Here is a 57,671-nt window from a genome sequence, read left to right on the forward strand (position 1 = left end):
CGCCTTGAAGTATACCTTTGCTGGTGGCACCGTCTGGCTGCGCCTCGAACCATCTGCCGATTGGGCGGTGATTCAGGTGATCGATACAGGAATTGGCATTCCCCAGGCTGATCTGCCCTATATCTTTGACCGCTTCTACCGAGTGGAGACCGAACGAACCCGCGAAAATGGTGGGTTTGGGTTGGGGTTAGCGATTGTGCAGCAAATTGTTCAGGCGCATGGGGGGCAGGTACGGGTGATGAGTGTTGAAGGGATTGGTTCAACCTTTCAGATTGAATTACCGCTGTGGTTTTACTCGTAGTGCTAATTTTCTTCCCGCTTTCAGTCAACCCAAGGCAAACATCTTGCCTGCTGGTGGACCAGATGTCTGCCCTGTGGGTTCGCCGTCTTGGGTTGACCGACTAAATTCAAGCCTGACCTCAAGCCTGACCTCAAGCCTGACTTCAAGCCAAGATATATGCAGCAAAAATATCTCGGTTGACTTTGAGGTTAGATTCAACAAAGTAGGAACCGTGGGCACAACCCAGGTTATAGCCGAGCCAACTCCTAGAACATCCGGTCGGCTCCAGGTTTAAAAATTCCTGGTTCACGTCAAACATGTCTGCCAACATGCCTCCGACCAAATCTCCTTGAGCGTCAATGTTAATCCAGCGGCTTACCGAAGCGGGTCGATCGCCATCCTGGTTTTCTGACCGTAGCGAACGGCGGACCGGCCCAATCGACAGGGCACTGCCAACGGTGAACAAATTGGCAACCCGTCCCGGTCGTGCTCGTCCTTTGGCCAACTCGCGCAATCCTTCGTAGGCGACAACGGTTCCCCAACTGTGAGAGATCACATCGATTTGAGCACCCGCGTCGAGCAGGGGCGCAACTACTTTGGTAAAGCGATCGATAATTCTTTGCCGCATTGCGGGATCCAGCATGTAAACCAGAAAATCATCAATTGCGAAATCACCTCCCCGCTCAGCAGTGGCTCGATTGGCATCACGTTGCACGGTTCCGCTGGCAGCCATTGTTTGCCGTTGCCGCTCTTCCAACACTGCTTCAATCTCGCGTCGCAGTTGTGCCTGCTCTGGACTCTCGATCAAAGCTCGTGATTGATTCACCAGATCGCTCCACAGCACTTCCCAGCGGGTTTGCTTTAAGCGGCCCTCACCAAAAACCTGCCCCACATGCGGAGCCAGAGAGCGCCACCACGGATCGGAATACCCTTCAGGGTGGTTGCTAATTCCATGTACACAAACGAGATGACGGTTCGCAGCCCGTGACTCGGATGCCGCAATTCTGGGCTGCTGACTTGCTCCAGCCAGGGTGTCGAGCAGTTTCAGATAAGCTTCGATCAACAGGCGCTGATTTTCGGGAGTTAAGTTCGAAGTGGTGGTCATCAATCTTTCATCCATGTTGAGGTTAAGTTGGACAGGGTTGGGTTGGGCAGAGATAGGTTGGGCAGAGATAGGTTGGGCAGAGATAGGTTGGGCAGAGATAGGTTGGACGGGGTTGGGTTGGGTAATCTGCGTCTGGCGTCCTTCAGCAAAAATTGGACCTGGCCGCTCGTCTCCTTCATGCTGGGGGTCTTGGAAAAACGGTCTTTCGCTGAGTTGGGTGCGCACCGTATCAATCAGTTGAGTGGAACTGATCTGGGGCGAGTGTCTCAGGCTTTTGCATAAGTGATAGGTGAATGCGCCGTGAAAAGCACCGTCGATATAAGCATCGGCTGCGGTTTGATTGTCTTGACAGGCTGCCAGCAACAAATGTGCACCAGGATTCAGCTTGGTCGTTTGGAGCGGAGCCGAGCGAGCTGCTGCAATCAACTGATGTTGAAACTCAAGTGGGGGTTCGAGGTAGCGGGGCAGAATCGTATTCGGATCAAAGAGCAATTGCTGGTAGTCTTCTCGCTCTAAAGGTTCTGATGGAGCGGACGTCTGCCGATCCACCGCCATCAGCTTTAGATCTCCCTGCAAGTCCACTGCAATGGCTCGTGTGCCGGTGCCGGAATGGCAATTGTCCATTATGACTGTGAATACCACGCCTTCAGGCACTTGCTGCAGCATTTCATTCCATTCGTCATCCCGGATGAATGTCTCTGGATCGTAAAAATCCATGTTGTGCAAACAGGTGATTTCATCTAGCTGATCGATTTCATCCCCTTGCTGATCTGGAATATAGGAGCCATGCCCAGAAAAATGAAACACGAGCGCATCTCCTGGTGTGGCACCCGCCACTAACCATTGCCATTCTTGCTGAATATTCGACTTGATCACCTGTTCGTTGGTGAGACGATGAATCTGCTCCTCTTGAAAACCAGCTTCGGTCAACAAGCGAAACATATTTTCAACATCATTGAGACATCCGCGCAGATCGGGCTGGCTTTTGTAGTTATTGATGCCACATAAAACGGCTTTTTTTACCATGATTGCTACCTGGTTTAGATTTTTCTGATAGCCCTGATTTTTATCTTCCTATGGATGTTTTCTTGATTATTCCATCTTGATTATTCCATCTTGATTTTTGATTGATCTACTCAAACACTTCGTCCCCGGTCGGTTCGTAATGCGGCACAGCGTTCATCTTTTGCCGTAGTTTGGAAAGTTCGCTATACATTCGCCGGCGTGCTCGGTTTTGATTCCCCAAGGGACGATGCTCGGGAATGCAATGCCAGGGATTATAGGAAAGGCGCTTGGCAAATTCCATTTGGGCAGGCGAATCAAAGGTCTGACGTGGAATTCGTAGCGTCGCTACCGAGACGCGGGGTGACAGTCGCTCAGGCCAAAGCACGGCATTGTTTTCAATTGGCATCAGGTACGGATCGGTTTGCAGTTGGATGCGAATATCAAATTCAACATCCTCTTCAGCTAGTCTGTCGATCATCGCATCCCGCAAGTAGTCATCGGGTGGGCGCAACGGCAACCGAGGAATGGGCGTCCGGTGGTTGGATTTCGGCCAGATAGAATACTGCATCGCTTGGCCTTCGCCTAACAGATAGGGGACGCAGCTAAAGTAGGGTGCTTCAAACGGACTGCTCTGGGTCTTGAGCCACAGCGACTGCATGATCAGATCCAGAATATGGGGGCGATGAAAATTAATGAAATAGTAAAGTTGCGCATTCTTCAGGCTTGCTAGCTGCAACTGGGCGTTGGCCTTGGTGTCTGGCGTTACAAAGGTGGGTGTAGAAACGCCAAACAGATCTTGGGTAAATTTTTCGTCCGCCATTAACTTGGGACCCGGTACTCCCATCAGCTTGATGCTGATACTCATAAAGCCTACATCGTCAATATCTGGCGTAATGTAAGGACCGGGACCGGAAAATCGCACCCAGGCTCGGTAGGACTGCGGCTTGGCATAGATACCATGGCGAAATTCCGCCGGCAGATCGTCGTGCACAATCAACTCGCCGCGCACGATCCCATGAGTCTTGGTGTTGCCGCCGCGTTCAAATGCTCCTGGTTTCCAGAGCAGCTGCATTTGCTTTTCAAAGGTGGAGATGATTGAGTCGAGGAAGGCGTCTTCATCTGGCAGCAATTTTTCCTCGGCGATTTTCAAGCCTTCGTTGGGCCGCTGCAGATTGATCAAGGCGGTGGTCAACCTGGCAAGTGGATCCCGCAGCACCGCATCAAGCGCAGGCCGAAAAAACGGATCAAATCGGCGTTCTAGCTGCACTAGGAACAAGGCTGTATCACTGATCCAATTCAAAACAGCTGAGCCAGTATTGGCGGATGGTACTGGACGGCTAACATTAGAGTTCATGGCGGCAGGAATTTTATCGATAAGGGATTGATATAGATATTGGGGATGAGTGATTGGGGATGAGTGATTGGTGTGGGTGCAAGCAGCATTGATCACGAAAGAGATGCTAAATAGCGGATGGCTTTGATTCCTGGTAGGAAGAAATAAGCCCCTCCTCGCACCGTCACAAATTGGGGCAGTTCTTTAACACAGTGGCGAATTGGCGTGGCAGGTTCGGTGAATCGATCGGTTTTTCCTAGCTCTCCAGGCTGCCGGTCGCCCATCAGCGGATCTGTCTCCTGATAAAGACCGTTGAATTTGGGATTGTTAATCCAGGTATGCTGCACAAACTCGAACTGCCGGCTGATATTGGCATTAATACAAATAAAATGGATGCCCCGTTCTCCTTCTGGGTTAGGACTATTGAGGATGGCATCTGGGTCAAACGAGGCGCTGATTGGTTCGCCATAGGTCCGTCCCCGGCGCAGCAGGCGATGGGTTTTGTTGACGGCAATGGACCGCTCGGTACCCGGAGCTGGACCCAGCGAATCGCGGGGATTGGTGCGGCGGATATGGGCACCTACTGGACAGCGAAGCCCCTGAGCATCTGAGTGGTGATAAACGAAATCGTTTTGATCGGGGACGGTTGGATCATCCTGCTCAGGCGACTGCACTAGGGAAGTGCCGCTGGGCCAGCGCCCCACCATTTTCGCGGCCAGTTTGAGACGCGCCTGAGGCTGACTGGAGCCATCCGTATTCCGAGTGGTTGTGTCTAAAAATCGCCAGAATGCCTCAACGTTTTGGCTGAGCTGTCGAAACACCAGATAGCTACCATTGCGGCCCAAATCATGGGAGCCAAACTCACCAGGCGGCAGCAGATTCTGCGGGTCGAAGTCAGGCTTGACTCTGGGACTTTCGGTGAGCAGATTATATTCATTCGGGTATCCCAAGATAAATTCACCTGCTTTGATCAGGTGATTTGGCGACTTAGCTCGGTGCAGTCCTTCGATGCTGGGTTGACTAATCGCATCCCGAAAGCCAAAGTGTTCTCGCAGGCATTCGTCCTCATCCTTGAGGATTTTGGTCTCCAGTTTGCGGATTAGCTCAACTCCATTGGTGGCAAATTGACTTTCCAGAGCACTGTAAAATTCGTCTAATTGAGCATCATTCTTGGCAAACAGCAGCAGCAGGATATGCACTGTCTGGGAATTGGGACCACCCCAAAGCCAGGTTTGCGGATCATTCTCACTGCCCTGATGATCGCCCAGCACCCGGCTCCGATTTGGCTCGGTCATACCTTCCTGAAACTCGGTAGAAAAGGTGGTGAGGGCGCTTTCAGGCAATCCTAAAGCCGCGAGTCCTTCATAGGTAAAGGCAATATTCAGACCACGTTCAGAGGGGCGTTCCTGGCTGGTTTGCACCTGATCCACTAGATTGCTTAACCAGCGTTTGGTGAGGGGGGCATTTTGAATGTGTAACAACGCATAGGCAGCGGCATCGAGATTACCGTAACCAAAGGAGATAATGCCTTGAATATCCTGACGTTCGAGTTGATACATAGGTTTTGGGATGGATGGGCATAGGGGTGAGGGGTGAGGGGTGAGGGGGTGAATTATACGATTTTCCTTTGATTGAGCTACAGAGCAGTAAGCTCAACAGGCTACATTGTGCGGGTTCCGTAACTTAAAACTCAAAACTCAAAACTAAGAACTGGTATTAGAGGCGAGATAGCCAGGCTTGGGTAGCGGCGGTGTCTAAAGGTTGGAACAGACCGGCTCGAATCTGGGCGTTGTTGCTGATGTTGATGGCGGAAAGGTCGGGATAAGCGGGGTACCACACCTGGGTGCGGATCTGATATTTGCGCAGAACGGCTTTATAAATTTGTTCGTCCCTCGCCCCTCCCTTCACCAGCCAGCGGGTTTTGGGATAATCGACGCCGTGGCTAAAGGCTAGGTTTAAACCCCAGGCAACTTTGTTGATGAAGTCGTTCATGTAGTCTTCTAAGCTGCCGTCGTAGTTGCTGATAAACAGCTCGCGGCGGCCTCGGTCAATCACGATCCAATTGGCAAAGTGAATCGTGTCTACCCCGCTCAGCTTCAGCAGCGGCACGGTGCCCAGATCGCCGTTATTGAAGACATGACGGGCCGCAAAATTAATTAGCCAGAGAATGACCCTGAGAGTACCATAGCGAAACCAACCCGGCTTGATAAACCCGACGACGCTAAATTGATTTTGGCTAAAAAAGTCTTCATCTTGAGCCAGATGCAGGCGATGAAACTGACTCAGTCTAAAATTGGGGTTTTGTTGTGGATGTGGATCGGTCTCCTCTTTCCACCGCAAAATTGCCACGAATATTGGAGCGAATGGCAAGAAGATTAAGCCCAGCAGCAGGATGACTACCAAACTACCAAGGAAATGCAGTTTTTCTCGAATTCTCCAGAGCAAACTAGGGGAAGGTGCTGGTCTCAAAGCCCAGGAAAGGGCTGGTTCTCGTCTGACAAAGTCCTGAATCGCTCGCCGCACGGCTGTGGCATCAGCGCTGTTGTGAGTTTGGTTATGGTCTTGCTGGTACTGGTCCAAAAAGTGCTCGATCTTGTCGCGTAGGTCGGCCTCCTGGCGAATTTGCTGCACTGTGCGCCCAATGGTGTTCACGTAAAAAGCCTGGGACTTAACCGAGTGTTTTCGCAAATAGGCGAGTCGGCTACTGACCGTGCGCTGCGGCGGCGGTGGATAGCTCTGACAGTGGCTAAACACCTGATCTAGCCCTGAACCGGCCATCTTCACCAGCGATTGCAGATAGTCCTTTAGCGGCGCATCAATGCAGCTTGAAAAGGCCAAACTGGCAGGAATTGTCGTGTTACGCAGTGGATCAATCACCGCTTCCAGGATGACAAACCGGGCAAAATGTACCTGGGGAAATCGGGCAAAGGGAATCAGATCGTTGTGCCTGACGTTGCGCTGGATCGTCTCAAGCACGGCTCTCAGGTCATCTACCTGATCGGGCTTGATGGGGACAATCACGGTGAAGGTTTCTTGGTGAGTCATACACCTGTACCGATGGGGAAGTAGGACTAGAACTTGAGAATGAAATTGAGCACTCGTGTTTTTCCCCAGTAAGCTTGACCCAGATAGAGGTTGGGGGCTACTTCTCGGATTTCGTCACGAATTTTTTGCGCCACAAACGAGGTTTTTGAGTAATCCAAAACGGTAGTTTCTCCGTCATCAATCCAGCTTTTACCTGGATAGACTTCTGCTTTCACTAGGCGCAGCCGCAACGGGGAAACTTTATTCAGCAAAAACCGCTGCTCGCGATGAAACACTTTCCCCTGCCATGCTAGTAATTTGATCAGGGGAACCAAAATTCGGCTCAGCCAAGAACCAGGCCAAATCAAGGCCGTTCCCTGACTGTTGCCATCGGGTATCGTGCCGACTGGACTCTGGCAGTAGAGATCATCCAGCTCAGCCTGGGACATTTTGGTCAGATCATCAACGGTTAGGGGCATGGCATAAACCTCAATTGCGTCAGGAGTGGGTTGATTAGCAGTCTGAAATCAAATATCGCTGAATTAATTGCTGTATTAATTACTGATTCTTGAAGCGTTGATGTCTGAAAAAAAGACGGCTATCGCCGTAGGCTGAAGCGACAAATTCTGAAGTGGTTGTAATCTGTCCGATCAGCTGAGCTTGCTGCCGGTGTTGGAGATTACTACTATCTTGATCCAGCTTCTCAGCGACAATTCCGTAAACGGAAAACAGCGTTGTTCCAGCCGGAATCGTGGCAAGATCCTGTCTGAAGTCACGAGGCGGGCTTTCTGGAAATTGCACCTGTGGATTTGGCACTAGAAAAATTTGCAGCGGATGCTTAGGTGCCGGTTCAGCGGTTCCATTTTGTTGAAATTGACTTAAATTTTCCAGATCTAGCTTAGTTGGGAATCTAGATGTGCGCCTGAAAATTAGATTGATTAACTTGGGACCGATCCGATTTACAACCGGAACAATATTGGAGAATTCATGAGCAAAGAAATTATAGTTATTGCCCTGACCTTCTAGCGAAACCAACGCCGAAAAATTAGCAGATGGCCTCTGGTCGATTAAGAACTTCATGGCTACACCCGGGGCAAATCCCCTTGCCGCTGGATCACCCGTTAACGAGAGCCGCATCAGGCCGAAATCCGCACCGCGAAATAAACCTGTGAAGGGTGTATCTGGAGTCGGGATCAAGCGCATCTTAGCCACGCTAGCATGGGCATGGATGGCTTTTTTCCAACCGCTAGGAGCCTCATCGGATTGGCTGTCCATTTTTGTGTGCAGGGATGTTAAAAACAACCCCGGCACATCAATCTTTTGCAGCGGCGGCAGTTGATCATATTTAGACGGAAGAATTCTGTTCTGCCATAAAAAATCCTGTTTTTGCTCCGCTTGCCAAGTTTGATAATCAGCCGGTAGCGTATCCGTTTCCGCCGCAATCGCCGCTTCAGTCTCTGCTAAATTCTTCATAATTACTACTTCATAATTATTATGATTTATCATCAATAAGATTTATTGCCGAACGTCGAAACACGCTCAGGTTTTCCTTTGAATTGACTCAAATACTCGAATACTCGAATTACTGCGAACCAATTACTGCGAACCAAATATCAACAGGCTGATGCACCAAGCGTTGATCCAACGTGATCTGTAGCCGTAATCTGAAGTAATTCGCTCAACAGGGAGACAGCGAAGAATGGGCAAACCACAACCCTGAATGGCACGAGGTTTATCTGCACAGTATCAACAGTATCAGTAGATCGAAAAAGATCGAACATGAATTCGTTTGGATCACTAGACGTGGGTTGGATCCCCCTTTTCTGAGATGCCCGCAGGGCTATAATCCCTCTATGCCCGAAGGGCAGGCTTCGCCAACATAAGGGGGGCTTCAAACCACGGTTGGTATGTGCTAAACACAGGCTTCGCCTACGGTTCCCCCCTTTTGTAAGGGGGGCTAGGGGGGATCTCAACATGATCTGCGATCGACTGAGTATGTTTGTCTAGCCAATATGTCTGCTCAATATGCCTGCCCAATATATTTGCCTGTCAATACACTAGGACATAAATAAGCCATAAACTATGCTTAGTATATAGCTTGGATTTTGGTAGTAGACACTATCTTATAAACTTCGTAAAGATTCCGGTAGTACCCGGATGAGTACTGTAGTTTAACAGAAGAATTGCTAAAGTTCCCTTACTAGTGCTTTTTATTCGGTGTTTCCTTGTGCGAGCAAAATAATTTATTTTTGTCCTTCTCAGAGGAAATAATTCAACAATGTCTAATAAACCGTCCAATAAACCCTGGCATCGCCTACCTACTCCGTTGGCGCTCCTAAAACTGATCCGGTTTCGTGAAACGTTGCGACAAAAAAATCTCCACGATACTTCACAAATTCCAGACACAGAGAAACTGCCCCATCCAACGCCAGACCCAGAAGGGCGGCACCTAACGACTCGCACCTTTGACGGCAGCTTTAATGATCTTGAGCATCCAGAAATGGGCATGCTGGGCACCCGTTTTGGCCGCAATGTGCCCCTCAAAGACGCCTATCCGGACCTCCAGAATATTATGACGCCCAACCCACGGGTGATCAGCCGGATACTGATGACTCGCGATCAGTTTATTCCGGCGACAAGCCTCAATCTCTTAGCCGCCTCCTGGATTCAGTTTCAAAACCACGACTGGTTTGCTCACCATAGCCATCCCAGCAAAAAATTCGAGATTCCCCTAGAACAGGATGATCCCTGGCCTGAAGAACATCGTCCCATGACGGTGGCCCATACCGCCGAAGATGAAACCCGATTGCCAGGTGATACCTCTGCTCCTCCCACCTACATCAGCCGCTCAACCCATTGGTGGGATGGTTCCCAAATCTATGGTCATGACCTAGGCACCGCTGACAAACTGCGCTCCCATGTGGATGGCAAATTGACCATTGGCGATGATGGGCTGTTGCCGTTCGACGAAGCAACCGGACTCGACCAAACCGGATTCAACGAAAATTGGTGGTTTGGCCTAGCAACCCTGCATAACCTGTTTGTTCGGGAACACAATACCCTCTGCGATGAACTAAAGCGCCGCTATTCCAACTGGAGCGATGACGACCTCTACCACCATGCGCGGCTGATCAACGCGGCCTTGATGGCAAAAATTCATACCGTCGAATGGACCCCTGGTATTTTGTCGCATCCTGCCCTGCAAATTGCCATGAACGCTAACTGGTATGGCATTCTTGGTCAACAGGTCAAGCAGTTGTTTGGCCGAATTGGTGACGGTGAAATGCTAAGTGGCATTATTGGTTCACCCACCGATCACCATACTGCTCCCTATTATTTAACCGAAGAATTCGTTTCGGTATATCGCTTACATCCCCTGATACCTGACGAATTTGATATCTATTCGGTTGATAATGGCAAGTTGCTGATGCAGCAGGATTTCTTCCAGGCGTCAGGTAAACGCACGCGGGCCATGATGGAAAAAATTTCCTTGTCCGATTTGCTTTATTCGCAAGGCGTTGTGCATCCGGGAGCGATTACCCTACACAACTATCCGCGCTTTTTGCAGCAGTTGGTCAAGGACGACGGCGAAGTCTTTGATCTGGCGGCGATTGATATTCTGCGCGACCGTGAACGGGGTGTACCGCGCTATAACCGCTTCCGCGAGCTGATCGGTCGGGGCCGGGTCAATTCGTTTGAAGAGATCACCAGTAACCCGGTTTGGGCCAAGGAAATGCGCCAAGTCTACAACAACGACATCGATAGCGTAGACTTGATGGTGGGCATGTTTGCTGAAGATCTGCCTGAAGGGTTCGGCTTCAGCGATACAGCGTTCCGGGTGTTCATTCTGATGGCCTCTCGGCGATTGAAGAGCGACCGCTTCTTCACCAAAGATTACCGGGCTGAGATCTACACCCAGTTTGGTCTTGACTGGATTGACCAGAATACTATGCTGACCGTTTTGCAGCGGCATTTCCCTCAACTCAAACCAGCCCATTTTGGCGTCAGAAATGCCTTTGCTCCCTGGCGTCCGGTGGGGGTCTAGTTGCCATCTAGGCTGCAACTTTGGTTATGCTGCTGTGGAAGGATCGGGGAGCGCAATGGTGCTGGCAGGCTTTTAAGCCCAAAATGTCCGTACAGTGCAATGCTCAATCTCCCTTCTAAGATAGATGCAATCATCATTTGCCTTCAGTTAGATCAGTTAAATCAAATAGTTTAAATCAAATAGTTCAAGCTAACTCATCTGAAATCTTTCCCCAATTTTTCGTGGGAGGACTTCTGCAGTGAGCCAGGAAATTGATTTGTGAATGGGCTGGCAAAACCAATGATTTCTCAGGCAACCAGCCCAATAATTTATGAACTGTTTAGCTGACGGGTATGTGAAGTTGTGCGCCAAATCTTGATTCAGGTGCCTAGGGGCTGTGGGCAAAGGGTTCTAGAGCTTGTTGAAGCCCATGACGGGCTGAATGTGGCCTGTTTAAGCGCCAATGGATTGGATGGTCGCCAGGATCTGATTATCGTTCACATTTCCAACCGTCAGGTAGAAGCTTTATTGAAAGAGCTAGAATCAGTACCTGAGCTGCATTTGACGCTGCTACCCCGTGGTGTAATTGTCCTGCGGCCACCTGCGGCCAAATTACCAGAGCAGATTAGAAATGTTGAAGCGCGTAGCCCAATCGAGATTTTTATCGACGGTTTGCAGAGCGTTGGTTCTTGGAAGGGTTTTTTAGGATACGCAATTACAGCGGGCATTGTTGTTTGGATCGGGTTGTTCACGAATACGAGCTACCTCTTAGTAGCAGCGATGCTATTGGCTCCCTTTGCTGGCCCAGCTATGAATGTGGCTATTGCAACAGCGCGGGGGGATCAACCATTACTGAAGCAAAGCCTTTGGCGCTATTTAGTGGCCTTAGCTGTGACTATTTTGGTTGCTGCTTTACTGAGTCTAGTCCTCCAGCAACAAATTCCAACCAGCTTAATGGTAGAGCGGAGCCAAATCTCGACTGTCGCAGTCTTGTTACCTCTGGCGGCAGGAACGGCAGGAGCCTTAAATTTGGCTCAATCGGAACGAAATAGCTTGGTTTCGGGAGCGGCAGTTGGCATGTTGGTAGCGGCTTCTCTGGCTCCACCGGCTGGCATTGTTGGCATGGCAGCGGTCATTGGACGATGGGATATGGTGGTAAATGGTTTGTTTCTCCTCTTGCTGCAACTGGTGGGAATTAATCTTTCGGCGGCCCTTGTGTTTCGCGCCTATGGTGTATCGGCTCAGGGCGCTCGCTATCAGCGGGGCAAACGTTGGGTGTTTCCTGCGGTGCTTGCGGGTACTGTAGTGATTCTGCTGGGACTGTTGAGCTGGCAGTTTGCTGATTCTCCCAATTTTCAGCACTCTAGCCGCGCTCAGCGGGCAAATGCAGAAATCCAGCAGGTGGTGGAGCAAAGCGATTGGGTCGAACTGGTTGAAGCTAATCTGCGGTTTACTCGTCCCAATATCCAGGGACAAAATACGCTGTTGGGTACCATCTATGTGCAGCGTCGGGCTGGGATTAATCTATCTGATGCCGATATTCGCAATCGGTTGACGCAGGATATCCAAACTCGCTTACTGGAGCAAGGCTTTGAGGTTACGCCACTGATGGACGTGACGGTCTTGAGTCCACCGAAGGATAAATCCTAGAATAAGCTGTGGGATAAACTTTTGGATAAATTATGGGATAAATTATGGGATAAATTCTAGAATAAACTGCGTTGTTGAGACTAGGAGAGTGTTTTAAAGGTCGCCGATGCAACCCGAACCGCCCCCTACATCCCCCATTCTGTTCGTTGCCGCACTCGAAGCGCGAGGGGAGACTTTGAACCAGCCCCCTACATCCCCCATCAATGGGGGACTGTGAACCAGACATACGGGATCGGAAGTCCCCCACTGGTGGGGGGTTGGGGGGCAATGCAACACGTTTGATACTTTTCAAACATCCTCTAAGTTGAACCTAATGATTTGGGTGATAGCGAGCCAGTATCCATAAGGCAATTCGCTCTAGTATGACCAACATAGCTGTGATTCCTACTGCCAGACTGAATAACACCAGGTTACTTTCGTTCCCAGCCCGTAGAGCAAAACTCAGGGATGTAGCCACGGCGGGTGGATGGACGGCATCGAGTAAAATCATCAGCACAATTGTGATTACCATCGCAGTTCCAGCCGCGACATATCCACCGCCAAATATCAAATAGGTGAAAAATCCAATGGTGGCGGCCATTAGTTGTGATGTAATTAGGGTGCGAATCGAATTGGTACCATGCTGCGGATCGAGATAAATCAGAAACGCACTCGATGCTAGCGAAGCAAACAGCAGCCGTTGCCGACTTAACACTTCTACCAGCGCCAAGACAACCAGAATAATCAGGGTGGGAGCGAGAGCCAGCATCAACTCACCCTTGAGGTTTAGACGGCGTCGCAGCGAGCGGTTGGCTCCCTTGATCGGTTTGAGGCTTGAGCGGTCATGAGTCATCGGCTTGGAGGTGTGGTACTGAAGGATGGTTGCGGGTTCATCGAATTTCGCTGCTCTTCAGCGCCTTAATTACCCGCAAATAGCGTTCTTCCACGTCGTTGCGGTCTTGGGCTTCAGGAAGCCCTTCGCGGCTGCCTTGGTAAATCATCTCAGCGTGACGGTGCAGCGCAACTCGGTCATCAGGACGATGGGTAAACGCGGCAATGGTTGAGATGGCTTCTAATAGTCGGATCGTCACCGCGGCATCCGAGCGACTGTACTGTCGGATTTGATTGAAGGCAGCATCCACGAGTTGGCCAAAGGAAATGGGTTCAACGATTACCCGCAGTTGACCCTCCCGATCAAATCGGTAAGGAGATGGGATATCGCGTTGGGCTAACTGGCATAACCCATCTGTAAGTCGATCAATGCACCGAACTGCTGTAAACGGATCATTAATTCCAGGAGAAATGGCACGCAGGGCAATCTCAACCAATTGATCAATAGGGAATTCTACATCCTGTTGCTCGGTTCGTTCCTGTCCTAGGATCAATGCATTATTAATTAAATCAAACAGTTGAGGCTTGACCCGTTTACCGGGATACACCAGGGCCAGTTCACAGCCTTTCACCATAAACTTGCCGGGACGAAACTTGATTTGTAAAAGCAGATTGTGTTGACAGGCAATTTTCATCAACGTTTCGTTATCGATGGCTTGCAAATAGCCGCTGTGTTTCGCTGGAATTGAGCAGGCCGCCGTTTCAAAGTCTGGAGGGATCTGCTTTAACCATGCTGTAGGCTCCGGTGCATTGTGGCCCAGTTTTTCTGGGAACAGTCGATCGATTGTGGCGGTCAAATCCTGGCTAACTTCTGTAATCACATGGGAGGCTTGAATGATTGTAGAGGCATGGTGAATGAAGTAAATCAATACACCGATGCTAACAATTGCTAAAACAATTCCCACTGTTACCGAGAGCTGCGGCACAAAGAAATCAAAATCTTCTCCTCGAATTGTTCGCAGCACTAGCAAACAGTAAATAAACGTAGAAATAAACGTGCCGAGAACAAATTGATTACCGGTATCTTGCATGAAGTTACGCAACAGCCGTGGACCAAAATTGGATGATGCAAGCTGTAACGCCACGATGGTAATTGAAAAGGCCGTAGCCGCGACTGTCATCATTGAGCCTGCAATGGCGGAAAGCAGAGCGCGTGCTCCCTCTGGCCCGCCGGTATAGAGCCAGTTCCATTCATCAAAGTTGACCTGCTTTGTGCCGTCTAGGGCTAGAAGGAGCAAGGCCAAGCCGATTGCAGCCGCTACCATCACAGACGGTAAAAACCAGTAGCTGGCATGAAGCGAATCCCAAAGTTTGCTCAGCTTGGTATGATTCATCCCGGCTCCTCGGTAGCCTGAACTTGCTGATCTCGGCTACCATTTTGTTGATTTTGTTCAGCAAGCTGGCGCAGTGCATTAGCAATACTGCGAGGTCGGGGGACGTTACCTGGACTAGCGGGCCATCCTTCTCGTTGTTGGGCGCGGTTGCCGTCGGTTTCCTCGGTTTGGTCGTGAAACAGAATCTGTTGGGTCGGAAAGGGCAGATCGATACCGTTGGCGGTTAGTGTATTCTTGATTGCCGTCAACACCTGATCTTGCATATCTAAGGCATCCATGCGGCGAGGCGGCTCAATCCACCAGCGGGCGCGAATGTTGACCGTGCTTTCCGCCAAGCCTACTACCAGCACATCAGGGGATGGTTCGCTTAAAACACTATCTACGCTGGCAATCGCTTCTAAAATCAGCTGCTTTGCCGTTTCAATATCGTCACTGTAACCAATGCCAACATCATATTCGAGGCGACGTCGCTCAAAGGCCGTATTGACCGTAACCGAGTTGGTAAATAGTTCAGAATTGGGAATAACAATTCGCCGACCGTCGTAGGTTCGGATCATCGTTGCTCGAGTTTGAATATTTTCTACCGTTCCTTCAAAGTCTTTGAATACGATCTGATCATCAATTTGAAACGGCTCAGTTAATAAAATTAGAATTCCGGCTAGAAAGTTTTGTAGAATATCGCGAAATGCAAAGCCAATCGCAACTCCACTAATTCCCAGAAGCTGCACCAGATCGCCTGCTGTCAGCGAGGGAATCACAATTGAAAGCGCCACAAACAACCCAATCAAAACAATGCTTCCCTGCGCCAAGCGTCCTAGCACTAGCCCTAGGTTACGAGCATAGCGATGTTGTCGCGTTAGGCGTTTTACAAGCTGACGAATGGCTCTAGCTATGATAAAGAAGAGGCCAAATACAATTACAGCCAGCACAATGTTGGGCAGCAAGGCAATAAATCCCTGAAGCATGACCTGCACCCGGTCCCAAGCAGTTATTAGTTCTCTATCCATGCGGGTTGTGTGCGCATCCATCCTGGCTAAGGATAGTCGCAAACTATCCTTGATTGCCTCTATCTCAGGGCTGTAAATTCGTGTTCCAAAAGACAGGTTTTGATTGAATTTAAGTAATTCAACTGAATTAAAACCAAGATCAGAGTGTTGTCGCCGCCCGAAGGGCGGCGACAACGCCTCCTTTGGGTTTCATGTTTAATTATGTTGTTCTACTTATCTTGACTATCTGTGTTTCCCGATTAGTCATTTTCTAATCACATTTAGCTTTCAAACTAGGAAATAGCTAAATAGCACAGTAACTAGCAGACATAGCTATCCACTGTTGATTGTGGGTCATGACTGATTCGTCATCTACCTGAAATAACTAAGAGTAAGAGGATGTTTTAAATGGCATTTGATACTGACACTTGGTAATGAGTGTTCAGTACTTGCACTTATTTGTATCTACTTTCACACACAGCGTTTTTCACTCATGTGAGGTATAGGGGGTGGGGGAGCGAAGCCCCCACGCCGGGGCAGTGCCCCTGCACCCTGTTTTTCGTACTTCACTAGCCTGAAAAAGGCTGTATCAAAGTCGCATCCATGAATTTGCATCAGTTTGCATCTGTAAGAAGCTGTTCGAAAAGGATTTTGTCTCTGAATCTACCCCCTTTTCTGAGATGCCCGCAGGGCTATAATCTCCCATTCTGGGGACTTTGAACAGCGATGGTTCGGGAAAGTCCCGCTACTGGGGGATTTAAGGGGCTTTTTAAGCAGTTGATTAGGAGGAACCCATGCGTATCAAACTTTGTCAACCCCTTGTAATTCTGCTCAGCTCCACCACGCTCTCCGTTTTATTTGGAGCTTTACTTGGAGTAACGGCGGTACAAGCAGCGCCAGAATCTAGTTTGAATGATACTCCTGTATCTACCTCGGCTCGAGATCTAGATAATATCCAGGTTTCGCAAGCCGTTACACCTGGGCGGGCTACCCGGTCTGGTCCTAGCTATGTGGGTGTGGGCGGTAATCTTGGTTTTGGAGGGGACACGGCCCTCGGCGAAACGAATTTCACTATCTTCAGCAAAATAGGACTAACGCGCAACTTCTCGGCCCGTCCCAGTGTTGTGGTCGGAAGCGATCCTACGATTCTGCTGCCACTAACGGCTGACCTGCCAATTGGTGCAATCGCTGAAGACATCGATTTTGCTGTTGCGCCCTTTGTCGGTGGCGGCTTAGCGATCTCCACCGGCAGCGACAGCTTAGCTAGACCCTTGATCACAGGTGGAATTGACATACCCGTCGCCGACCGCGTTACCGTTGTAGCCCAAGGCAACGTTGCCTTTTTCCGAGATACCGAAGGCAGCGTGATTATAGGGGTTGGATACAACTTCTGATCTAAGGAGCCAGAAGTCAGATTTTTTTGACTTCTGGCTTCCATTTTCACAGCAAGATGGCTAAAGATGACTAAATAGCTGAATTTAGGGCGAGGTGGTTGGACTGGGTGTGGGGCTGTCAGCGGGTGCTACTGGGCTGGTCTCTGGAGCCACGGTTGGACTAGTATCAGTTCCGCCGGTTCCGCCCGTTCCAGCGGGTTCACAAGCACCTAGAAAAACCGAGACTCCTACCAACGAAGCCAATGCTATAACGATTTTGCTCATAACTCCTCGCTTGGATTGAATGAGATGCCATCCCAACCGCATCAAAGCGGCAAGCTAGTCTGGGAAGACGATTTTCGCTTGAGCTATTGTGGAAGCTGTCTGTGTTGGTCGCCTCTACCTAATGACATAGATTTTTGGGGTGGAGGCTTGCTGGCTCCTACAGGTTTAGCCCTAGCCAGAGTATTGCTGAGTGATTTTTGTTACCTCTGCTCGTGTGATTGTGATTGTTTTAGAGGAAACGGTGCCTCCTGTTAAACGTCGGGTTCCTGCTGCTACGATCGCGGGTAAAGCCAGAATTTTAGGTGATTTGATTAGTCCTGTAGTGGATGAACAGGATTGGGAATGTCTGAAGTGATTGTTCTGGATACTCATATGTGGCTCGCCCATACTATCTGCTCTACCCTTGCAAATAGGGCAATCAAGCAGCAGCAGATAAGCGATTGTTTAGACATTCCAGCATTGACAGTCGCAGGTGATCAAGTCCCTCAATGTATTGCTTGGTTTGAGGATATTGTTCTAGATTTTGAAAGTACCAGTTTACAAAGTAGTCAATTCTGAATAAGTTTAGTTGACGTAAGTGATCAACGCTGTGAGCCAAGGGCGAAGTAAACTGACCTAGCTTGATTTGTTCAGCGTATCCTTGAACTTCGGTTGAGAATAATTCAAGCACGCCCAAGATGGAAAATTCCTGATCTTCTTCCCATTGAGCGATCGCCATTCGTTCTGATTTGAAGGCTTGGTAAAGCATATCTAGCTGCTCCGAGAGCAAGGAGATATGGCGACTTTCGATATCGATCGAGGTTGACGTTAATGAATGACCTGAAGAAGGGTTCATAATCAACTATTTTCTCCGTAGGTGACAATTTTTCCGTTTCGCTCAATCAAGAATTCCTGCCCTTTATGCCATCGCGTTGCTCCATCAGGTAGTTGTTTCCTCCGTGCGCCTTTTTTGTTGAAACTTGCTGCTTTTCTGAGATAGCGCAAGTAATCTCCAGTGAAACCATGTTTCTGAGCGTGTTTAACAATACTTGCAGCTAGAGTTGGATAAGTTGCCTGATCCCAATTTGTCATTAAAGTTTGGATCTCAGCAACCTCCGCCTCCGTGTAATGGTTAAATAGGATTTCCTCATAATCTACGGGCTGAGGCATTAAGGCTAGATATAAGCAGACCATGCTTTATTTTAACTTTATTGATGCTTCTCAAGTATTTGAAGGAGCAACGTTGACGTTTGAAGACGAGCGTTTTGCTATGGTGAGCAGCGTTTCATTACCCTTGGGCTTTTGCGAGGGCGGGTGGTGGTGATTGCTCATACGGAAAACTAGGATGAAGTTCGAGTCATTTTGGAAGCGGATTGATGCCATGAAAGATGAAGAGATTGATCTATCGGATATTCCGGGGGTAATGGAAGCGCAAATGGAACGAGCTGTGCTGCGGGTTGGTGGAAAAGCGGTCGAGCGAGGGAAACAGCGCGTCAATATGTTTTTGGATGTTTTCATAGTGGAATACTTTAAAGAAAAGGCTGGCGATCGGGGCTATCAAACGTTGATCAATGAGGCATTGTCAGAATACATCCGTAATCATGACCTGAAGGAGGATTTACGTCAGATTTTTCGAGAAGAGTTGGAGCGATCAAAACAATAAATTTAGTTTGGCTTTGGAAACTGCAAGAAATGTTGATTTTGCCTGTTAATGTTGGCGATGGATGGAGATTTCAGTGATGCATTACGCTGTGCCTTGCGGGATATGGAGTTTGAGTTTGATCCACAAAAGAGTCAGTCTAATCAGCAAAAGCACGGCATTGATTTTACAGAGGCTCAACAACTGTGGATGGATATCGATCGCATTGAGATTCCTGCCAGAACCGAGGATAAAACCAGGTTTTTGGTGATTGGTAAAATTAGAGATAAACATTGGTCAGCCGTGATTACCTATCGAGAATCAAGAGTCCGAATCATTTCCGTTCGACGAGCACGAGTAGAAGAGGTGGCAATTTATGAAGGCGGAAGTATTTGACCAGCAGTTTGATCAGGGCGAAACGATTACTGAATTTTTGGATATTTCCCAAGCTCGTCGTCCGGGACATGAATCGAGAGCAGTAACGATCGATTTTCCTCAGTGGATGTTGGATGCGTTAGATCGAGAGGCAAGGCGACTGGGAGTGACTCGTGAATCGATTGTTAAGGTTTGGCTGGCTGAGCGGCTTGAACGAGTGAGTTAGATGAGAGCTTGTAGCAGGGCGATCGCCCCTCCCCCATACTCGATCGCTCCCTCACCCTTTCACCCATTCGATCGCCATGAAAAGCAGATGTGCGATCGGTTTTTGTGGAGATGGTTGGCTGGGTGGGGTAGATGGCTGCTTTTGCATGAGGTAATCTTGAACTGTGCTTCGGAGGAACGCAGGATTGGCAGACGAATAAAATGTGTTTAGGCATGGGATTAGGGAATGCCAACAAGATATTTGTAAAGATCATCAATCACGGCATCAGCATCAAGTAGGTTAATTCCATTCCATGTCCAAGCACGGCAGTTAAACCTACACTTAAAATCTATCGCCACCAAGCTTGCCATCGTGGGCACACTATTCTTAGCGCCATTCTAATTCCCCCCTTTCTAAGGGGGGCTAGGGGGGATCTCATGCCTGACCACAATACCTTCATCACCACAAACTTTCACCTACCCTACAACTCAAAACTAGTTTCCAGAGCAAAACAACTTCGACAAAATCCAACGCCTGCTGAGCAGAAACTTTGGCAAGATTATCTCAGAACATTTCCCTTTCGAGTCCTGCGACAAAGACCGATCGATCATTTCATTGTGGATTTCTATTGTGCAGCGTTGAAATTGGTGATTGAGGTGGATGGAGACAATCATTTTACTGAGGGTGAACAACAATACGATTGGGAGCGAACACAAATTTTGATGGGATATGGATTGACGGTGATCCGGTTTACGAATGAGGAAATCATGACGCAATTTGAGGGAGTGTGTGTGAGGCTTGAGGGGTTGATCCCCCCTAGCCCCCCTTAAGAAAGGGGGGAACTGGAGGCTCAGAAGTCCCCCTTTTTAAGGGGGACTTAGGGGGATCAAGAGGGATCAAAACTGCCACGAAATTGTGCCCTGAACCGTGAGTGGTGCACCATAAGAAACGCCCCGACCATTGAAATTTTCAAAATAGGTAATATCGAACAGATTGTTAAAATTAAGGGCGGCGCGGAACTGATTGCGTCTGTAAAAAATTGCCGCATCCGTCCGCAGGTAGCTTGGGAGTTGAAATTCATTGGCTAAATTCGCTTGCCGCTCTCCCACAAAGAATAAGCCTAAGCCAACTCCCAAGCCTTGGAAATCTCCTGATTGAATTTCGTAGGTCGTCCATAGGTTAACTGCATTTTCAGGGACAAGAGCTAACTGATTGCCCTCAGGAAGGGTGTTGTCTTCGGTGAGTTGGGCATCGGTGTAAGCATAGCCTGCAATGATGTTCCATCCAGGCAAAATTTCGCCTTGAACAGTGAGTTCCACACCCCGACTGCGTTGCTCTCCAGTTTGAATCGAAAAGCCAAGCGGGACACCCGGTCTTGTGTCTGCCGTCAAGACGTTCGTTCGGGTCAGATTGTAGAGAGCCAGGGTTGCCGAGAGTCGGTCATTCACATCTGCTTTCACCCCCACTTCATACTGGGTGCCACGCTCAGGTTCAAACAGATCGCCCTCAAAACTTCTGCCAGTTACTGGAGTAAACGAGCGACTGTAGCTGGCATAGAGGGAAATGGGTTGAATGGGCTGATAAACAATGCCGACACGCGGACTAAAAGCATCCCCTGATGATTGGTTTGGGTATCTGCCAGAAGATCTGGATTGGTTTGCTCAAACAGATCAAACCGTCCACCTAGCAGTAGCTTGAGATTCTCTGCCAGTATCACCTGATTTTGAATATAGATTCCTAAAGTGTCTGTTAAGTTGTTCGCAACAAAGTCGGGGACGTAAGGTTCAGTAGCAGGTTGCCCATATATGGGGTTAAACACATCCAAGGGTGTAGCGGGTGCAAATAAGATATTGAGATTTTCGTCATATCTACCCAAATCAACTCCAAAGGTCAATTGATGGCGAATTAAGCCTGTTGAGAATCTACCAGTGAGATTGAGGTTTAAGTCATAAATATCTGTGTCACCCCTCTCTGCTTGAAAATCACCATCCAAGGTTCGATTATCGTCCCTGAGACCGCCGGGCAAAAAATAGTTTTCTGGTGTTGACGTTGTGAACGTTTTCCACTGAAGTGCATTTTGTATTGACCAGTTGTCGCTGAACTGATGCTCCAACCGATAGCCTACTCTGCCTTGCGTAATATTAAAAACGCTGTCAGGTTCTCCAATAAACCGATCGCGTGGGATTTCACCATTGGGATTTGGCAGCACTGAACCGACTGGTGGCAAACCCCAACTAACAACTTGGTCGTTATATGTGTACTCGCCTTCCAGGGTAAAGCGAGTGCGCTCCCCAATCGCAACACTCACGACAGGGGCAATCGAGAAATTTTCTACCTCAGTGAAATCATCTACCTCACTAAAATCGGTGAAACTCCCTACGCACACTCAACGGCCTGCTCTAATCTTGTAATCCATGGAGGTATGCGCAAATGCGCTTATTATTTGTGTGGCGCGAATTGATTCCCCGGTATTTAGTCTAGTATTAACGCGAATATTCAGATTTCAGTACTCCGGGTGGTTCAACGATTCACCGCATTCCCATTTGCACACGCCACAGGCTAGCATAGATGCCCTGCTGTTCTAGCAAACGATCATGGGTGCCTTGTTCGACCAATTGACCTCGTTCCATCACATAAATCTGGTCAGCGTTGCGGATGGTTGATAGACGATGGGCGATGGCAATTGTGGTGCGGTTACGGGTGATTCGGTCGAGCGAACGCTGGATGGCGGCCTCGGTTTCGTTATCGACGGCAGAAGTGGCTTCGTCCAGAATCAGAATTGGCGGATCTTTGAGAATGGCGCGAGCAATCGCTAAACGCTGACGTTGACCGCCGGATAACCGTTGGCCGCGTTCGCCCACAATTGTGTCGTAGCCGTGGGGCAACTGTTCGATGAATTCGTGCGCTTCGGCATTTTTGGCGGCCTCAATCGCGTCGGCTAGCGTGGCTTCAGGACTGCCGTAGGTGATATTTTCCAGCACCGAGCCGTGGAACAAAAACACATCCTGGCTCACCCAGCCGATGGCCCGCCGCAGATCGCGCAGTTGCAGGTCGCGTAACTCGATGCCGTCCAGTGTAATGCTGCCCGATTGAATGTCGTAGAGCCGCAGTAACAGCTTCACTAGCGTACTTTTGCCCGATCCGGTCGAGCCGACGATCGCGGTGGTTTGTCCGGCGGGAATGTGGAGCGACAGGTTTTGGAGCACCGGCAGACGGTCGCGGTAGGCGAAGGTGACGTTTTGTAGCAGGATGTCGCCGTGGATGGGGGTAGGAGAGATGCGGCTCGTGAGCCTCGCCGAACGAGGAGAGAGGGCGGCTCGTGAGCCTCGCCGAACGAGGGAGATGGGGAGGGTGCCGGAATGGATGGTAATCGGGGTGTCGAGCAGGTTCATGACGCGGTTGGTGGAGGCCATAGCGCGTTGGTATTGGTCTAGGGTTTCGCCGAGGCGGGTGAGGGGCCAGAGGAGGCGTTGGATCATCACTACCAATGTACTGTAGGTACCGACGGACATGGTGCCTTCGATTGCGGCGAAACCACCGTAGACTAATAGGGCAGTGAATCCGGCCAGGATGATCATCCGGATCAGAGGCACAAAGGCGGCGCTGAGGGCAATGGCGCGACGGTTGCTCTGGCGATAGGCTTCGCTTTCTTGCCGCAGACGATGAATTTCGTAGTCTTCGGTGACAAAGCTTTTGATCGTGACAATTCCGCCTAGGTTATTTGACAGTCGGCTGTTGAGTAGACCCACCTTGTCGCGCACGTCCGCATAGCGAGGAGCCAGCCGTTTTTGGAAGGCCACCGATCCCCACAGAATGAATGGCATTGGCAACATCGCCATCCAGGCAACGCTGGGTGCAATCCAAAAGAACCCGGCACCGACGGCCAGAACCGTGACGACCACCTGGATGACTTCATTGGCTCCAAAGTCTAGAAATCGCTCTAGCTGATTGATATCGTCGTTCAGGATCGCCATCAGGCCACCCGTGCTGCGGGCCTCAAAATATTCCAGTTCCAGCTCTTGCAAATGGGCATAGGCATCGAGCCGCAGGTTGTGCTGGATTTTTTGGGCCAGATTGCGCCAGAGGCGGGCATAGAGGTATTCAAACACTGACTCCAGCACCCAGATCACCACCGTCAGTCCAGCCAGCACCAGAAACTGCGCCCGGACATCGAGGATGCCCAACTGGGCGATCAGCGAATCCTGCTGCTTCACAATCACATCCACCGCAATCCCGATCAGCACGGGTGGAGCCAGATCGAACAGCTTGTTGAGCACCGAGCAGAGGGTTGCCAGCCAAAACTGCCAGCGATAGACTTTTCCGTATTGCAGCAACCGCAGCAATGGCTGAGACTGACGGGAATCAGGTTTTCCGGTTCTGAGCTTTAGCGAGTGGCGTGAGTTTGCAATAGCCAAGTTCAACGTTCCTTAATCTGACGGGCCGCGCCGCGACCAAAATTCCATCTCTTTATTGTGACGAACTTTGGTAATTGTGACGAACGTTGAAGCTCTGCCGACGCATGAATCATTCGCTCAGGCGGCCACGGTTTTTGCGGTTTCAGCGGCTTGCGATTCGGCCTGCAATTCGGCTTGTGCGGCTTTGGCAGCCAGGTACTCTGCCAATTGCGCCCGGATCTGCTGATCTACAAGCTGCCGGTATTCCAGGAAATGCTCACCCAGGGCACAAATCGACAGGTAATACTGCCAGTTGCGGGGTTTGGCGATCATGATGTGAATCAGATAGGGCCAGAAAGTCCAGCGGGTTTTGCGTAGCACGCCTTGCCGCCAGAAGATGGTGAGCATGGCCCGAATCACAACCCAGCTCGGTTTGCGTAGCGTGGTTTTGTGTCGGGGTTCGCCCAGCAGCAGAAACTGACGATAGGTACGGTCAAGATAGTGTTGCGGATCGTAGAGTTGCCAGAAGGCGTCGATATACTCCTGGGCGATGGCTTCGATGGGACGGCTGGGGATAAAGTTCATCAGCGTGGTTTGGTTGATGTTGCCCCGCTCGTCGAGTAACCGACCTTCTTTTTTGAGCCGATGCCAGAGCGCTGTACCGGGCAGCACCTGCAACATACTAAACATCGCCAGCGAAATCGCCGTTTCTTCGACAAACCGCACCACCCGATCGCCCGCACCGGCCTTTTCGCCATCGAAGCCGATAATGAACCCAGCCGTGACCCGCAACCCGTGTCGCATGATGTTTTGCACTGACTCTACCAGGGGATTGCGCGTATTCTGGAACTTCTTGGTGACGGCAAGGCTGTCGGTATCGGGGGTTTCGATTCCCAGGAAGACGGCATTGAAATTGCAGTCCACCATCATTTCCATCAGCTCTTCGTCCTGAGCTAGATCAACCGAGGCTTCGGTGTTGAGAAAGAAGGGATAGCTGCGTTCCGCCATCCAGGTTTTCAGTTCCCGCAGCAGCAGTTTGACGTTGCGTTTGTTACCGATGAAGTTGTCATCCACCAGGAAGACGCTGCGCCGCCAGCCCAACTCATACAGCCGCTCTAGCTCAGCAATAAACTGGGCCGGGGTTTTGGTGCGGGGCTTGCGGCCATAGAGCACGATGATGTCACAAAACTCACACTGAAACGGGCAGCCACGCGAAAACTGCACCGACATGTTGTCGTAGGCGTCCATTTCCAGCAGATCAAAGCGGGGCACGGGAGTCGATGTGACATCCGGCTTTTCGTCGGTGGTGAAGGTGCCGCTGGTTTCGCCGCGCTGGATCGCTTCTACAAACATCGGCAGGGTGATTTCACCTTCGCCCAAAATCAGAAAATCTGCCCCAAATTCAGCCGCTTCGTGGGGCAGCGACGTTGCATAGGGACCGCCCACCGCCACCCGTTTGCCGCGCTGTTTAGCGGCCCGAATCTGTTCAGCAAAATCCTCTTTCTGCACGATCATGGCCGAGAGAATCACCAGATCGGCCCATTCCCACTCGGCCTCTGTTACGTCTCGCACATTCCGATCCACCAAGCGGAACTCCCACTCCTGGGGCAGCAGGGCCGCTACAGTCACTAATCCTAAGGGCGGCAGGAGCGCTTTACGATTAACCAATGCCAAAGCCCGCTCGAAGGACCAAAAGCTTTGGGGGAAACGCGGATAAATCAATAAGGTACGCATGACGAGCTTGCTTTAGAAAAGATTTGTCCTTTACTTTACCCTTTAATGGCCTTTCTAGAGAATTCTTAAGGAATTCATCTAGTCCAACCGGGTTGGGGAATCAGGGTGGGGAATGGGTGCAGATGGCGTCCGACTTCCCTGAAGTCACCTGAAAGCAATTTCAACAAAAAGTTCCCCGTAAAATTATTGCTGTGAGATTGCGACTGTGGAACATCGACCGAATGGAGGAATTTAGCGGTTTTGCGAACGGGTTAGGATTTGCCAAATTACCACCAGCGTTAAAGTCGTAAATCCAAACACCGTTAGCCAATCTAGAATTGCCGCAAGTTGGGGATCGTACAATGCAGAATTAAATGACATATCCTGATTTTGTTAAAATCCTATCTTGTCTAAAATATTTATCTAAAATCTGATTGACTGACAAATCACTTCCCAGGGCGGTTCTAGATGCGTTGGCAAGAGCCTGCCGTTAGGCATAGCGGCTTCTCGTAAAGTAACCGCTGCTATACAAGCCAAGTCGGCGACGCAGCTCAGCTCAGTCGAACGCCCTGCGCCGACTATTCAGTTTGGTTCAGTAATCCGCGCAGGTTTGGTCTCAGGTTTGGTGTGTAGGTGCGGCTTCGAGCCGCCAGCGACTAGAGTTTTGTCATTCAACCAGGTCTAAAATACTATCGGTATCGGTGACTTTCTATTTCCAGCCTATTTCCAGCGATGTCCCGCGAGAAGCGGCTAGGCCGTAAATCCGCTGACGCTGTTGCACTCTATCACATTCCTCTCGCCCATCTCTTGTCTTGGCAGCAGAAAATGTAAAAACCTATACTAGATTTTGTCACTAATAACAAATTGGCATTGGTTGGATTTATCGTATAGAGAATAGTTATTTTAGAGTTATTTTAGACGTTTAGCGTTCTTCAGCCTTTTCTAGGTTGACTTAGGCTGTTTCCCCCCTAATCTGAATAATTTCCATAGGAAAGCTTATCGCCATTATTGCTGATTGATTATGGTTTGATAACCACAGGTTTTCCCTGGTTCGCTGCTGACGTTTAGACGACAGAGCAGACCTTCACCACCTGCAGTTTCTCCCCTTGCTAAGGAGCGGTTGGGAGGGGGTATGTCTGACCTTCCCTCCGATTGTGAGGTAAAATTTGAATTCAATTCCCTGACCTGATTAGAATGCCGCTTGAAATGGTTTGCTTCTGAGTAGAAGCAAAGCCAAATCAGAAGTGGCCTAATCAACTTGGCAATGGCGTCGGGCCGCAGGGCTGCTAGGCAAAGCCATTTTGCTGTTATTAGAAGGATATGCATCATGACCTGGAATCATCAGATTGTGCTTCAAGCTGTTACCTTTACACCGGCCTGCTCAATGCTGATGGCTCTACCACTGGCTTTACCACTAGCTTTACCACTAGCTTTATTGAAGGCAATGCCCGCTGAGTCCCGCTTGTTGCCAACCCATGCTGCCGTCCCAACCAGACCGCAAGCTGCCAACTCAGCCGCCGATTGGGTGAATCAGGGATTAGCACAGGTAGAACAGGGCAACCATCAGGCGGCCATCATCAGCTACACGCGAGCCATCCAGGTCGATCCCAACTATGCCGAAGCCTACATGCAGCGAGGTATTGCTTATCACATCATTGGAGACTACGATCAGGCGATCACAAATTTTCAGACCGCTGTGCAGAAAGATCCAGACAGTGCGGAGGCGTACTACAATTTGGGCGAAGCTCGCACTTACTCCAATGACCTGACTGGGGCAATGCAGGCGTTTAATCAAGCAATTGAAATCAACCCAAACTATCCAGAAGCTTACAACAGCCGAGGCGTGCTCTATGCCCTGGCAGGAAAGTTCGATCAAGCGCTGGCCGACTTTAACCAGGTGATTACCATCGATCCAAATTATGCTGATGCCTACTACAATCGCGGCAAAACCCGCACCGAACTAGGAGATGCCGCTGCCGCCATTGATGACTACACGAGGGCCATTAGCCTCGATCCATCCCTGGCTGGGGCTTACGGCAATCGGGGCGTGCTGTATTTCCAAACGGGTAACCGAGCCTCTGCCTTGGCCGATTTGCAGCGAGCTGCCGAATTGTTTGAGCAACAGGGAGATCAGGCTGGCTATCAGCAAACGCAATTCTATCTCCAGCAGGTGCGGCAGTCTTGGTAAGTCATTTTTCGTGTTGCATTTAGCGGTGATTTTATGGTCTACCAATTTTCCAACGCTGCAGTCACGATCGGCCTCTTGCTGCTCGCTGCGAATAGTCTGGCCCATCCTCCGGTGCTGGCCCACAAGGTTGAAGTAACGGCTGATGTGGCGGGAACCTGGCATGTTGAACCCAATCATGCGCCCAAGGCTGGAGAACCGGCGCAAGTCTGGATTGCGCTCACCCGCAAAGGTGGAGAACTGCTGCCGCTGGAGCAGGGAAACTGCCAGTTGCAGGTTTATGCTCTGCCCCGTGCTGCTGCTGATCCCCCCCTGCTGACGCCAACCCTGCAAGCCGTTAGCGCTGAGCAGTATCAAGGAATCCCTGGTGCGGAAGTGGTTTTTCCCAAGATCGGCCTCTACGAGTTGGAGTTGGGCTGCACGCCGAAAACCGCAGGCGACTTTACCCCGTTTCAGATGAGCTATGAGGTAACTGTAGCAACTGCCGCCTCTCCGCCTGCTGCCTCGCCTTTAGCAGAGGAGCCAACCGCTCAACCGAGCCAAACCGAAAAAGCATCTCAAACCCAACCCGATCCCGCCTGGGGAACGATCGCGCCGCTAATTGGATTAGTGGGCTTAGGAGTAGCAGGGTTGGTAATCGTCAAACGGTTTGTCAAACCGCCGGTGTAAATCCGAGGTGTAAATTAGGTGTAAATCAAGTGTAAATTTGCAGAAACGGATCTAAGTAGACATAATTAAACATAAAACCCACAGGGGATGTTGTCGCCCTTCGGGCGGCGACAACACCCTGATCTTGGTTTTAATTAAGTTGAATGACTTGATTCTAGAGTAAATTAGCCGGTGGATTTTCAGGAACTACCCAGTAGTAAACGGTTCTACCATTCACTTCCACAACTTGATCTGGTTCCCATTCGCCCATATCAAAGGCATGAGAGACAATGCGAGTCCCTGGTCTGAGTTCGCGCAAGAGTTTGGGGCGTAGCTTCACGTTGAGTTCTGGCAGTAGATAAAGAGTAACTACGGTAGCATCGCTAAAGTCGGTCTCGAACAGATCCTGTTGCAAAAACTCTACCCGATCGGTTACACCAGCCTGCTGAGCATTCTGATTGGCTTCTTGAATTCGTTGCGGATCAATCTCGACACCAATTCCCCTGGCTCCTCGTTCTTGAGCGGCTGCAATCACGATCCGTCCGTCTCCGCTGCCCAAGTCATACACCACGTCATCCGACTGAACATTCGCTAGGTTCAGCATTTCATCAACAACTGGCATTGGTGTCGGCACATAGACCACATCCGGTCTGCGGCCGGGAGATTGAATGGTAGCGTCGGGTGAGGTCTGCTCGGTTGTACCGGCTTGGGGGCTGACGGCCTGAGGCTGTTCCAAGCTGCGCTGCTGAGTGCAGGCAATGCCTGTGAAGCTAAGAGCGCCAATTCCTGCAAGAAGCATTCGCTGAATCGAACGAGATGATGCTTGCTTAGTCGATGAAAATGTGAATGACATTGGTGTTCCTCCTTTTACTTTTTGAATGAATCTGAATGCGATTTCTGCGCAATCCGATATATTGAAGTGGATACTGATTGTAATGTTTTTACATAATCAAAAACTAATCAGTAGTGACTTACGAGTTGAATAACGATTCAGTCAATTCGGATTTTGTGATTGCCGAATTAAAGGAATACCGAGTAGAACTACAACGACACCTACAATAGATCCAATGCCGGTATAAACAAGGCTAGAGTAGAGTAAGTATCCGCAGATGATGCAGAATAACAGGGGAATAAGTGGGTAAAGTGGTACTCGGAAAGGCCGTGGACGGAATGGCTCGCGAAATCGCAGCACAATTAGGGCGAGGGTGCTGAATAAAAAGAAAAACCAGAAGATCGGGGCTGTGTAATCCACCATTGTTTCAAACCCCTGACGGGTGTAAGTTCCTAACCCGACTAAGGTGAGGGCAATCCCTGCTTGTACTAAATAAGCCGCTGTTGGCGAACTAGGTTTGGGTTGCCAGGTTCCCAAGAAACGAAACAGGGAGACATCTTGTCCTAAGGCAAAGCTGCTTCGAGCGCCAGTTATAATCGTGGCGTTGATAGAACCAACTGTGGCTATCACGACCAGTAAGCTAATAAACGTGGCTCCTGCTTCTCCCCCAACCTGTCGGAGCAGCTCGGCCGCAACCGCGGGCGAACCGGCCATTCCTCCAACCCCTAATCCGCGCAAATAGGCTAGATTCAGCAGCAGGTATAGGGTAGTAATAATGCCGATTCCCCACAGAAGTGAGCGCACCATATTGCGTTGCGGCGTCTTAATTTCCGCAGAAATATAAGCTGCTTCATTCCAGCCACCGTAGGAGAGGAGCACAAAGACCAGCGCTAACCCCCACGAACCAGTGGTTGAGGCAGCAGGGGGTGACGGTAGCGCAGCAGGCGAGAGGGCTAGACCCAAAACAATCACCAGCAGTAAACCAAGAATATTAGCTGCTGTTAGCCAGTTCTGAGTTTGCTTACTCTGGTGGATGCCGATAATGTTGATCAGCGTCAGTAGGGTAATTGTGATTGCCGCATAGATAGAGGCTGAGGCAGGGCCTAGAGGAAATAACTGAGAGGCGTAGTCTCCCATCACAAAGGCCAACAGTGCAATCGACCCAGTTTGAATCACCGTCATCCGCGCCCAGGCAAACAGTACAGCAAGCGGTTGCCCAAATGCTCGTTTCAAGTAGTAGTAATTGCCGCCTACATGGGGATAGGCTGTTGCCAACTCGGCATAGCACAATGCTCCTAGCAAGGACACTGCGCCGCCAATCAACCAAATCCAGAGGACTCCATTTGTCGTGCCTGTATTTGCTGCAACCAGAGCGGGTGTTTCAAAAATACCTGCCCCGATTACCAACCCGACGATCAAAGAGATTGCATCTATTAACGTAATGGAACGACGAGGTGCCTCTGTTGCCAGCGACCTGTACTTTAGCAGTTTAGGACTGTGTAGTTTGTTCACGATTTCGCAATTACACTCGTCAAGTGAGGATAATTTGACTTGTTAAATCAGTTCTTTAATCAAAAAAAATCTGTTTGTCTGAACGTATTATTTATTTGATTTTATTGATTAATTTTATTTGAGTTGCTGCTCTACTTTGATGATCTAAAACAAATGTGATCAGAGTGTGACCATTTTTATTACTTGCGTTAGTCATAAAGATCGTTTTTAATCTTTTGTTTATCAACTCTTTTGATTAGATTGGTTTACAGTGTTTTTTACTCATGTAAGCTGCAGGGGGTGTGGGCGCGAAGTCCCCACGCAGGGAGGCACTGCCCCTGCACCGCGTTTTTCGTACTTCACTAGCCTGAAAAAGACTGTAAATTGCAAACGCACTTTAGCGGGTAATTCGCAGAATTTTATCTAGTTCTGCTGGGCAACTGCCGCGACCATCACAATTGCTGGTTGTCACATACAGTTCGCCGTCGGGTCCCATGATTGCCTCCCGCAGCCGTCCGTACTGGCCCTGCAAATACACCTCATGTTGCTGTACCTGGCTCGACTGGGGATCGATCACGACCCGCTGCAGCTGTTCGGCCCGCAATGCCGCTACAATCAAACTGCCCTGCCATTCGGGAATCGTGCTGCCGGTATAAATAGCCGCTCCTCCGGGCGGAAGGGCTTGTCGCCAGACAATCGAAGGGGTCACCAATCCCTGTCCAGACTCACAGCGATAGGTGGTTGGCCAACCCAAATTCGCTCCTGCCTGAGCCACGCTGACCTTGTCGTGCCCAGAACGGCCCAAATCCCCACTTGGTCCGTGGTCGCTGACCCATAGGGTTGAGGGATTCACCCAGTCGAAACCTTGAGTGTTGCGGATGCCGAGAATATAGACCGGATTGCCTGGAAAGGGATTATCAGCAGGCACTTGCCCATCTGGGGTGAGGCGCAGAATTTTTCCGGCTAAACTGTTTACATCTTGAGAAAGGTCAGGAATTCTGGCATCTCCTGTGCCGATGTACAGCATGCCATCCGGACCAAAGCGAATCCGCCCGCCGTTATGAAATTGCGCCACCGGAATATCGTCAATAATGATCCGCTCCCGCACTGCGCTTGTGCCATTCTGCGCCATTTGCCAGCGTTCGACGCGGTTCACCGGCGTACCATTTTTGTTGGCAGTGAAGTAGACATAAAAGAAGCGGTTATTGGCAAAATCAGGATGAGTCGCAATTCCCAGCAATCCGCCTTCTCCGCGATCGCTGACGCTAATGGTAGCAACGGGTTGCGGGCGTAAGCTGCCATTTTCGACCAACCGCACTCGCCCCGGACGTTCTGTCACCAGCATGGCGTTGTTAGGCAAAAAAGCAATACCCCAGGGCACCTCCAACCCGCTGACTACCGTTTCGGCTCGCACATTGACCTGCCCCGTCGGACCATAGCCCTGCTCAACCAGTTCGCAGACGGCGGGATTCTGAGCAACGGTCTGGTTGGTTTGGGACTGATTAGCTTGCGATTGCCCCGCTCCGGTTGGTTCGCCGCCATCAGTGGGTGCTGCTTCGGGACTAACCTGGGGAGAGCTAGTTGTTTGATTAACGGACCCCTGATTCGCTCCCGTACAAGCCGCTAAACTCATGGCAGCGATGATTAAACCGGTGTTGAGAGCTTTGATTAGGTGCATGGCAATTTTAGAGCAGTTTTAGAGCAGTGGAACGAGTTTGGATATGACTGGACCATCTAACCGATTTCTGGCCAGGGTCTCTGGCTGATTGTTTCTGGCCGATTTCTGGCCGATTGAAGACCAACTGAATAATAGCCCTGTCTTAATTTTATGGCGTTGCTGAATAGAGGTATGAATCGTGGAGTTGCTGTAACGTTGGTAGCCCCCCAATCCCCTAATTCTGGGGGACTTTGAAAGATCTTCCCTCAGAATTGGCTACGATGTCCACACAAGTCGAGGATCCCCCCTAACCCCCCTTACGAAGGGGGGAACCGGAGGCGACGCCTGTGCGCAGCACCTACCAATCAGGGATTGAAGTCCCCCTTGATAAGGGGAATTATAGCCCTGCGGGCATCTCAGAAAAGGGGGATCACCCCTTGCATTGAGTTGCGATCAAGATCTGTGTACAAGGTAGCCCAGAATTGGGGGACTGGGGAGGGCAATTCATACCTCAATTCAGCAATGCCAATTAGATCAATTTTATTGATCTACATGTTATTTCTATACTAGCGATGACTGAGCCGTGAAAATTCCTACTCCAGGTAGAAGCCCCATAAGAGCCTCGAAAAGACCAGATGTATACATCTGAGGCTAGGGTTAATCGGTATGCTGACGATTTGGTGGCAGCAGTATTCCCAGCAGCCCTACTCCAACCGCAATTGTTAGCAAAAGCAGCAGATTGAATTGAATGCCAGTGCTATCACTAGTATTTTCCCAGCGCAGAATCCAAACCGCTTCATTGCCGATCGCAAAAGACGGTACCTGCAAAATCAAAAACAGGGCTGGTAACGCTAAATGGATCACGATCAGCAGTAGAAACGTGGCTAGACTCAAACGCAACCAGCGCCTCAGGTGAGATGCCTTTCTTCTCATAAGTTCCTCCTGCCACCATAATGTTTGGAGAATGTTGGGAGAAGGTATGCCCTCCGAAAATTTCTAATGATTTAATTTCAAGTTTGCAAGATGAATATGACAGGAAGATGACAGGATGGTGACCAGTAGCGCGAACAGGGATGACATCGCATCGGCTATCTAGCAAAAGCAGGAATTTTAGGGTGAATGGGCGCTTGCTTAAAGCTGATTAAAATTAGAGGTGCTACAGGCAAAACGATAGGCAGTAATTATGGGCGACAACCCTAGGAACAAATTGTATCCGGCCCAAAGTGGCTCAACTGTCTCTATACAAACCATGAAAAATTCGGCATGATGGAGGTCGCCCAACCCCTTTAAGTCTGGACCTACCTCCTGTGAATCAAGCCAAGCAAGCCGTTTTTTTACTTGCCGCCTGTCAGGCACTCGCAATGAGTGGCAGTATTGTTTTGTTTACCACTGCTGCGCTGATCGGTTCTACATTAGCTGCAGACAAATCGCTGGCTACCTTACCGCTAGCACTGTTGCAGTTAGCCACGATGCTGACCACGATTCCCGCCGCCTTTGCTTTGAAGCAGTGGGGCCGCCAGCGTGGGTTCATCACAGGGGTGTTGATAGGAATGAGCGGTGCAGGTTTGGGCGTTTATGCCATTTTTGCAGGCAGCTTTGTTCTCTTCAGTATTGCTGCGCTACTCTATGGCATTTTCAATGGATTCGTTGGCTACTACCGCTTTGCCGCAGCAGATGTGGCAACTGAAGCGTTTCGCTCACGTGCTATTTCTTTTGTAATTGCTGGCGGCATTCTGGCGGCATTCGTTGGCCCCCAGCTCGCCACCTGGACGAAAGATTGGTTGCCTGCTACATTTGCTGGCGGATTAGTCGCGATTGCCCTGCTGCAACTAGTCACGCTACTGCTGCTCAGCTTGGTTCAGTTTCCGCCATTGTCGGAGCAAAAATACCAGGAGAGCGGGCGTAGACTGGGTGCGATCGTGCAACAGCCTGTGTTTATCGTGGCCGTGCTGGGTAGCATGATTGGCTATGGTGTGATGGCGCTCTTGATGACGGCAACCCCGTTGGCTATGGTCGAGGTCAACCACCCTTTTCACACCGCTGCTTCGGTCATTCAATGGCATGTGTTGGGTATGTTTACCCCGTCGCTGTTCACAGGCTATCTGATTGCTCGATTCGGGGTGCTGACGATTATCCTGATCGGTATTTTGTTGAATGGCCTGTGTATTGGCATCAATCTGTCCGGTATGCATGCACTACATTTTTTTAGTGCGCTGCTGCTGTTGGGTGTTGGCTGGAATTTCATGTTTATTGGTTCCACAACGCTACTCACCGAATCCTACACGCCATCGGAACGAGCCAAAACTCAGGCTACCCATGACTTTTTGATGCTCAGCTTTGTGGCGTTCGCCACATTTCTGTCAGGACGGCTACTAAACGACTGGGGTTGGATGGCTGTTAACTATACGGGACTGGCTCTGATTGGAGTTGCGTTAGTTGCTGTGCTGTGGCTACGGCAGCGACGATTTGCTCTCCAGCTGCATCAGATCAAGTAATTTAGTTACTACCCCGAGCGCTTTATAGTCAACCCCCTCACCGCTCGGCTGATTTTTCTGGCCCCATGGGGGCAGTGCGCTCGCGTCGAAGCCCCCCACCGAAACCCTATTCACCATTTACTGCTCTCCTGAGTAAGTAGCCTGATTGAGTAACCCGCGAGTGGATTTGATGTACCCATCTGCTCCCTCTCCTCTCCGATAAATTCGCTCTTTGGATAGATCTGCCTCTCTCTCCAATGACAGATAATCGAGACGGAGATGCCTTGCAGTGTCGAATCTGCGGCGGTTTTGGTCAGGTCAGCGACTTGATTCCAAGCCCTGCTTGCAGAATTATCGCTGGTAAGGCGGGGGCGATCAGCAGAAGGAGGACATGTTGGGAGTTGGGAGGAGAATGATTCAGCACACCCGACTGCTTTCCTACGGTGTGGCGTTGCTCAGCGTCGGTTTAGTCATAGTAATCAGCCTATTGCTGGGACCTGTGATCCGACCTACTCCTACCTCACTGTTTTTCGTGGCGGTGATGATAAGCGCCTGGTATGGCGGCTTGGGACCCGGCTTGGTGGCAACAGTGCTGTCTACATTGGCGATCAACTATTATTTTATTTCACCTTACTATTCTCTCAGTATTGCTACTTCTGGAAATGTGTTGCGTTTAGGAGTGTTTGTGGTAGCGGCCCTGCTGATCAGTGGGTTGAATCAATCCCGCCGCATGGCCCTGCAGCGAGAGCAGACCTTGCGAGAAGTCAGTGAAACCGCCCAACGGGATGCCCAGATTGTCAAAGAACGCCTAGAAACGGTGCTGTCCAGTATCAGCGACGGCTTTTATATGCTTGATTTCGATTGGCGTTACATCTACGTCAACGATCGTTACTGCGAAATGGCTGGCATGTCGCGGCAACAGCTACTCGGTCGAACCATTTGGGAGTTGTTTCCGGAGGCCGTTGGCACAGACTTTTATGTTCAGCTTCAGCGGGTTGTGGCTGAGCAAATGCCTGCTCAGTTTGAATATCTCTACACCCCCTGGCAGCGTTGGTATGAGCACCGGGTTTATCCATCGCCGGATGGAGTGACGGTTTTTATTGCTGAAGTAACTGAACGCAAGCAGGCAGAAGTAGCTCTAGCGGCCCAGGAACAGCGATACCGCTACATTTTTGAGGCGGCAGGGGTTTCGATTTGGGAAGAAGATTTCTCGGCAGTCAAAGCGGCAATTGACCAACTCAAAGCGGCAGGGGTGAAAGATTTTCGGCAATACTTCACCGATCATCCCGAATTTGTGCAATGGGCTGTTGGTATGGTGCGTCTGCGAGATGTGAATCAGGTATCTCTGCAACTATTTGGTGCCCAAACTAAAGCAGAACTATTGAACTCCTTACACCAAATATTCACTCCCGAAACCCAAACTGCGTTTGTCGAAGAACTGCTGGCCATTGCCGCCGCCGAAACTCACTACGCCACAGAAACCGTACTGCAAACTCTACAAGGGGAGCGCTTGCATGTCTGGTTTGCCATCACCTTTCCACCCGCTTCAGACCCTTACGACCATGTGCTGGTTTCTCTGCTGGATATCAGCGAGCGCAAACAGGCAGAAGCTGCGTTACGTCAGGCAGAAGAACGATTGCGATTGGCGATGCAAGGTGCTCAAATGGGCACCTGGGATGTAGATCTCACGACTGGTAAAGCAATCTGGTCAGAACCACATTTCACAATGTTGGGCTACGAACCCACGCCCACGGGTGAAGCAACCGAAGTTATGTGGAGCGAGCGACTTCATCCTGATGATGTAGAGCGGGTGAGCCAGGAATGGCAGCAGTCTCGCCAAGAGCACAGGCTTTATCGAGCAGAATACCGGGTGATTCGGGCAGATGATCAGCAAATCGCCTGGTTGGCAGGCTTGGGAAGCTTTGTTTACAATTCGAGCGGTGAGGCAATTCGCTCTATTGGCGTTTTGTTTGACATTACTGAGCGTAAACAAGCCGAAGAGGCAATTCGTCTGAGTGAACAGCGCTATCGCACCCTAGCCCATGCTGTTGCCCAACTCATGTGGGTCAACGATGCCAAAGGTAACGTTGAGTTCTACAACCAGCGATGGCAAGAATATACAGGAGTAACCGAGCTGGAGTTGGGAGTCGGGTTATGGGCAGAAATCATTCATCCAGACGATTTTGAAGCCACCCGAGAAGTGAGAACAAAAGCCATTCAAACTGGTGAAGCTTACGAAGTCGAATGCCGCCTCAAACGGGCAGACCAAGTCTATCGCTGGCATCTGACCCGGGTAGTGCCCCTGAAAGATGAGCAAGGGCAAATCCTGTATTGGTTTGGCACTGCAACGGATATTGATGATCGCAAGCAAGCTGAAGCCGAGCGAGAACGGCTTTTAGCCCGCGAACAGGCCGCCCGCGAAGCCGCCGAGGCCGCCAACCGCATCAAAGATGAATTTTTAGCCGTTGTATCCCATGAGCTGCGCTCGCCCCTCAACCCGATTCTCGGTTGGGCTAAGCTGCTGCGAAGTCGCCAATTGGATGAACAGAAGACGGAACGGGCGTTGGAAGTAATCGAGCGCAATGCTCAGATGCAAGCTCAACTGATCAACGATTTACTGGATGTATCCCGTATTCTGCGCGGTAAATTGAGCTTGGATACCCAGCCTGTCGATCTGGTTGCCACCATTCAAGCAGCTATGGAGACCGTGCGTCTGGCGGCTGAAGCAAAGCAGATACAGATTTATACCCAACTTGATCCAGAAACGGGATATGTTGCAGGAGACGCCGGACGATTACAGCAAGTGATTTGGAATCTTTTAACTAATGCAGTCAAGTTTACACCTGAGGGAGGACGGGTGGAAGTATGGCTGGAGCGAGATGGAGATAGGGGAGCAGAATCTTCCCCATCTTCCCTCGTTCGGCGAGGCTCACGAGCCGCATCTTCCTCACCTTCCCCCCCTTCCCCCCCTCACGCCCGCATCACCGTCACCGACACCGGTAAAGGTATTCCTGCTGATTTTCTGCCCTATGTGTTTGAACAATTCCGCCAAGAGAGTTCCTCGACAACTCGACGCTTTGGTGGATTGGGGTTAGGGCTGGCGATTGTCCGCTACCTGGTAGAACTGCATGGTGGTACGGTGCAAGCCGACAGCCCGGGTGAAGGGCAGGGAGCCACCTTTACCGTCAAATTACCGTTAATGCTCCATCAACCGACAACGAAGTCAGACACAAAACCCTCTGAATCCTCTCTAAATTTGCAAGGTACTCGCATTCTGGTCGTGGATGATGATGACAATACCCGTGAGTTTCTCGCCTTCCTGCTCGAGTTACATGGGGCAAATGTGATTGCTGCTGCAACGGCAGATGAAGTAATCACTACACTCACGCAGTTCAAACCAGACGTGTTGTTGAGCGATATTGGCATGCCGGATGTAGATGGTTACATGCTGATGCGGCAAATCAGGTGTTTATCGCCAGAGCAAGGAGGAACGATTCCTGCGATCGCCCTGACGGCCTATGCGGGAGAAATTGACTACCGACAGGCCATGGCAGCTGGATTTCAACGCCACATTGCCAAACCGATTGAACCAGAGGTATTAATTCGAGCAATCGCAGAACTGCGGACGCATCACAATGGCTGAACCAACCACTGAAGGCAAAACTAGTGATCGGCTGCTCGCATACATCCACTAGGAACCAGAATTTATGACTGCTTAGTCAAAAACCTGGATCGCTCCAGCGGCGAGTAGAGTAGCGGCATTGGTATTCTCGATTACGGCAACCAGGTTGTTGACAAAGAGTACATGATCATTAACGATGGTATACCGATTTTGAATGATAAATGTATCATTGACAATTCCATCTCCATTGAAGTCTCCCTGCTCGATGATGTAAGACTCAGAAAGCGAGAGGGGCAGCAACCCTACTCTGTCACCCTCGGCTAGATTGAAATCCTTCACAATCGCATAGGCTTGATCCCGGCTGGAACTGGGGTCGTTGATGCCTGCAAAATAATTAGATTCAATCCGGAACACATCGGCCCCTACTCCACCGTAGAGTTCGTCTTTCTCAGGCACAGAAGAATTGAAGGGAAAAGGATGAGTTCCGATAATATCATTGCCCTCACCTCCGGACAGAAAGTCATTGCCTCGGCCACCGGTTATCCAATCGTTGCCCGCATCTCCGAAGATGAAATCATTCCCATCTTCCCCGTTTAAAATGTCTCTGTCAGCCTGTCCGTAAACCTCATCGTTGCCGCTGCCCGCATCAACTGAATCGAATCCATCTCCTCCCAAGATGATATCGTCGCCACCGCCACTGGCGATTCCGTCATCCCCGCTACCGCCAGCGATCTGATCCTTTCCGGCATAGGCAGTAATCCGATCGCTGCCTGCACCACCGTCAATGATGTTGTTGCCGCTGCCTGCATCGATGGTGTCGAATCCATTTCCACCAAAGATCGTATCGTTACCGCCACCGCTAGCGATGCCATCATCTCCATCGCCTCCTATAATGGTGTCGTTACCGCCATAGGTTGTAATCCGGTCGTTGCCTGTGCCGGCATCAATTGTATTATTACCCCCAAAATCGGTGATAATATCATCTCCTGCTCCACCGTTGATAATGTCATTGCCGCTTCCTGTGGCGTTGCTACCCATCGTAATCCAGTCGTTGCCTGCACCAGCATTGATGGTGTTACTGCCACCCGGATCGGTAATAATATCGTCTCCTGCATCTGCAAAAATTACATCGTCGAATAAACTTCCCTTCAGACTATCATTAGCAGGCGTACCAATGATTGTTGCCATACTATTTTCTCCTTAATTATTTCTTACAATCCAAATTTATTCGTTTTTGCGTTACTCTTGCCAAGCAACACTGTGCCTGACAAGAGAGTCAAGATTTTCGTTAATCGCAATAGCAACAGTGGGGAATGCTGTAGGTTAATCGCAAGGTCAATCGCGCCCCCACTCCGAACGTTGATGCGTGCTAGTTCACTATCCGATGCTGTTGTTGAATGCTCCGGAAAAATTTAGGGCGGCGACTTTAGCATGTTTATATGCAATTGTGTGAGAATCTGTTTGAAAAGTCGAACTACAGCCTTTTTCAGGCTAGTGAAGTACGAAAAACGCGGTGCAGGGGCAGTGCCTTCCTGACGGCGAGTTTAGTCTGTGGAGGCGCGGCTTTGAGTAGGCATTGCAGATCGCGGGCATTTCAGAAAGGTAAAACCCCAATTGCTAGCCCGGTTCTAGCCCCACAAACCTACCTCAGATTCGCTATGGTGAGGGAGTGCCAAAGGTTCTAGAGCAAAGCTCAGTAACGTTTTACTGGGTAATTTAGTTCTGACTTGATTGAAAAACAATGAGAAAAACCATTGTTGCGCTTGTTCTTGTAGTTGTGGGTTTTATGACAGCACTCATCTTGTCAACTCAACGGATTGAACCGATCACCGAACTGGTTGTCTTTGGTGACAGCCTTTCTGATACTGGAACTGTGTTTCGCGCAACAGGCGGAGCCTATCCCCCTGATCCGCCGTATTTTCAAGGACGCTATTCTAATGGTCGCGTTTGGGTGGAATATTTGGCTGAGCAGCTTGGTCTCGCGGCTAGTCAAATCCGCAATTTTGCTTGTGGTGGAGCAACGAGTGGCAACTATTCTAATGGTGGCCTCGTGCCCGGATTAGTCAGGCAGGTAAACTCGTTTACTCAGACCCATTCCCAGATCCAGTCCAGCAGTCTGTATGTGCTATGGGCAGGCGCTAATGATTATTTGCAGGGAGCCAACGATACTACCGCTCCGGTCAAGAATGTAATGAATGCGATCGATTCCTTGTCGGCTGCCGGGGCGAAGCGAGTTCTGGTTGCCAACTTGCCTAACTTGGGTCAATTGCCAGCTACGCGCAATAACGCGAATTCTGCAAGTCTCACAGCCCTGACGCAGACTCATAACCAGAAATTGCGGCAATCGCTCAAGGTTCTGAGTCAACAACAGCCTGAGCTTGAAATTGCTGTTCTGGATGCCAATGCGCTTTATCAATCGGCCATCACCGATCCGGCAAAATTTGCCTTCACGAATGTAACGAGTGCCTGTATGAATGGCTCTGGATCTTGTGAAACCCCCGATCAGTTCTTGTTTTGGGATGGAATTCACCCTACTACGGCAGCTCACCAGATTTTAGGGAAGCACGCCTTTGCCGCAATTGAGACGCACCTGTCCTCCAATGCTCGCAGATGATTTGCTCCAATTGCTGGAATGCTGGCCGATAGCCTCGTTACTATCCTGATGCAATTACCGTAACGGCGCTGGTGGCGGCAACCTCTGCGACTGGTGCTGAAGCTTCTGGGGGGCCTTTGTCATCCTCCAACTCAGGCTGCCGTAACCTCAACTAAGGCATCTCCTACAGCGGCAGTATGACCCATATCGGTGAATGTGGCGGCAGTGGCAGCATTGATCGTGCCGGCACAGCTCAGTTTCCGCCAGTAGCCCAGCGGTGCAACCACAACTCCAGGACGGGTCATATCGTTGACAATAGCTGGGACTTGAAACGCACCCCGGTGATTAAATACCTTCACCATTTGTCCGTCGGCGATACCGCGCTTGGCTGCATCGTCTGGATGGATAATCACATGCGGTTCTCCTTGCAGCTTGGCATGTTTGGGTAGATTGGCGAAGCAGGAATTGATGAACTGATGGGGTTTAGCCGAGAGTAGATTGAGGGGATAGCGCTGGGCGAGGTCAGGATTACTAACGGGCGATTCCCGCTGGGGTGTATAGTTGGGCAGCGGATCAATCGCGGCTCCAGGTTCATAGCTCTCATAACCTTGGCGAAAGGCCGGTAGGACAAAGTTGCTGTCCACCTTCATTGAGGAGACAAACTCGCATTTGCCAGAGGGTGTGGGAAAATTGCCTTCGGCATGGGGCACCGGATCGATCTGGAGCTTGGCATAGCCTTGGGCTTTCAGCAGATCCATATCAATTCCCTGCATCACGGGAGCCGACCAATCCAGCACTTCCAGCGCCAACTGCTGATCGCTGAGTTGAAAGCACTCATCGTCAAAACCCATGCGGGCAGCCAGACGCCGGAACAGTTCTGTATTGGGAATCGCTTCTCCCAGCGGCTCGATGGCGGGTTTGTTAAGCGTCACATAGGTATGGCCCCAGGAGAACATCAAGTCGAGATTTTCAACTTGAGTAGTGGCGGGCAGCACAATATCGGCATAGTCTGCCGTGTCGGTCATAAACTGTTCGCTGACAACCACAAACAGATCGTCTCGCGCTAAGCCAGCTACAATCTTCTCTTGCTCGGCGGCTTGGGTAACAGGATTGCAGTTATAGACAAACAGCGCCTTGATGGGCGGGTCTAGCGGCATCTCACCGGTCAACGCTCGTCCCAACTGCCACTGATTCACTACCCGAGTGTTGGGCCGAATAAAGTGGGGGCGATGCACCACATCCCAGCGAATCGGGAACGGCCACATGGGAGCCTGCAACATTCCCCCGCCCAGATGCCGCCATGCCCCCACCAGGGCTGGTAGGCAGCAGATCGCCCGCACCCCCTGGCCGCCACCAGCCTGCTTTTCCAGGGCAACGCCGATCCGAATCACCGAGGGCTGGGTGGTGGCATACTCACGGGCCAATGTCACAATATCTTCAACGGGAATGCCGGTAATTTCAGCCACTGTTTCTGGTGGGTAGTCCTGCACTCGTTCCTTCAGGGCTTCGATGCCAACTGTGTAGTTTTCTACATAATCCCAATCCGCCAGGTTTTCGTTGATGATCACATGCATCAGCCCTAGAGCTAGAGCGCCATCGGTTCCAGGGCGAATCGAGATATGCCAATCTGACTGGTTAGCTGTTCGCGTCCGGACTGGATCAATCGAGACGAGCTTGGCTCCATTTTGACGAGCTTCGCGGATGAATGACCAGAGATGCACATTGGTGCTAAGGGCATTGCAGCCCCAAAGAATGATGTATTTGGAGTGTTTGAAGGTATCGGGGTCGGTGCCGTGGGTAGGGCCGTAGGTCATTAGGTAGGCGGTGCTGGTGCAGGAAATGCAAAACGTCCGCTCGCTGATCGTGGCTCCAAGCCGATTGAAAAAAGCATCTCCTACCGTTAGCCCATTCAGTAAGCCTTCGTGGCCTAAATAGCTACAGGGCATAATGGCCTCAGCCCCGTACTGGTTGATGATTTGCTGAAAGTGGTCGCGAATCTGATCGAGGGCGACATCCCAACTGATTCGTTCAAATTGGCCGCTCCCCTTTGGACCAACTCGCCGCATTGGATACAGAATCCGGTCAGGACTGTAGACGCGATCTAAATAGTCACTCACCTTGCCACATAGCGTGCCACGGGTGAAAGGATGGTCCGGATTGCCTTCTACCTTAACTGCACGGCCATTTTTAACCGTCACCAACATGGCGCAGGTATCAGGACAATCATGCGGGCAAGCACCATGGACAATCTCTTGTTCATCAGCGTTTTGTTGATCAACTGTGCTGACCATATTCCTAATTCTGCCTGCTCAGCTTTAGATTTGCTTAACTAGCTATGAAATCAGTTGCTGAGGCGCAAAACAGTAATTCAGCATACCGTTGAGTTCTAATCCCATCAGTTCTTGACAGAACGTTTCTCACCCCCACCGCTCGGCTGATTTTTCTGGCCCCATGGGGGCAGTGCGCTCGCGTCGAAGCCCCCCACCCCCAACTTTGTTGCAAGCCTTCATAAGTTCTTCATATTTTTTCATTAGACTTCACTCATACCTTGAAACAAGGTTCAACAGGTCTCAACTCAAGTTTGAACTCACCGCTAGCGCAGTTAGGAGGCATCAGCAACGTTTCTGTTGGAAGCACTATCGCCTGCTCAGATAGTCAAACTTAACGGAGGTTTACCTTTCTCTCATCCAACAGACCGGCATTCTGAATTCAAATGAACTCGAACGGGTTCGGAAATGCTGGCGTTAGCAGCTTGATTTTTATCATCGTTCAAGGTGGATTATGACTACACTTCTACAACGACGTGGAGCGCGCGTCCAGTGGGAGCAATTTTGCAATTGGGTCACAAGCACAGAAAATCGGCTGTATGTCGGCTGGTTCGGTGTCTTAATGATTCCGTTACTGCTTGTTTCCGCCTGTGTGTTTACGATTGCATTTATTGCCGCACCTCCTGTCGATATCGACGGTATTCGCGAGCCAATCGCTGGCTCCTTAATTTACGGTAACAATATCATCACAGCCGCCGTTGTCCCTTCTTCTAATGCTATTGGTCTCCATTTTTATCCAATCTGGGAAGCAGCGTCGATAGATGAATGGCTCTACAATGGCGGTCCCTATCAAATGATTGCCGCCCATTACGTTCCTGCTTTATGTTGCTACATGGGACGAGAATGGGAACTCAGCTATCGCTTGGGTATGCGCCCCTGGATCGCCGTTGCCTACTCAGCGCCTTTGGCTGCCACCGTATCTGTGTTTTTGATTTATCCAATTGGTCAGGGCAGCTTCTCGGATGGCTTGCCAATGGGCATCAGCGGTACGTTCAACTTTATGTTTGTTTTTCAGGCTGAGCATAATATCCTGATGCATCCATTCCATATGCTGGGTGTAGCGGGTGTTTTTGGAGGTTCTCTGTTTTGCGCCATGCACGGCAGTTTAGTCACCTCTAGCCTGGTGCGAGAGACGACCGAAAACGAGTCGCAAAATTACGGCTACAAGTTTGGCCAGGAAGGAGAAACCTATAACATTGTGGCTGCCCACGGCTACTTTGGTCGCCTGGTCTTCCAGTATGCCAGTTTTACCAACAGTCGTTCGCTGCACTTCTTCCTAGCGGCGTTCCCCGTGATTTGCATCTGGGCAACAGCGTTGGGAATTAGCACCATGGCGTTTAATCTGAACGGCTTCAACTTTAACCATTCCGTACTGGATTCTCAAGGGCGAGTCGTGAATACCTGGGCTGATGTGCTCAACCGAGCCAATTTAGGGTTTGAAGTGATGCATGAGCGCAATGCCCACAACTTCCCTTTAGATCTAGCTGGCGGAGAAGCTGTTCCCGTCGCCATGAATATGGCTGCACCAGTGCTCCCGAGCTGAACTAAACGGCAGCGCTTCCCCATCACTTGCCTGAGGATGGTGGTGGGGATTTTCTCTACCATTCGCCAACCTGCTTTAACAAAAGAATTTGCTGCAAGGAGAAACCCATGAGTGTTGTAACCGAACTGATTTTGAATGCAGACAGTGAATCGCGCTATCCTGTTCCCAAAGAAATGCGTATCTTCCAGGATTTCTTGCGCTCTGGGGAGCAACGCATCCGGATTGCGGCCACGTTAGCTGAAAACGAACAGCGAATTGTCCAAAATGCTAGCGCTAAATTCTGGGAACGCTGTCCGGTCACGCCGAGCAACAGCGGTAATCCTCGCAAAACTGCATCCTGTCAGCGCGATCAGGGGTGGTATATTCGGCTGGTGGCCTACTCGGTGCTGGCGGGCAGTGAGAAACCCCTAGCCGAGATCGGCACGGTTGGCATCAAAGAAATGTACAACTCGCTGGAAATTCCGCTGAAGAATTTAGTGGAAGCGATGCGGTGCGTGAAAGATGAGGCGATTTCACTCATGAGTGAAGACGATGCAGTTGAAGTTGCGCCGTATTTTGACTATATCATTCGAGCCTTGTCGTAACAGTTAGGTAGCATTTGAGTTTCTCAACGTCTCCCAGAATGGGGGGTTTAGGGGGCCAAACAACTTGAATTCAGAACAGAAGGAGATCCATAACTATGCAAGATGCCATTACAGCGTTGATCAACTCTTCGGATGTGCAGGGCCGCTATTTAGACAATAATGGGTTGGACAAGCTGCGGTCCTATTTCCAGAGCGGTGAAATGCGGGCGCGAGCTGCCATTACCATCAGTGCTAACGCCTCTTCGCTTGTAACCCAAGCGGTCGCTAAATCGCTGATGTATACGGACATCACAGCTCCAGGCGGCAATATGTATACTTGTCGTCGCTATGCTGCCTGCATTCGCGATCTTGACTATTTTCTCCGCTACGCAACCTATGCCATGCTAGCTGGCGATCCGTCCATTTTGGATGAGCGGATTCTGAACGGACTGCGGGAAACCTACAACTCTCTGGGCGTACCGATTGGAGCTACGATCCGGTCTGTGCAGGCGATGAAGGAAGCGACTACCGATTTGGTAGGAGCCGAAGCTGGCAAGGAAATGGGCGTCTATTTTGACTACATTTGCGCTGGATTGAGCTAACCCCTTTGCAGTTTAACGATTTGGATTGATGAGCATTATTACCAACGTGATTGCCACTGCCGACCGGGAGGCGCGTTACTTAAACGTAGAAGAATTGAATGCTGTGCAAAACTTCTACGCAGCAGGGCGCGACCGATTGCGACTGGCTGCTACGTTAGCCGCAAATGAACAGCGGATTGTTGAGCAGGCCACACAGCGCTTTTGGCAGCGCTGCCCGGTAACGCCCAGCAATAGCGGTAACCCTACCTTTCAGGCCTCCTGCATGCGCGATCAGTCCTGGTATGTGCGGCTAGTCACCTATGCGATTGTGCTAGGCGACATTGAGCCAATTGAGACCAGCGGTGTGCGCGGTGCGAAAGAGATGTATGCTTCGCTGGGGGTGCCTTTGACCAATCTAGTGGAGTGTATGCGGTGCCTGAAAGAAGCGGCTCTAGAGCTGTTGGCTTTAGACGATGCTGTTGAAGTTGCACCCTACTTTGATTACCTGATTCAAGGTCTCAAGCCTTAACAGCGCTTTGGGGACGGAGTGATGTCACCGGCCAAGACCTGTAGCCTCCGCGCCCCATTTCTTCCCTCAAGGAGGAAGCTATGACTAAAACGATTATGAACCTGACCTTGCCAGCCATTCTGGAAGAAATTGATCATGTGTTAGAAGAAGAGCCATACCGCGACTATCAACCCCTGTTGAGATCGATGGAGATGCGGCAGGAATTAATTGCCTATACTCTCAGCCGTGTTCATAGTCGGTATCGGGTGATTGAAGATCATGAACGGTTAACGGCTGTTGTTCGTTCTCTTTCCCTGACTTCTGAAGAACGATTGAATATCGAAAAAGTGGTGCGTCAGGGAGTTTACGATCTGCTAAAAGCTGTTCATCTTCAAAATTCTGCATCTAATTCTGCATCAAATTCCCAGATCGTTCCCCAAACTGAGCTGGCTGATTGTCTTACCTCGGTTGGCAAATAATCATCAATACCGATCAGCGGAACAGCAATTGACGCAGCACTGCATCGGGCAAATGGTTTGCAGCGGAGCAATGTCTTTACTTGCCTGCTTACTGTTGAATTAGGTTAAATGACTGAACGGTCAGCAAATAACTCGACCCACCTATACTAAATTGAATTGCAATGAGTGTTTATGCCAGTAGCGGCAGCCCAGTGGCTCGTCCGCAGCAATATCATACCCTTCCCACTGCCCTGATTTCCCAAGCAGAGCAGCAAGACCGCAGCCTCAAATCCACGGAACTGCGAGCCTTGGCCAACTATTTTCGATCGGGGGCAAAGCGCCTCGAAGTGGCTACAACCATCGGAGCACACGCCAGCGAAATTGTCGAAGCTGGTGCCAATCGCATCTTTTATGGTGGCTCACCCATGGCGTACTTGGACCCACCGTTTAACCGCGACCAGCTTCCAGGCTATACCCTGCCTCCGCGTCCCTTCACTCGCTCGAAGGACGGGCAGACCTTGAATCTGAATCTAAAACTGCCCCAGTATGGCAATCCGCTGCGGGGCTTCTCGCAATGGCTCCAGACGCAGCTCAGCCAAGACCGCGATCCATTGCCAGATGGATTCCGTCCGATTAACATCTCGCGGTATGGTGTGGCCCGGATGAAGCGCTCGATGCGGGATCTGGATTGGTTTTTACGCTATGTCACCTATGCGATTGTGGCCGACGATTCGAGTATTTTGACGGTGAATGCCTGCGGATTGCGGGGTGTCATTCCAGAAGATGTGACGGAAGCAACGATTGTGGCCCTACGAGAAATGCGCTGGCGAACGTTGGGTTACTTTCAACAAGATGCTGAAGCGAAGGCAATGATCCAAGAGCAGTTTGATGCATTGATTGCTGCCTACCAGGTCGAGAAACCGCCGGTTCGACTGCGAATCGGAGTTTCCAACCAGCAGCAGGGGCTAAAGCTGCCAGAGAGTTATGCCCTAGCGGCAACGACACGGCCCAAATTTGTGATGAAGCCACAGATGGCCGAAACCGAAAAACAGGCGGTAATTAAAGCTGCCTACCGTCAGGTATTTGAGCGAGATATTACGCGAGAATACGGAGTGGCTTTGACCGGGTTGGAATCGCGCTTCCGCAGCAATGAGTTTTCGACGAAGGAATTCATTCGGCAGTTAGGCAAGTCCAGACTCTATCGCGATCTGTTCTACGAGCCGTTTACGATCAGTCGAGTGATCGAGTTGGCCGTGCGCCATTTTCTCGGTCGAGGTCTATATTCGCTCGAAGAATTTCAGCAGTATTTCGATGTGATCACGCAGGGAGGGCTGTCGGCGTTGATCGATGCCCTGATCGATTCGACGGAGTATACCGATTACTTTGGCGAAGAAACGGTGCCCTATCTGCGTGGTTTGGGGCAAGAGGCTCAGGAGTGCCGCAATTGGGGCGCGCAGATTAATCTGTTTAAGTACAGCGCGATGGCCCGTAAGCTGCCTCAGTTTGTGACGCTGTTTGGAGAGTATCAAAAGCCGTTGCCGAATCAGCATCCCTATGGTGCAGGTAACGATCCGCTGGAAATTCAGTTTGGCGCGATCTTTCCCGATCAGGATCAGGATGGAGGCGAACATCCAGCCTATTACAAGCGCGAGCATCGACGTATTCTGATTCATTGCGATTGGCAAAACGGCAATGGTGCTCATTCAATCTGGCAGAGTGTACCCGGTTCTGAGCATCGGGTGCTGAAGCTTACTAGCTTGTCCCATCGTCCCCATCCCACGGCAGATGTTGACTTGAGTGCTCCTTCTCCAACCGCTATGATTCAGGCTGCCTATCGGCAGGTGTTTGGCCGTGACCTATTGGCCGATCAACGCCTGACTACAGCAGAAAGCTTGTTCAAGGCGCAGCAGATCAGCGTGCGGGAGTTTGTGCGGCAGTTAGCCAAGTCGCGCCTGTTTCGCAGTTTGTTTTGGGACAGTTTATATGTCACCAAAGCGATTGAATACATCCATCGCCGGTTGTTGGGGCGACCCACCTACGGGCGCGAGGAAATGGGACGCTATTACGACATTGCAGCAAAACAAGGATTTTATGCTCTTGTAAATGCCATAATTGATAGCCCTGAGTATAGTCAAACGTTTGGTGAGAATACGGTTCCCTATGAACGCATGATCACGCCGAAAGGACTAGAGATGCGGTTGTCACCCCAGGTGCGAGCCACTCACCGTGCACGGGAAGAAGAACGAGTGTACGAAGGGAAATGGGTAAAGGCCGCTTTAGAGCATCATACAAGTGCTGAGTATCATGCTCACTTGAATGGTAAAAATGGCAAGTTGACTGCATTTGATTTACAGCAAGTAAAAGGAAACAGCAATGCGGAAACAGTTCCATTCACGCCTGCAAAGAACGAAGTTGAACATCCAAACTCACAGGCTGATCAAATCCAACCTGCAGCCGAACCGAATCAGCCGAGCGATCCGGGTTATGTGGAAGCGAGCGTTTCAAACCAAGCAGGTTGACCTGAGGAAACCTTTGCTGCAGTTTTTATGGCAGCGCTTTCCTAAACCGAGACAGTCAGTTCATATTAGCTGGTTCGGTGGCATTCAGATCAGACATTTGGATCGCTACTCGTGATGCCATTGCCCTTGCAGGAGAAAAGCTATGAGTTTGGTCAAACAGGTAATTCAAAATGCGGACGAGGAACTGCGCTATCTGACTCCAGGCGAGATTCGCATGATCCAAAATTTCTGCCAGACGGGTGAACGTAGAATCCAAATTGCTCAAAAATTGGCAGCAGCCGAGCAGGATCTGGTCCAGAAAGGGAGTCAGCGCTTTTGGAAACGGTGTCCGGTCACCCCCAGCAACAGCGGCAATCCCCGCAAAACAGCATCCTGTCAGCGGGATCAGGGCTGGTACATCCGCCTGGTCGCTTACTGTGTCTTGGCGGGCAGTGAACAACCCCTGGCAGATATTGGCACTGTTGGCATGAAGGAGATGTATATTTCGCTGGGGATTCCCTTAGCCAATTGGGTTGAAGCTGTGCAGTGCCTTAAGGAAGAAGCGATTGCCCTGTTGGGACAGCCCGATGCCGCCGTTGTTGCTCCCTATTTTGACCACATCATTCAAACATTAGCCCTTCCGGGTACACCTTATTTTGTTAATGACGGTACACCGGAGTATTAGCAGGAGGATATCCCATGACAATTGCAATTCCACAGCAACCCTCCAAAGATCTGCTGCGCACACTAGATGACTGGCTCAAACGCGATCGGTTTGTGTTTATTGGCTGGTCAGGCTTGTTACTGTTTCCCTGTGCTTACCTGGCTTTAGGTTCCTGGTTTACTGGTACCACGTTTGTGAGTTCTTGGTACACGCATGGCTTGGCCAGTTCCTATCTAGAAGGCTGCAATTTTCTCACCGCAGCCGTGTCTACCCCATCCGATAGTCTTGATCATTCGTTGCTATTTCTCTGGGGGCCAGAAGCTCAGTGGAATTTTACCCGCTGGTGTCAGCTCGGCGGCCTGTGGACGTTTACGGCCTTTCACGGAGCGCTAGCTCTGATCGGATTTTGCTTGCGCCAGATTGAGATTGCTCGCTTGGTGGGGGTGCGTCCCTATAATGCGCTGGCCTTCTCGGCTCCTATTTCCGTCTATGTGGCCACCTTTTTGGTGTATCCCCTGGGGCAATCGAGCTGGTTTTTTGCGCCGAGTTTTGGTGTAGCGGCGATTTTCCGCTTTTTACTATTTGTCCAGGGCTTTCATAACTATACGCTGAATCCGTTTCATATGATGGGCGTGGCGGGTGTGCTGGGCGGTGCGTTGCTTTGTGCGATTCACGGCGCGACGGTCGAGAATACATTATTTGAAGATACTCGCGGATATAATACGTTTCGTGGTTTTAGAATTACTCAGGGCGAAGAAACCTACTCCTTTGTGACGGCCAATCGCTTCTGGTCACAGATTTTCGGCATCGCTTTCTCCAACAAACGCTGGCTGCATTTCTTTATGCTCTTTGTGCCTGTCACCGGCCTGTGGATGAGTTCGATTGGCATGGTGGGGTTGGCGTTTAATCTACGAGCCTATGACTTTGTTTCGCAAGAGTTACGGGCTGCTGTCGATCCCGAATATGAAACCTTCTACACCAAAAACATTCTGCTCAACGAGGGCTTGCGGGCTTGGATGGCCGGGGATGATCAGCCGCACGAACACTTTGTTTTCCCGGATGAAGTGCTGCCGCGTGGTAATGCACTCTGATGGATGCGTCTCTCCAGATTGCAAACTGTGAAACAGGAGGAATGAACTTGTGGAAACACCATTCGATCGTTCGGTTGTCACCACCACACAAACACCGAAGGGTATTAGCATCACAACGTCTAAAGAGGGGCGGGATGAAGCTTCGACTGGGTACGCTTGGTGGGCCGGGAATGCTCGCTTCATTAACCTATCGGGACGGTTTTTAGGTGCCCATGTGGCCCATGCGGGACTGGTGGCGTTTTGGGCGGGAGCGATGCTGCTCTATGAAGTGGCCCACTATGTCCCCGAACAGCCGATGTATGAGCAGGGATTTATTCTGATGCCCCACGTGGCTACGTTGGGGATTGGTGTTGGGCATGGCGGCGAGGTTGTTGATACCTTTCCCTTCTTTGCTATTGCGGTCATGCACTTGATTGGTTCGGCGGTGTTGGGCATCGGCGGACTGTATCACTCCCTGCGGGGACCGGCCAAACTCGCTGGTTTTTTTGATTTCGATTGGGCGGATAAAGACAAGGTCACGACCATTCTGGGATTTCATTTGATTGCGCTGGGTGTGGCGGCCTTACTGTTTGTCGGTAAAGCCATGTTTTGGGGCGGTATATACGATACCTGGGCACCTGGGGGTGGAGATGTGCGGCTAGTGTCCCACCCTACTCTAAATCCCTTGCGCATCTTTGGCTATCTGTTCCGCTCACCCTATGGCGAAGGCGGCTGGATCGTCAGCGTTGATAATCTGGAAGACATTGTGGGAGGACATATCTGGGTGGCGATGCTGCTGATTGCTGGCGGTATCTGGCATATTTACACCAAACCCTGGAAATGGACTCATGGTGTGTTTACCTGGTCGGGTGAAGCCTATCTAGCTCAGAGTTTGGGTAACATTTGTGGCCAAGCCTTTATAGCAACGGCCTTTATCTGGTTTAACAACACCGCCTATCCGAGTGAGTTTTACGGTCCTACCATTGCAGAATCGGCTCATGGGCAAATTCTTACCTTTATGGTGCGCGATCTGAGATTAGGAGCGGAGCTGACCTCTCAAGGTCCGACCGGCCTAGGCAAATACTTGCAACGCTCACCTTCAGGAGAAATTATTTTTGGCGGTGAAACCATGCGATTTTGGGATGTGAAAGCGCCCTGGCTCGAACCCCTGCGCGGACCGAACGGATTCGATATTGATAAACTCCAGAATGACATTCAACCTTGGCAAATCCGTACTGCTGCTGAGTACATGACCCATTCACCCGTAGGTTCTCTTAATTCGGTTGGTGGTCTTGCTACGGAAATCAACACCTTCAACTTTGTTGGTCCCCGTACTTGGTTAGCTGCATTTCACTTTATTGTGGCCTTTCTGTTTTTAGTAGGTCACCTCTGGCATGCCGGACGAGCACGAGCCGCCGCCGCTGGATTCGTTCGCGGTATTGATCGCAAGAATGAACCTGTGCTTTCCATGCCCGATCTGGATTAATAACCAGTTGAGTTTAGTAATTCATCGATTGAGCAACAGATAGAGTGCGGGCATCTTGCCCGCCGTCTACAAACCACCTTCGGCAAAACTGACTCCTGACTCCTGACTTCCTGACTCCCGTCGGCTGACGCTCTGGGAAGCCTGACTCCTGACTCCTATTCAACCCCTCCAAACTCATTAGAACCGCCATATATTCTTTTCAACCTATGTTTCGTCTACTCAGCCCTATCGTTGATGCGATTCAACCTTTTTTAACACCCATTTGTTTCGTTTCAGCTTGGCTAATCGTAGCGTTGTTTATTCGCAGTTTCTGGTTGTTAGCTAGAGAAGCCGTCGATCAGTCGAAGAAGATGCACCAGATTCCTTGTTCTAGCTGTCAATTCTTTACTAACAGCCATCATCTGAAATGTACGCTGCATCCTAAATTAGCCTTATCCGAAGCGGCTATTGATTGTCCTGATTACCGTAACAGTAGCCTATACTCCATGTCTACAGATTGATTGCAGTTTTAATCGCTTTTGTTTGCTTGATAGAAACAGGAGATTACCAGAATGGGACTTCCTTGGTATCGCGTCCATACGGTAGTTCTCAACGACCCTGGACGTTTGATCGCAGTTCATTTAATGCACAATGCCCTGTGCGCTGGCTTTGCCGGATCCATGCTGCTGTTTGAGTTAGCCCGTTACGACCCCAGCGATCCGGTTTTGAATCCGATGTGGCGGCAGGGATGTTTTCTGATGCCATTTGTGGCTCGCTTAGGAGTTGTCAACTCCTGGCAAGGGTGGAGTATTACCGGCGAAACGCTCGCCGATCCAGGCTTCTGGACCTTTGAAACGGTGGCTATTGCCCATATCCTGTTTTCAGGACTTGAGTTCTTAGCTGCCGTCTGGCATTGGAACTACTGGAACTTAGCCACGTTTTACGACCGCCGCACCAATGAACCAGTCCTTGATCTGCCGAAAATTTTTGGCATTCATCTGTTGCTGGCTGGATTGGCTTGTTTTGGCTTCGGGGCATTTCACTTAACCGGCATTTTTGGTCCTGGGATGTGGGTGTCGGACCCCTATGGGTTAACCGGACATGTGCAGGGAGTGGCTCCAGTTTGGGATGCCTCTGGGTTTGATCCGCACAATCCCGGCGGAGTTGTCGCCCACCACATTGCGGCTGGTATTGTCGGGATTATTGGCGGTCTGTTTCATATTTTTGTCCGACCGTCCGAGAATCTGTTCCGAGCCTTGCGCATGGGCAACCTGGAAACCGTGTTAGCCAGTGCCCTCGCCACCTTCTTCTTTGCCGGATTCGTGGCGGCTGGCAGCATGTGGTACGGCACGGCCACGACTCCAATCGAGCTATGGGGACCCACCCGTTATCAGTGGGATGACGGCTACTTCCAGACCGAAATTAGTCGGCGGGTTCAGTCCAAACTCGCTGAGGGCAAATCCCTTTCCGAGGCGTGGTCAACCGTTCCAGAAAAGCTGTTGTTCTACGACTATGTTGGCAACAGTCCGGCCAAAGGAGGGTTATTCCGCGTTGGGCGGATGGTGGATGGTGATGGTTTGGCACAACGCTGGCTGGGGCATCCAGTCTTCAAAGATGGCGAAGGACGCGAATTGACCGTGCGGCGGATGCCCAATTTCTTTGAGAATTTTCCGGTTGTGCTCACAGACCAAGATGGCGTTGTCCGAGCCGATATTCCCTTCCGCCGAGCTGAGGCAAAATACAGCTTTGAGCAAACCGGAGTCACCGTCAGCTTCTTTGGCGGTGCTCTGGATGGACAAACCTTTACCGACCCAACGGTCGTCAAAAAATATGCTCGCGCAGCGCAACTGGGCGAACCCTTCCAGTTTGACCAAACCGTTTATAACTCGGATGGCGTGTTCCGCACCAGCAATCGCGGTTGGTTTGCCTTCTTCCATGTTTGCTTCGCGATTGTTTGGTTCTTTGGGCACCTCTGGCACGGCTGTCGCACCCTCTTCCGCGATGTGTTTGCTGGACTTGATCCGGACCTCGATGATGAACAGGTGGAATTTGGTGTCTTCCAGAAAGTGGGCGATGTCACAACCCGCAAGCAGCCTGCATTGCAACCATCGGTTCAAATAACTCAGTAAGGGATGAGTCAGGTAGAGAATGGGATAGTTTCCTGTTCTCTACTTCTCTATTTTCTATTCCAGTTCTTACCTTATCTCATTACCTTATCTCATTACCTTCTCTCAAGAGTTCTCACACTTTGAGCCTGCTGATTCATTAATCTCCCTTCTATTACCACTTTACTCATTTGCCATCAATCTTTCACGATACTATTGTCTAGTGTCTTCTACTCTGACAGCCTATGCCACTCAGTAAATTTCAACCCAAACGTATTGCTCCCATCCAGTATCTCCTTCGTCAATTAAATTCAGATGCCGGTTTAGTTGTCCCTGGTTGGGGAACCGCGCCGTTGATGGCTGCGTTAATTCTGCTGTTCTTTTTCTTTCTTTTAATGATTCTACAGATCTTCAACGAAACAATTCTACTAGATGCTGTTAAACCCGACTGGGCTGCTCTAGCGACCGTACCTGTTGAGCCTCCACCTCCGGCCAATCAGAACTATGTTTCGACTGCCATTGGGGTGTTTCTCGGTTTGCTGGCATTTACAGTGGCCTGTATCGCCTTTATTGCCTATGGTGCGCGAACCTATCCGACTGATAAAGCCTAGTGCTTGATTGCTAGTTTCTGTTTGCCAGTTCCTAATTGGCAGGTTTAGGGAAGGGTTGCAATGTTGCCAGTTATCAGTAGGGGCGGGTTTTGCCTTGCATTTGGGGCAAAGCGACTCACGAATCTGCTAAGCTCGCCCTTACAAGCAGAATGGTAGAATCCGTAGTGTACACACAAATCGAGTTGTTAGGATTCGAGGCGTTTTAGCCCCCTAATCCCCCATAAATGGGGGACTTCCGAACCTGATTTGGTCTAAAGCATGGGAAAAATTGGTTTAATGTTGACTCAAAGTCTCCCATGAATGGGGGATTTAGGCTTCGACGTGAGACTTCGGCGTAAGCTCAGTCGAACGCTCAATCGAACAGGGGCCGAGAGGACTTGTGTAGACACCGTAGCTACCTATTCTGGGGAACTTTCCCGAATCGCCGCTGTTCAAAGTCTTCCACAGTGGGGGATTATAGCCCTGCAGGCATCCCAGAAAATGAGGCGGATCCAGATGACAAGATCCTTTTCAAACAGGTTTTTATGGATCTCCCATCGTGTAAGTAAACCGCGTGAGTACTCACTCATTCTTTTTTAAATTAGGTAATCTAAAATTAAAATTTATTAACTTCTGGGAATTTATGGTGTGTTTATTATAACGATCAGATACTATACGCGAAAAACGTAATATTCCGAAATCTATATATTCCAAAGTTAAAACTCTATTATTTGGCAGTCGGGATTACTGGCATGAAGGTTTTGCTAGTTGAAGATGATGAATGCACGGCAAAAACCCTAGAGACTGCTCTGGCGAGGGAAAATTATGCCATTGATGTGGCTGGTGACGGTGAACTAGGGTGGCGGCTGATCGAGGCGTTTGCTTACGATCTGATTCTGCTGGATGTAATTTTGCCGAAACTAGATGGAATCAGCCTTTGTCGGCAAATTCGGCAGCACAATTACAAAACTCCGGTGCTGCTGCTCACGGCGCAAAACTCCAGTACCGATCGGATTGCTGGATTAGATGCCGGAGCCGATGACTATGTGGTAAAACCGTTTGAACTGCCCGAACTGTTGGCGAGAGTACGGGTGTTATTGCGCCGCGGCAGTTCGTTTGTTTTACCCGTGCTGGAGTGGGATCATCTGCGGCTGGATCTGGCAGCTTGTCAAGTCACCTATGGCGATCAACTCCTGCAGCTAACGCCAAAGGAATATCGCATGCTGGAGCTGTTTTTGCGTCATCCGCAGCGCGTCTTTGCCCGCAGCAGTATTCTGGAGCATCTCTGGGGTAGTGAGGAAATGCCGGGCGAGGATACGGTGACCTCTCACATTAAAGGACTGCGGCAGAAGTTGAAGCAGGCGGGTGCCCCCTTTAATTTCATCGAAACTGTTTACGGCATGGGGTATCGGCTGCGGCAATCTAAATCTGAACCGTCCCAATCTGTTCCTGAAGATTCACAGACTGCGGGGCAAAAGCAAGCGCCGATCATTCTGAATGGCAATGGATTACATAAAAACGGGTCAAGTAAAAATGGATTAAATAAAAATAGTTTGAATCAAGTAGATACTGCTGGAAATACGAATCAGTCAACCGATCAAGCCCTTGCTAACCCAACTCAGATGCAACAGGACTTAGAAACCGGGAGACAAAAACAACAAATCCAAGTTGGCTTGCAGCAGCTCTGGTCAAAGTATGCAGAACATAACTTTAATCGCTTGCGGCTGATCGAGCAGGCGATCGAGGCGCTGCAAACGGGTGAATTATCGGCAGCATTGCACCATCAAGCCTATGTGGCGGCGCATCAGTTAGCTGGAGCCATGGGCATTTTTCAACGTTTGCACGGCTCCCATCTAGCTGCCCAACTGGAGCAGGCGTTTAAATCAGACCAATTGACCCTGAGGGAAAATCACGCGGTGTTGATAGCAATCATCGCTGAGCTGCGTCAAGTGCTGCAAGCTGGGGCACCCCTGCCGGAAGTGGGAACAACCTCGCTGTTGCTGGTAATTGATCACGATCCGACCCTGCTGGAGCAAGTGCGGCAATCGGGACAAGCGATTGTTCTACAGCCATCTGATTTAGCCGCTGTGGCGGACTCCACCCATCTGGCAAAATTGGCTCCGTCCGATCAGCCTGCTACATTTGTGGTCAATCTTTGTTTAGCCGACAACTTAGCAGCCCATCTCGCTGCCTTTCGCCAGTTGACGCACCAGCTTCCACCTA

The 57,671-nt window shown here is 50.3% G+C and carries 49 protein-coding genes (2 of these 49 only partly in view); 26 read left to right on the top strand and 23 right to left on the bottom strand.

Translation table 11 applies throughout. From position 1 onward, the window contains the following. On the top strand, positions 1-301 hold the 3' end of the coding sequence (locus tag HJG54_RS32280; RefSeq protein WP_316435906.1) for a sensor histidine kinase. The gene continues 977 nt to the left of window position 1, outside the view; 301 of the gene's 1,278 nt are visible here — the last part of the coding sequence; its start codon lies beyond the left edge, outside the window; it ends in the stop codon at positions 299-301. 142 nt (positions 302-443) lie between these two features. On the opposite strand, the gene HJG54_RS32285 is transcribed toward HJG54_RS32280, so the two are convergent. From HJG54_RS32285 to HJG54_RS32310, 6 genes are all read right to left on the bottom strand, one after another. Next, complete coding sequence (locus HJG54_RS32285) at positions 444-2,411, bottom strand: caspase family protein (protein ID WP_316435908.1); 1,968 nt, start codon at positions 2,409-2,411, stop codon at positions 444-446. Between the two features lie 106 nt (positions 2,412-2,517). Continuing rightward, positions 2,518-3,744, bottom strand: a complete 1,227-nt coding sequence (locus HJG54_RS32290) for a catalase family protein (RefSeq protein ID WP_316435909.1) — start codon at positions 3,742-3,744, stop codon at positions 2,518-2,520. Between the two features lie 92 nt (positions 3,745-3,836). Next, positions 3,837-5,282, bottom strand: coding sequence for a Dyp-type peroxidase (locus HJG54_RS32295; protein ID WP_316435910.1), 1,446 nt, complete (start codon positions 5,280-5,282; stop codon positions 3,837-3,839). 157 nt (positions 5,283-5,439) lie between these two features. Then, positions 5,440-6,768 (bottom strand): hypothetical protein, encoded by a 1,329-nt coding sequence (locus HJG54_RS32300; RefSeq protein ID WP_316435911.1) that lies wholly within the window; start codon positions 6,766-6,768, stop codon positions 5,440-5,442. A gap of 26 nt (positions 6,769-6,794) precedes the next feature. Next, a complete protein-coding gene (locus HJG54_RS32305; RefSeq protein WP_316435912.1) occupies positions 6,795-7,226 on the bottom strand; it encodes a hypothetical protein in 432 nt (143 codons plus the stop codon). Between the two features lie 79 nt (positions 7,227-7,305). Then, positions 7,306-8,220, bottom strand: a complete 915-nt coding sequence (locus HJG54_RS32310) for a hypothetical protein (RefSeq protein ID WP_316435914.1) — start codon at positions 8,218-8,220, stop codon at positions 7,306-7,308. Positions 8,221-9,025: 805 nt separating this feature from the next. Between HJG54_RS32310 and HJG54_RS32315 the strand changes: the two genes are divergently transcribed. Further along, on the top strand, positions 9,026-10,792 hold the full coding sequence (locus HJG54_RS32315) for a peroxidase family protein (RefSeq protein WP_316435916.1): 1,767 nt from the start codon (positions 9,026-9,028) through the stop codon (positions 10,790-10,792). A gap of 342 nt (positions 10,793-11,134) precedes the next feature. Then, positions 11,135-12,421, top strand: coding sequence for a TIGR00341 family protein (locus HJG54_RS32320; RefSeq protein WP_316435918.1), 1,287 nt, complete (start codon positions 11,135-11,137; stop codon positions 12,419-12,421). Between the two features lie 310 nt (positions 12,422-12,731). On the opposite strand, the gene HJG54_RS32325 is transcribed toward HJG54_RS32320, so the two are convergent. From HJG54_RS32325 to HJG54_RS32335, 3 genes are read right to left on the bottom strand one after another with little or no spacing between them, the layout of a single operon-like run. After that, a complete protein-coding gene (locus HJG54_RS32325) occupies positions 12,732-13,253 on the bottom strand; it encodes an HPP family protein (protein WP_316435920.1) in 522 nt (173 codons plus the stop codon). 37 nt (positions 13,254-13,290) lie between these two features. Next, positions 13,291-14,625, bottom strand: coding sequence for a DUF2254 domain-containing protein (locus tag HJG54_RS32330; protein ID WP_316435921.1), 1,335 nt, complete (start codon positions 14,623-14,625; stop codon positions 13,291-13,293). Further along, positions 14,622-15,653 (bottom strand): mechanosensitive ion channel family protein, encoded by a 1,032-nt coding sequence (locus HJG54_RS32335; RefSeq protein WP_316435924.1) that lies wholly within the window; start codon positions 15,651-15,653, stop codon positions 14,622-14,624. Before HJG54_RS32335 ends, HJG54_RS32330 begins: the two co-directional genes overlap by 4 nt. Before the next feature lie 752 nt (positions 15,654-16,405). Here HJG54_RS32335 and HJG54_RS32340 point away from each other — a divergent pair. Next, complete coding sequence (locus HJG54_RS32340; RefSeq protein ID WP_316435926.1) at positions 16,406-17,005, top strand: hypothetical protein; 600 nt, start codon at positions 16,406-16,408, stop codon at positions 17,003-17,005. 84 nt (positions 17,006-17,089) lie between these two features. Here the strand turns inward: HJG54_RS32340 and HJG54_RS32345 are convergent, their stop codons facing one another. Continuing rightward, on the bottom strand, positions 17,090-17,269 hold the full coding sequence (locus HJG54_RS32345) for a hypothetical protein (RefSeq protein ID WP_158673173.1): 180 nt from the start codon (positions 17,267-17,269) through the stop codon (positions 17,090-17,092). 190 nt (positions 17,270-17,459) lie between these two features. Here HJG54_RS32345 and HJG54_RS32350 point away from each other — a divergent pair, with 190 nt between their 5' ends. Then, positions 17,460-17,624, top strand: coding sequence for a hypothetical protein (locus HJG54_RS32350; protein WP_316435929.1), 165 nt, complete (start codon positions 17,460-17,462; stop codon positions 17,622-17,624). Between the two features lie 63 nt (positions 17,625-17,687). Here HJG54_RS32350 and HJG54_RS32355 read toward each other — a convergent pair whose 3' ends face one another. Next, entirely contained in the window at positions 17,688-18,104 is a 417-nt protein-coding gene (locus HJG54_RS32355) for a hypothetical protein (protein WP_316435930.1), read from the bottom strand. A gap of 2 nt (positions 18,105-18,106) precedes the next feature. Beyond that, entirely contained in the window at positions 18,107-18,418 is a 312-nt protein-coding gene (locus HJG54_RS32360; RefSeq protein WP_316435932.1) for a hypothetical protein, read from the bottom strand. Between the two features lie 175 nt (positions 18,419-18,593). Here HJG54_RS32360 and HJG54_RS32365 point away from each other — a divergent pair, with 175 nt between their 5' ends. The 4 genes from HJG54_RS32365 (at position 18,594) to HJG54_RS32380 (ending at position 20,297) form a co-directional block, all read left to right on the top strand. Further along, positions 18,594-18,911, top strand: a complete 318-nt coding sequence (locus tag HJG54_RS32365; protein WP_316435933.1) for a BrnA antitoxin family protein — start codon at positions 18,594-18,596, stop codon at positions 18,909-18,911. A 57-nt stretch (positions 18,912-18,968) separates the two neighbouring features. Then, positions 18,969-19,283, top strand: a complete 315-nt coding sequence (locus HJG54_RS32370; RefSeq protein ID WP_316435935.1) for a BrnT family toxin — start codon at positions 18,969-18,971, stop codon at positions 19,281-19,283. Next, positions 19,264-19,488 (top strand): type II toxin-antitoxin system BrnA family antitoxin, encoded by a 225-nt coding sequence (brnA, locus tag HJG54_RS32375; protein WP_316435936.1) that lies wholly within the window; start codon positions 19,264-19,266, stop codon positions 19,486-19,488. The genes HJG54_RS32370 and brnA overlap by 20 nt, the downstream gene beginning before the upstream one ends. 416 nt (positions 19,489-19,904) lie before the next feature. Beyond that, positions 19,905-20,297, top strand: a complete 393-nt coding sequence (locus tag HJG54_RS32380; protein WP_316435938.1) for an endonuclease domain-containing protein — start codon at positions 19,905-19,907, stop codon at positions 20,295-20,297. Between the two features lie 66 nt (positions 20,298-20,363). On the opposite strand, the gene HJG54_RS32385 is transcribed toward HJG54_RS32380, so the two are convergent. The 5 genes from HJG54_RS32385 to HJG54_RS32405 form a co-directional block, all read right to left on the bottom strand. Further along, positions 20,364-21,056 (bottom strand): TonB-dependent receptor domain-containing protein, encoded by a 693-nt coding sequence (locus HJG54_RS32385; protein WP_316437103.1) that lies wholly within the window; start codon positions 21,054-21,056, stop codon positions 20,364-20,366. After that, positions 20,990-21,853: a TonB-dependent receptor domain-containing protein gene (locus HJG54_RS32390; RefSeq protein ID WP_316435939.1), complete on the bottom strand. Its 864-nt coding sequence runs from the start codon at positions 21,851-21,853 to the stop codon at positions 20,990-20,992. The genes HJG54_RS32385 and HJG54_RS32390 overlap by 67 nt, the downstream gene beginning before the upstream one ends. Positions 21,854-21,995: 142 nt before the next feature. Continuing rightward, positions 21,996-23,882, bottom strand: a complete 1,887-nt coding sequence (locus tag HJG54_RS32395) for an ABC transporter ATP-binding protein (RefSeq protein WP_316435940.1) — start codon at positions 23,880-23,882, stop codon at positions 21,996-21,998. A 117-nt stretch (positions 23,883-23,999) separates the two neighbouring features. After that, on the bottom strand, positions 24,000-25,595 hold the full coding sequence (locus HJG54_RS32400; RefSeq protein ID WP_316435941.1) for a B12-binding domain-containing radical SAM protein: 1,596 nt from the start codon (positions 25,593-25,595) through the stop codon (positions 24,000-24,002). 231 nt (positions 25,596-25,826) lie between these two features. Next, entirely contained in the window at positions 25,827-25,955 is a 129-nt protein-coding gene (locus HJG54_RS32405) for a hypothetical protein (protein WP_316435943.1), read from the bottom strand. Between the two features lie 946 nt (positions 25,956-26,901). Here HJG54_RS32405 and HJG54_RS32410 point away from each other — a divergent pair. Together HJG54_RS32410 and HJG54_RS32415 are read left to right on the top strand one after the other, a co-directional pair. Continuing rightward, on the top strand, positions 26,902-27,762 hold the full coding sequence (locus HJG54_RS32410) for a tetratricopeptide repeat protein (RefSeq protein WP_316435944.1): 861 nt from the start codon (positions 26,902-26,904) through the stop codon (positions 27,760-27,762). Positions 27,763-27,795: 33 nt separating this feature from the next. Beyond that, positions 27,796-28,428: a hypothetical protein gene (locus HJG54_RS32415; protein ID WP_316435946.1), complete on the top strand. Its 633-nt coding sequence runs from the start codon at positions 27,796-27,798 to the stop codon at positions 28,426-28,428. A gap of 154 nt (positions 28,429-28,582) precedes the next feature. On the opposite strand, the gene HJG54_RS32420 is transcribed toward HJG54_RS32415, so the two are convergent. From HJG54_RS32420 to HJG54_RS32435, 4 genes are all read right to left on the bottom strand, one after another. Further along, a complete protein-coding gene (locus HJG54_RS32420) occupies positions 28,583-29,260 on the bottom strand; it encodes an SAM-dependent methyltransferase (RefSeq protein WP_316435947.1) in 678 nt (225 codons plus the stop codon). 141 nt (positions 29,261-29,401) lie between these two features. After that, entirely contained in the window at positions 29,402-30,751 is a 1,350-nt protein-coding gene (locus HJG54_RS32425; protein WP_316435948.1) for an APC family permease, read from the bottom strand. A gap of 376 nt (positions 30,752-31,127) precedes the next feature. Continuing rightward, positions 31,128-32,408, bottom strand: coding sequence for a PQQ-dependent sugar dehydrogenase (locus HJG54_RS32430; protein ID WP_316435950.1), 1,281 nt, complete (start codon positions 32,406-32,408; stop codon positions 31,128-31,130). Positions 32,409-33,044: 636 nt separating this feature from the next. After that, positions 33,045-33,320, bottom strand: coding sequence for a hypothetical protein (locus HJG54_RS32435; RefSeq protein ID WP_316435951.1), 276 nt, complete (start codon positions 33,318-33,320; stop codon positions 33,045-33,047). A gap of 374 nt (positions 33,321-33,694) precedes the next feature. Between HJG54_RS32435 and HJG54_RS32440 the strand changes: the two genes are divergently transcribed. Both HJG54_RS32440 and HJG54_RS32445 read left to right on the top strand, forming a co-directional pair. After that, entirely contained in the window at positions 33,695-34,882 is a 1,188-nt protein-coding gene (locus HJG54_RS32440) for an MFS transporter (RefSeq protein WP_316435952.1), read from the top strand. Between the two features lie 391 nt (positions 34,883-35,273). Continuing rightward, positions 35,274-38,504 (top strand): PAS domain S-box protein, encoded by a 3,231-nt coding sequence (locus HJG54_RS32445; protein WP_316435953.1) that lies wholly within the window; start codon positions 35,274-35,276, stop codon positions 38,502-38,504. Positions 38,505-38,576: 72 nt separating this feature from the next. Here the strand turns inward: HJG54_RS32445 and HJG54_RS32450 are convergent, their stop codons facing one another. Further along, on the bottom strand, positions 38,577-39,671 hold the full coding sequence (locus HJG54_RS32450) for a calcium-binding protein (protein WP_316435955.1): 1,095 nt from the start codon (positions 39,669-39,671) through the stop codon (positions 38,577-38,579). A 598-nt stretch (positions 39,672-40,269) separates the two neighbouring features. On the opposite strand from HJG54_RS32450, the gene HJG54_RS32455 reads away from it, so the two are divergent. After that, on the top strand, positions 40,270-41,097 hold the full coding sequence (locus HJG54_RS32455; protein ID WP_316435956.1) for an SGNH/GDSL hydrolase family protein: 828 nt from the start codon (positions 40,270-40,272) through the stop codon (positions 41,095-41,097). Positions 41,098-41,228: 131 nt separating this feature from the next. Here the strand turns inward: HJG54_RS32455 and HJG54_RS32460 are convergent, their stop codons facing one another. Continuing rightward, positions 41,229-43,367 carry a molybdopterin-containing oxidoreductase family protein gene (locus HJG54_RS32460; protein ID WP_316435957.1) on the bottom strand — a complete coding sequence of 713 codons (2,139 nt, stop codon included), beginning with the start codon at positions 43,365-43,367 and terminating at the stop codon, positions 41,229-41,231. Positions 43,368-43,857: 490 nt separating this feature from the next. Between HJG54_RS32460 and psbA the strand changes: the two genes are divergently transcribed. From psbA to HJG54_RS32520, 12 genes are all read left to right on the top strand, one after another. After that, positions 43,858-44,946, top strand: a complete 1,089-nt coding sequence (gene psbA / locus HJG54_RS32465; RefSeq protein ID WP_316435959.1) for a photosystem II q(b) protein — start codon at positions 43,858-43,860, stop codon at positions 44,944-44,946. A gap of 107 nt (positions 44,947-45,053) precedes the next feature. Beyond that, entirely contained in the window at positions 45,054-45,530 is a 477-nt protein-coding gene (gene apcD / locus HJG54_RS32470) for an allophycocyanin subunit alpha-B (protein WP_316435960.1), read from the top strand. A gap of 95 nt (positions 45,531-45,625) precedes the next feature. Further along, positions 45,626-46,111, top strand: a complete 486-nt coding sequence (locus tag HJG54_RS32475; RefSeq protein WP_036011375.1) for an allophycocyanin — start codon at positions 45,626-45,628, stop codon at positions 46,109-46,111. A gap of 28 nt (positions 46,112-46,139) precedes the next feature. Continuing rightward, positions 46,140-46,619 (top strand): allophycocyanin subunit alpha-B, encoded by a 480-nt coding sequence (gene apcD / locus HJG54_RS32480; RefSeq protein ID WP_316435962.1) that lies wholly within the window; start codon positions 46,140-46,142, stop codon positions 46,617-46,619. Between the two features lie 80 nt (positions 46,620-46,699). Beyond that, positions 46,700-47,077, top strand: coding sequence for a hypothetical protein (locus HJG54_RS32485; RefSeq protein WP_316435963.1), 378 nt, complete (start codon positions 46,700-46,702; stop codon positions 47,075-47,077). A gap of 161 nt (positions 47,078-47,238) precedes the next feature. Then, entirely contained in the window at positions 47,239-49,575 is a 2,337-nt protein-coding gene (locus HJG54_RS32490; protein ID WP_316435964.1) for a phycobilisome rod-core linker polypeptide, read from the top strand. A gap of 142 nt (positions 49,576-49,717) precedes the next feature. Then, positions 49,718-50,239, top strand: a complete 522-nt coding sequence (gene apcD / locus HJG54_RS32495; protein WP_316435965.1) for an allophycocyanin subunit alpha-B — start codon at positions 49,718-49,720, stop codon at positions 50,237-50,239. Positions 50,240-50,253: 14 nt separating this feature from the next. Then, positions 50,254-51,309, top strand: a complete 1,056-nt coding sequence (gene psbD / locus HJG54_RS32500) for a photosystem II D2 protein (photosystem q(a) protein) (protein WP_036011384.1) — start codon at positions 50,254-50,256, stop codon at positions 51,307-51,309. A gap of 49 nt (positions 51,310-51,358) precedes the next feature. Continuing rightward, positions 51,359-52,774, top strand: coding sequence for a photosystem II reaction center protein CP43 (gene psbC / locus HJG54_RS32505; RefSeq protein WP_420717414.1), 1,416 nt, complete (start codon positions 51,359-51,361; stop codon positions 52,772-52,774). Positions 52,775-53,325: 551 nt separating this feature from the next. Next, on the top strand, positions 53,326-54,882 hold the full coding sequence (gene psbB / locus HJG54_RS32510; RefSeq protein WP_316435967.1) for a photosystem II chlorophyll-binding protein CP47: 1,557 nt from the start codon (positions 53,326-53,328) through the stop codon (positions 54,880-54,882). 221 nt (positions 54,883-55,103) lie between these two features. Next, the gene (gene psbH, locus HJG54_RS35665) at positions 55,104-55,469 is read left to right on the top strand and encodes a photosystem II reaction center phosphoprotein PsbH (RefSeq protein ID WP_420717415.1); all 366 of its coding nucleotides are present in this window, start codon (positions 55,104-55,106) and stop codon (positions 55,467-55,469) included. Between the two features lie 731 nt (positions 55,470-56,200). Then, positions 56,201-57,671: the 5' portion of a response regulator gene (locus HJG54_RS32520; RefSeq protein WP_316435968.1), read on the top strand. 533 nt of this gene lie beyond the right edge of the window; only the first 1,471 of its 2,004 coding nucleotides appear in the window; it begins with the start codon at positions 56,201-56,203; its stop codon lies off the right edge, out of view.

Source organism: Leptolyngbya sp. NK1-12 (assembly GCF_032598965.1).
GTDB lineage: Bacteria > Cyanobacteriota > Cyanobacteriia > Elainellales > Elainellaceae > Elainella.

Bases quoted from the DNA above. Each gene is read 5' to 3' on its own strand.
- HJG54_RS32285 (WP_316435908.1), bottom strand. From the start codon at position 2,411: ATGGTAAAAAAAGCCGTTTTATGTGGCATCAATAACTACAAAAGCCAG.
- HJG54_RS32290 (WP_316435909.1), bottom strand. From the start codon at position 3,744: ATGAACTCTAATGTTAGCCGTCCAGTACCATCCGCCAATACTGGCTCA.
- HJG54_RS32295 (WP_316435910.1), bottom strand. From the start codon at position 5,282: ATGTATCAACTCGAACGTCAGGATATTCAAGGCATTATCTCCTTTGGT.
- HJG54_RS32300 (WP_316435911.1), bottom strand. From the start codon at position 6,768: ATGACTCACCAAGAAACCTTCACCGTGATTGTCCCCATCAAGCCCGAT.
- HJG54_RS32305 (WP_316435912.1), bottom strand. From the start codon at position 7,226: ATGCCCCTAACCGTTGATGATCTGACCAAAATGTCCCAGGCTGAGCTG.
- HJG54_RS32310 (WP_316435914.1), bottom strand. From the start codon at position 8,220: ATGAAGAATTTAGCAGAGACTGAAGCGGCGATTGCGGCGGAAACGGAT.
- HJG54_RS32315 (WP_316435916.1), top strand. From the start codon at position 9,026: ATGTCTAATAAACCGTCCAATAAACCCTGGCATCGCCTACCTACTCCG.
- HJG54_RS32325 (WP_316435920.1), bottom strand. From the start codon at position 13,253: ATGACTCATGACCGCTCAAGCCTCAAACCGATCAAGGGAGCCAACCGC.
- HJG54_RS32330 (WP_316435921.1), bottom strand. From the start codon at position 14,625: ATGAATCATACCAAGCTGAGCAAACTTTGGGATTCGCTTCATGCCAGC.
- HJG54_RS32335 (WP_316435924.1), bottom strand. From the start codon at position 15,653: ATGGATGCGCACACAACCCGCATGGATAGAGAACTAATAACTGCTTGG.
- HJG54_RS32340 (WP_316435926.1), top strand. From the start codon at position 16,406: ATGCGTATCAAACTTTGTCAACCCCTTGTAATTCTGCTCAGCTCCACC.
- HJG54_RS32345 (WP_158673173.1), bottom strand. From the start codon at position 17,269: ATGAGCAAAATCGTTATAGCATTGGCTTCGTTGGTAGGAGTCTCGGTT.
- HJG54_RS32355 (WP_316435930.1), bottom strand. From the start codon at position 18,104: ATGAACCCTTCTTCAGGTCATTCATTAACGTCAACCTCGATCGATATC.
- HJG54_RS32360 (WP_316435932.1), bottom strand. From the start codon at position 18,418: ATGCCTCAGCCCGTAGATTATGAGGAAATCCTATTTAACCATTACACG.
- HJG54_RS32365 (WP_316435933.1), top strand. From the start codon at position 18,594: ATGAAGTTCGAGTCATTTTGGAAGCGGATTGATGCCATGAAAGATGAA.
- HJG54_RS32370 (WP_316435935.1), top strand. From the start codon at position 18,969: ATGGATGGAGATTTCAGTGATGCATTACGCTGTGCCTTGCGGGATATG.
- brnA (WP_316435936.1), top strand. From the start codon at position 19,264: ATGAAGGCGGAAGTATTTGACCAGCAGTTTGATCAGGGCGAAACGATT.
- HJG54_RS32380 (WP_316435938.1), top strand. From the start codon at position 19,905: ATGCCTGACCACAATACCTTCATCACCACAAACTTTCACCTACCCTAC.
- HJG54_RS32400 (WP_316435941.1), bottom strand. From the start codon at position 25,595: ATGCGTACCTTATTGATTTATCCGCGTTTCCCCCAAAGCTTTTGGTCC.
- HJG54_RS32405 (WP_316435943.1), bottom strand. From the start codon at position 25,955: ATGTCATTTAATTCTGCATTGTACGATCCCCAACTTGCGGCAATTCTA.
- HJG54_RS32410 (WP_316435944.1), top strand. From the start codon at position 26,902: ATGACCTGGAATCATCAGATTGTGCTTCAAGCTGTTACCTTTACACCG.
- HJG54_RS32415 (WP_316435946.1), top strand. From the start codon at position 27,796: ATGGTCTACCAATTTTCCAACGCTGCAGTCACGATCGGCCTCTTGCTG.
- HJG54_RS32420 (WP_316435947.1), bottom strand. From the start codon at position 29,260: ATGTCATTCACATTTTCATCGACTAAGCAAGCATCATCTCGTTCGATT.
- HJG54_RS32430 (WP_316435950.1), bottom strand. From the start codon at position 32,408: ATGCACCTAATCAAAGCTCTCAACACCGGTTTAATCATCGCTGCCATG.
- HJG54_RS32435 (WP_316435951.1), bottom strand. From the start codon at position 33,320: ATGAGAAGAAAGGCATCTCACCTGAGGCGCTGGTTGCGTTTGAGTCTA.
- HJG54_RS32445 (WP_316435953.1), top strand. From the start codon at position 35,274: ATGATTCAGCACACCCGACTGCTTTCCTACGGTGTGGCGTTGCTCAGC.
- HJG54_RS32450 (WP_316435955.1), bottom strand. From the start codon at position 39,671: ATGGCAACAATCATTGGTACGCCTGCTAATGATAGTCTGAAGGGAAGT.
- HJG54_RS32455 (WP_316435956.1), top strand. From the start codon at position 40,270: ATGACAGCACTCATCTTGTCAACTCAACGGATTGAACCGATCACCGAA.
- HJG54_RS32460 (WP_316435957.1), bottom strand. From the start codon at position 43,367: ATGGTCAGCACAGTTGATCAACAAAACGCTGATGAACAAGAGATTGTC.
- psbA (WP_316435959.1), top strand. From the start codon at position 43,858: ATGACTACACTTCTACAACGACGTGGAGCGCGCGTCCAGTGGGAGCAA.
- apcD (WP_316435960.1), top strand. From the start codon at position 45,054: ATGAGTGTTGTAACCGAACTGATTTTGAATGCAGACAGTGAATCGCGC.
- HJG54_RS32475 (WP_036011375.1), top strand. From the start codon at position 45,626: ATGCAAGATGCCATTACAGCGTTGATCAACTCTTCGGATGTGCAGGGC.
- apcD (WP_316435962.1), top strand. From the start codon at position 46,140: ATGAGCATTATTACCAACGTGATTGCCACTGCCGACCGGGAGGCGCGT.
- HJG54_RS32485 (WP_316435963.1), top strand. From the start codon at position 46,700: ATGACTAAAACGATTATGAACCTGACCTTGCCAGCCATTCTGGAAGAA.
- HJG54_RS32490 (WP_316435964.1), top strand. From the start codon at position 47,239: ATGAGTGTTTATGCCAGTAGCGGCAGCCCAGTGGCTCGTCCGCAGCAA.
- apcD (WP_316435965.1), top strand. From the start codon at position 49,718: ATGAGTTTGGTCAAACAGGTAATTCAAAATGCGGACGAGGAACTGCGC.
- psbD (WP_036011384.1), top strand. From the start codon at position 50,254: ATGACAATTGCAATTCCACAGCAACCCTCCAAAGATCTGCTGCGCACA.
- psbB (WP_316435967.1), top strand. From the start codon at position 53,326: ATGGGACTTCCTTGGTATCGCGTCCATACGGTAGTTCTCAACGACCCT.
- psbH (WP_420717415.1), top strand. From the start codon at position 55,104: ATGCCACTCAGTAAATTTCAACCCAAACGTATTGCTCCCATCCAGTAT.